This is a genomic window from Lewinella cohaerens DSM 23179 (genome assembly GCF_000379805.1).
Classification (GTDB): domain Bacteria; phylum Bacteroidota; class Bacteroidia; order Chitinophagales; family Saprospiraceae; genus Lewinella; species Lewinella cohaerens.
Genome location: NZ_KB903541.1, coordinates 115344 through 173014, shown reverse-complemented (window position 1 = coordinate 173014; position 57671 = coordinate 115344). Strand labels below are relative to the sequence as shown.

Genomic DNA, 57671 nt, shown 5'->3' with positions numbered 1-57671 from the left:
GTTTGGATATTGCGTGGCACTTGCTTCGGTGAGTGCATAAAGTACTATGGCCATGCCCCATGGTTTGGGAAGTGGTCGACGGCGACTGAGGCCTGGGTGGGTTGACCCTCCAGGGTCCGCCGATAACTATGGCCCGCATTCATTTTTAGAGCCTATTCTCAACATTCCTCTGGTAGAATCTAGCCTCCTAAAGTTTACATTTTTCAAGTGTTCTCTCCCTTATTTGCACCCCATTTTGCAGCAAATCAATTAGGTATCTAGCCACAAAGCTCCGCCAATTCTAACCACTCAGTGGAAATTCTGCTACGCAAGGTCCTTGGCCAGCAAAATAATATGGGAACCAGGGCAAACGCATCAAAAAGAGAGAAGCCTCTAAAAACAGGATAGAACGCAGATTAGCTTCGCTGATCGTCGTAAGCTCCTCAGAGTTGTCACCTCGTTCCTCAGAGTTGTCGCAAACTCCTCAGCGTTTACACAGATTTAAAGCCGTGGCCTATCCTGCCTAAAATAGTCGCCTTTGAGAGTACTTGCCTACCTGATACTACACGCTAAAAAAACAGGTAAATGGTCGGACAGTCCTCTTCTCTCCTCTAGTAGCTCACAGTCTCTTACAAAATCTACCCGGCCCGAACGGGAAAGTTCGACCACGTCCTCATCGTAGTAGATATTATCAATAGAATGATTCAGGTAATTGCCACGGGCACATTTCCTCTTGAGGGTTGTCGCCATATCAGATATGGAAGGTTGATACCCCACCTCATAGAAGGACATCCAAACGGGATGATCTTCCGTAAGATTGAAATCTCCAGCCAAGAATACCAACTCTGTAGCTAAACGTTTTTGATAGGATTCGAAATGGGCAATCTCCTTTTCTGGTTGCTTATCGTGGGTACGGGCATGAACATTTACAATATAAAAAGGAGCACCCCCAGCTTTTAATCGAAACTGCCCCAGATAGGGTTCTCGGTCGCATTCATCTGCCAGTTCGCTATCCAAATAAGGGCGGCCGACCAACTGTATTTTGGAAGATCGCCAAAGGAAAGCGTAGCGTTCGCTGATATGGGCAGAAGGGCTACGTGTAGGATTACTAACCCGATAGTCCCAGCGGTCGCCCATCCGGTTGAGTTCGTCTGCGAGTCGGGCTACGGCTTGTGCTCCGCGGGGATCTTTAGCGACGACCTCCTGTACTGCAACAAGGTCAAATTCATTGATGACCTCTGCTATGTTGCGGATTTCGACTTCATCTTTGCTTTGGCCCAGGTTCTGGATATTCCAGGTAAGTAAGGTGAATTCCTGCGCCTGCATAACAAAGAGAAGGCCATTGAATACCAATAGTAGAGACACGATGCGTCGCGTCGCCAAGGTTCTTTTGATGCAGCGCGTCGCCACGGCAGTTTTGATGCAGCGCATCTCTGCATCCAACCTGCTGGTCGGGAGGCCAGTGGGATATATCCTTGTAGTCTGGGGACTACAAGGAGCTAGTGCAAGAAAATTCATAAGAGGCATAAATTAGATTTTGCGAATATACCTTTTTCCAGTTTAGTGCGCAGAGCAGCGCTCGGAGCCCGACGGGCCGGCAGGGCCGTAACAGCCAAGGATAGTAGCGGTACCGAAGGTGAGAGCGAATAGCCTGGCCCCGACCGTCAGGTACGGGGGGATGCCTCAAAAAAATAATTTTAAAAATATTCATTGCTAGGGTAAGATTCCTTTTGCTGGTGCAATAGAGGGAAACAAAACCTAGTACAATGAAGCTACACCTAACGAAGATAATGTTGCTATGCTGCTCTTTTTTCCTCCTAGCGGGCAGTCTCTACAGTCAGGGGTGTGTCTCTGGCACGGTGTATGAAGATTATAACAACAACGGGCTACAGGATGCCGGTGAACCGGGACTTTTTGGGTGGACCGTAAATGCGGTATTGAACGACGGCATGAGCATAAGCACCACCACCAATATGGATGGACAGTACGAATTTTGTGACATCCAGGAAGGCACCGCTTATTTTGCGGTAGAAGTAATGGGAGCTGACCAGGTGTCTGTGCCTCCCATCATCAGTATTATTTACGAAGGGAGTGGCGATGTGCCAGAGCAAAATTTTGCCATCATTAGGCCCAGTGAACTGGGGAGCATCAGTGGTTTGGTCTTTTTTGACTTGAATGGCAATGGCAGCTATGATGCTACGGAGCCTATTTTATCTAATACCACTGTGATTCTAAGCGGCGGCGGTATGCCGGCAGGTGTTGTACAGGCTACGGGCCCGGATGGACGATTCTTCTTTAATGGCCTCCCTTCAGCCGACGACTATGAGCTTTCGGTAGCCGGAGGTAGCCCGAACACCTTGTGGGGAAGTCCTACCTTGATTAACTTGGGATTGGCGCCCGGACAAGAACGCAATGACCTGGCTTTTTACCGCGTCACTGCGCCTGGCTTTGGTAATATCCGTGACCAGGTTTGCTACGACTACGATGCTGATGGTGCGATAAATCCGGTATTGGAAAGAGGTATTAGCCTAGTGGACATCCGCCTGTTGAACCTACAAGGCGAAGTGGTCGCAACCACTCAGTCTGACGCTAATGGTACTTATAGCCTCACAGGGTTGCCCGCCGGTGAATACCAACTAGAAGTCGTTTATGACCCAGCAGAATTTGAGCCTACAACCCCTACCACTTATACGCAGAGTGTAGAAATAGATGCTACGGTGCAAGGTGGGCCGTTCTACCTGAACCCGCGCAACAAGCGCTTCCACTGTGGTATGGCGATTCATAGCTTCAGTCCGGTGAACAATGCGCTGGTACCCGGCCGAGTATTGACGGTGAAAGACATTAGGAACCATGCCCCCGCACCACGCGGTGTAAATGTGAGCTGGAACCCTACCGATATTGATCACCCCGATTGGCGGCAAAGCACGATGGGATCGGTCTTTGGTTTGACGACTGACAGTGAATTTCACGCCTTTGCCACCTCAGCACCCAGTCTCTTCTGGGGCAGCTACCCTATCACCAACGGTAATGCTGAAGTTTTTTGGATCAATGCCTATACCGGGCAAGTCACCGATTTTGTGCTGGCTGACGCCGGTGCCACTACTGTTGGTACCAATAAGATATTTAACAATGGCTCAGGCATCGGTAACATCACCTATAACGGTGACAACGAAGTACTGTATCTGACCAATCGTGCAGACGAAACCATTGTCGTCATTGCCGGCCTTGCCAATACTTCTGCGACGCCAGGAACCGTGATGCAGGTTTTCGATCCTACTTTTGCTGGTCAAATCGGTAGTGGACAGCAGCTTTTCGGGATTGCTTACCAAGGCGGCGAAGTATACTTTTCTCGCGACCCGGTAGGCAGCTTTACCCAAATTTATTCCTTGACCGTCAATCCGGCCACGGGACTTATCACTGGAACAGAAGCCTTAGAATTTAGTGTAGGAAACAACCGCGTATCGGATATTTCCCTAACTGCCGATGGCAGCAAGATGGTTGTTGCAGAACGAGGAGGTGCGCACGCTTCCAGTATTTTTCAGTACACCAGCACCGGCCCGGGATGGTCTGCACCTCAGCAAATATACATTGGCAAGCTAGGGGCCATTCACACCAACTCGGCGGGTGGTGTCGATTATGGCTACGATAGCTTCACGGGCGAGACCCCACCTGAAGGTGGTTGTGATACCGAAATTGCGATTACCTCTAATGCCCTCATCATGGTCTCTGGGCAGTACACTTATGGCTTTGGACTTGTGCCCAGTACGGGTAATGCTCCGGGAACTTACGCCGATTTGAATACCATTGCTATTGACACCGACGGCAGTACGGATGGATCGATCTACGTGAAAGGAACAATGGGTGATGTGGATATCTACGATTGTGCTTGCCCTATTGAAGATTGTGCTGCCGAAAATGGTCTGGAAATCATCCCTTCTTCACCAGAAAATCCTCAAGGAGTAGGTGGTTGTTGCCATATTCTGGACTTCATTAATACGGGGTCTCAAAATATTTTTGGCATCAGTTTCAACCTATTGGACGGCGCTGAATTCCAGCACGGATACGTTATCCCTCCCGGTTATAGTACGCCCAACTACACAGACAGTAGCATGGTGATTATCCCTACTGCTTTGGGGGCAATGCCGAATAACATCAATGGCTTACTCGATTTTTGTTTACAAAACGTGTACGCTACGCCTCAATACATGGTCATCAACTACCTGGACCAGAACTACGAAATTTTCTGTACCGATACGCTCACCTTTACTTGTCCGCCAGAGGCTCCTTGTTTGGAATACCTCAGCGACAGCCTGGTTTGTGACACTGCGGGTTATCTCTACACCATTGACTTTGAGGTACCACCGGGCAGCGACATCCCTGGCGGCATCGGCTACATCGACTTAAACCTTAATCCCAACACGTTGCCTGCGGGCGCGAGTATTTCCCCCACCGGCTATACTTTTAATCCCAAGCTGCAGCCCGGTGATCAGGTCACGCTGACGTACACGATCAACACGTCAGCGGACCTGTATGGGGATTCGCTTTGCGTAGCCATTACTGCACACGATGACGAAGAAGAGCGCCTCTGTTGTTTCGCTTACGAGGCTTGTATTCCGTTTCCGCTGTGTGACCCATGCCCCGATGTGAGTGCCGAAGTGAGACCTGTAACTGATGATCAATCGGAATATTGCTGTTTTGAATTACTGATCACGGATACTTTCAACCTTGATCCTAACCTCTTTACCAGCGTTCAGACCAATATCATCACGCCCGGCGTCACTTACGATGGCCTCAGTACGCTACCTGCCATTCTTGATGGTTGGACGCCCAACTTTGATAATCCGGCAGCACCTACGGCCATTAGTTGGAACCATAGCAGCGGTGTCGTGCCCAATAACACCAACTATAACCTGTTTGACTTTTGTGTAGAAGGTGTTACCAGCACAGATTCTATCCGGATCGAAATCAACTGGCTCAATGCCGACTCTGTGATCTGCCGAGATACGGTAGCGGTCTACTGTCCGTACTGTTTAACAGTAGTGGAAGACCAGTTGTACTGTGAGGCTAACGGCGACTATATTTATCAGTTTAGCTTTGTCAACAACTCTCCTTTTGGAGTAAACGCGGTATCATTACTCGATGCTAGTGGATACCCCGGTGCCGTTGGTAACCCTGGCGTATACATGCTGAATACTACCGTGCCTCCTGGAGGAACCTACAGTGGTAGTCTACCTGTGCAACTCAGCGGCCAACCCGGCGATGAGGTCTGCTTCGACATCGTTTTAAGACAAATCATTGGTGATGCGATCAATATCACGTGCTGTTATGCTACGCACTGTGTGACCTTGTTACCGTGTGATGAATTGCCGGATTTACCCTGTCCTGTGCTAGAGGTAGAACAACAACTTTGCACCCAAATTTATGACCCGGTTTGTGGTTGTGATGGCCGAACTTATGCCAATATCTGCTACGCAGAAAATGCGGGTATCTTTAACTGGACCGAAGGGCCCTGTGATCCTGTATTTGACGATACCGGTGTGATTATCCTTAGCGGAGACCCCGTGCAAGGCGGCGTAAACCTGGATTGGAGCTTAAGTGATGCTCCAGATAATTACGACTTCTTTGTCGTGCGAGAATCTATTGACGAAGGGAGTACTTTCCAGGAGGTAGCCTTCTTGTCTGCTACCGGGTTAGATCAATACAACTTCTTGCGGGTTACTAGCTCGGTGGGTAACCTTTACTACCAAATCCTGGGTATTACGACAGGTGGTGCGCTGGTTCCTAGCAATCAAATCACCGTCTTCCGCGAAGAAACGATGGGCCTCACGGTGATGAATGCCTACCCCAGCCCAGCCCGTGACCAGGTACACATTAGCGTCAACCGCAGCGGGCGGGCGGCGATTGAAGTGATCACCCCACAAGGGCAAATCAACCACCGCCAGGATGCCGACTTCCAAGGAAATCCTGTACCGGTGGAGCTACGGGCTATCAATGACGGCGTCTACCTCATTCGGGTACGCTTCCATGACGGCGAAGTGGTACAACAACGTGTGGTAAGAGTACGGGATTGATGGAATAGAATAATTTGAACCACCAAGTATGGCGCAAAGGCACTTAAGAGGAGGATCTTCTTAGGTGCCTTTGTGGTTTAAAATTAAGTGTTGCGCAAAAAAAGTTGTAGTCAATTTTCATGCAAAAAAATTAAACCCTAGCATGGAATAGATGTCAATCCTACATTTGTCAAAGTAAGCGACGGCGAATTACTAACTGTCGCTAAGTTACCAGACCAATGAATAAGACCATCGCAACATTGATTTTAGGAGCAGCCGTTTTAATCGCCACCTGTTCCAAAGATGATATTGAAATTCCCGTTGACCCATTTGCCGAGTTGAATTTGCCCGAACAACATTTCAACTATGCCAATATTCAACTCCCCATCCACTATACAACAAATCGGTTTCCTGCTCAATTTCAGTTTCAGCCAGCTATTGAATACGATAATACGCCTATTGACAACCAAATTACAGATGCAGGAGCGACATTAGGCAGAGTGCTTTTTTATGATAAAAAGCTAAGCGCCAATGGTACCGTTTCTTGTGCCTCTTGCCATAAAGCGGAACACGGTTTTTCTGACCCCGAAATACTCAGCGAAGGTTTTGATGGTGAACATACCCGAAGACATTCCATGGGAATTGTTAATGCTCGATTTTATGCTGATGGACAATTCTTTTGGGATGAACGAGCAGAAACTTTAGAAGAGCAAGTTTTGATGCCCTTTCAGGATGATGTAGAAATGGGTTTAACAATTTCAGCCTTAGTCAATATAGCAAGTGAACAAACTTATTACCCGCCCTTATTTGAAGATACTTTTGGAGATGAAACTATTACAAGTGACAGAATTTCAAGAGCTTTGGCACAATTTGTAAGAAGCCTTGTGAGTACGACCTCAAAATACGACCAAGCAAGGAGCGAGGTTCAATCTCCCATTACAGATTTCCCAGGGTTTACAGCATTAGAAAATCAAGGGAAACGACTTTTTTATTTACCTCGTTTACTTACGAATGGTGTGAATGGAAACTGTGTTAGTTGCCATCAAACGGAAGCTTTTGTAGGTCCTCTTCCAAGTAATCCTGGCCCACTTACCACCTTTGCCACATCCAATGGCTTAGATGCTATGTCGACGACCGATTTAGGCGTGAATGAAGCAACAGGGAATACTAGAGATATTGGGAAGTTTAAATTCCCTTCTTTAAAAAACATCGCCATTCGGCCACCTTATATGCACGATGGCAGATTTGCAACTTTAGAAGAAGTGATTGACCACTATAGTTCAGGTATTCAAAACCACCCAAACTTAATCACCCCTTTGGTAAATTCAGATGGGGAAGTTGGGCAATTTAATTTTACGCAAGAAGAAAAAGATGCCTTAGTTGCTTTCTTAAACACACTAACAGACAGCCAAATGCTGGCTGATGAGAAATATAGCGACCCATTTGAATAGGGAACAACACCAAAATAATAGTATAAAAAACATGAACCGATTACTTCTTATAACCCTCCTCTTTTCATTGCTTGCCTGCAATGACGATGATGGAATGACTGATATGCCTAACCCTACGGAGGATACTCCAAATATCCTACTGATCATCGCAGATGATTTGGGCAAAGATGCTATTAGTGGATTTTCAGAAGGGAGCATCAAACCAAACACGCCAAATATTGATGCCATTAGAACCTCAGGAATATCTTTTGCCAATTTCTGGGTTTATCCAACTTGTTCGCCAACAAGAGCCTCTATCCTTACAGGGAAATATGGTTATAGAACAGGTGTAAAATGGGCATCAGATGAACTCGATTTGTCGGAAACGAGCTTGCAGAAATACATAAACGACCAAACTAATAGCGGTTATTCAACTGCCATCGTCGGAAAATGGCATCTATCTGGGAGTAATGGTACTTTCAACCCCGAGGTATTCGGAATAGATTATTATGCAGGCCTTATCCGAGGCGAATCCCAAAGTTATTACAACTGGCTGTTGACCGAAGACGGAGCAGGTAATATTGTAACAGATTACACGACTACTAAATTTACAGACTTAGCCATAGACTGGATAGATCAACAAGAAAAGCCCTGGTTTATGTGGCTGGCTTACAATGCTCCTCACACTCCATTTCACGTGCCGCCAAATGAAATGCACTCCCAAGGAAGCCTCCCCGCTTATGTAAATGGAATGGATGAAATGCCCTATTACATGGCGGCCATTGAAGCTATGGATTTTCAAATAGGTAGGATGTTAGACAATATTCCTTTAGAGGAAAGAGAAAATACCATTATCATTTTTATTGGTGACAATGGAACGCCCAATCAAGTAGCACAAGCTCCATATACCTTTCTTACTGCAAAAGGTTCTTTGAATCAAGGTGGTATAAATGTTCCCATGTTTATCTCGGGGAAAGGGGTTTCAAGAACGGGAAATGATGACAACCTAATTACAAGTACAGATTTGTTTGCCACCATCTCAGAACTGGCAGGAGTTTCTGTCAATAAAATTCACGACAGTCAAAGCTTCAAACCATTATTATCACAATCTTCAACGATAAGAAATTTTCAATACGCTGAAAAAGAAGATGGCACCAATGACCTTTGGACTATAAGTAATGGTGATTATAAACTTATCAAAAGTGCCAATGGCAGTGATGAATTTTACAACCTGAACAACGATCCTTACGAACAAAACAATTTATTGAACGGAACATTATCAAGCGCTCAACTAAGTGCTAAAGCAGCATTAGAGGCGGAGCTATTAAATATAAGGCAATAAAAAAAGCATAAATGGCGTAGCAACTATACATCGCTACGCCATTTATATCCGCCGTTGAGGGTTGCTCCCTCGTAAACTATTGGGTGTTCAAAACCCTACAAACTAACCGCAGGCAAACTAAGAATAGGCGTTCTACTGTGGTAAGAAAGTGCTTTGGTTTTGCTGTAGTGGAACAATTCTTCCAGGAAGCTGCGTTTTTCGGTTACCATTGCAACAATGTCGATTTCCATTTCTTCAAGAAACTTGGTCAGAACCGTTTGAAAATCTGTACCATCCAAAACATGGAAGGCAACATTATCGTTTTCTACGAAATCAGCACTGAACACATCCATCCGGTGATGGTATTCTTCGGTATGTGCCAAATCAACGTTTACACAATGAACTTGAGGGGAGAATGCCTCAAACAACTGTAATACCTTATCAAGTCCTTTCTTTTCTTGAGGTTGAAAAGCGGTGGTAAAAGCGATATTGTCAATTTTTCCATCAAAAACAGCCTGCTCTGGAATAGCTAAAACCGGACAAGAAGCATTTTCCAAGACTTCACCAGCAACACTACCCAAAATGATCTCCTTCAGCCCGCGTGCACCAGTAGTACCCATGACGATGAAATCTGCCTTTTCTGCTATAGCGCGTTCCAAAATAGTTTCCTCTGTATCACCTTCATGCAAAGTATGAACAACAGACAGGTGATTGAGTCCTTGCTCATCCTGTATTTTATCTAACAATGGAACAGCATCCTTATAGTTATCAAACTCATAGAGATCAATGCTATTATAAAACTCCTCCAAGTTTTTGGGAACCTGGATAAGTCCACTAATATCTGGCTTCTCAAATACATGCAACGTGATGATTTTTGCCTCCAACCGGTCTGCTAACTGTAAAGCGTAAATAAACGCACGCGTAGCCGCATCCGAAAAATCAGTAGGAAAAAGAATAGTGGACATATTCGCAATTGTTATGATCAGCATGAAAAGTAATCATAATGTAGGAAATTCACCTACAAAACAACTACTCATTGCTGTAAAATTAATCTACGCTTAATCAAGCGATAATGACATCCGTTAATATGTGGTGGTGAAAATGGTCACTTTACTGGGTACTTTAAACCTGCCTAGTTTTCCCTTCCACCATAGCTAGTGCCCGCCATTTCCCAACAGGTAATAAACAGCGCGGCGATCACTGGTCCCAAAACAAAACCAGACAAGCCAAACCAGGTAATTCCTCCTAAAGTCGCTAAAAGAATCAGATAATCAGGCATTTGGGTATCTCTCCCTACAAGCATTGGCCGTAGTAGGTTGTCGACCAAACCAATGACCAGGGAACCTACAGCAATCAAAACGATCCCTTTCCAAAAAGGCCCCTGCACCAAAAAATAAATAGCTGCCGGCCCCCATACCAGGGTACTCCCTCCAATGGGGAGAAAAGAAAGTAATGTCATCACAACACCCCAGAAGAACGCGCCTTCAATCCCCAAGATGGCAAACAACAATCCACCTAGTCCGCCCTGAACGACAGCCACAATGACCGTCCCTTTTAAGGTAGCGCGTACTACACTGGCAAAGCGATTGACTAGCGTATATTCACGGCTATTTCCCATTGGCACCACATTGACAATGGTACGAACAATGGAGCGACCATCACGAAGAAAGAAGAACAGTAAATACAGCATCAGGAAAAACTCGGCGGTCAAAGCAATCGCGTCCTGGGTATAACTCAAAGCTTGGTCGGCCAACACATTGGCTACTTTAGTAACAAACGTACTGATATCATTACTAACACGCTCCGGTGTAATTCCTACCTTTTGCAGAAAAGCCTCAATACGAGGGGCCTGGCCTTCGTAGTAATCAACAATCCCTGCTACATTCCACTCGCCAGAACGAAGATTCTCTACCACGCCCTGCCCTTGCTTGACGAGCGCCAGCAGCACCAAAAAAGAAGGAATAACAACAATGGCGATAATGAACGCTGTCGTTAGGGCTGCCGCTAAATTGGTTTTCCCTTTTAACCAGAATCGCAAGTATCGAAACGATTTTCGGAAAACAATGGCCAGTACTACTGCCCAAAAAAATGCCATTATAAAAGGCTGTATCAGCCCTGCAAAAGCGGCACTTACCAGTAATAACAGACTGATAAAGAACCCATGGCGAATGTTTGGTGAACGGTTTGACAAATTAGGCACGAGCTGGTGTTTTATGAAAGGATATTATTTTTTGCTTCAAACGCAAAAAGGCGCCTTCCGAGGAAAGCGCCTTTTTGGCAGTATTTCGTATTGTTATCCGCACAACAACATCCTAGTGCAAGGATTGATTGACGGTTTCGGCTGCTTCCGTAAGTGCTTTGTATTCGGCAGGGGTTAATCCATCCATTACAAAACTTAGCGGGTTAACGGGTTGGCCGTGGTAATGCACCTCATAGTGACAGTGTGGTGCAGTAGAGGTACCAGTGCTACCCACCAAACCAATAACTTGGCCACGTTCTACCTTATCACCTTTTTTCACATTGATCTTACTCATGTGTGCATAGTACGTTTCGTAGCCATTGCCGTGCTTGATAACAACAAGGTTACCAAAACCACCAGCACGCTCTGCACGATGTACAACACCGTCGCCAGAAGCAATAATCGGCGTACCTGATTTAGCGGTAAAATCAATACCGTTGTGCATCCGCATCACCTTGAAAACAGGGTGCAAGCGAGGCCCAAAACCAGATAGTAATCGTAAATCTTTGGAAAGCATATCCGAACGGACAGGCTTGATCGTCGGCATGGTAGCCAGTAATGTTTCCTTATCCTTTGCCAACACAACTATTGTGTCTAAGGATCTGGACTGTAGGTTGACCTGGTGCTTTAGGCGATCAATGCGAGACTTGATGTCAGACATGATCTCTCCAGACTCTCCGTAAATCTCATATTCTCCGTAAGCATCATGCCCTCCGATACCACCCGTCCAGATATTTTCGTCGATGGGATCCATCCCGAAAATCATGCGGTGTACGTAAGCATCACGCTTTTGCAAATTATCAACGGCTTTCTGCATATCCCCCAAAGTCTGTTCTGACTCGGTCTGGATGAATGTTTCCAGTCGCTCAACTTTTGCTTGTAGTTCTTTTTCGTTAGGAGAAGGGAAGTACTTATGCGCTATCAACGTAAATACGAATGCGGTAAATAACGCAGCACAAGTAAAACCAAATACCCTTAGGAGGGTCGTACTTAACGGTTCAACTACTTTCTCGTAACGGAGCGTTTGTTTATTAAAAACGTAACGTTCTCTTCTCATTAGTGTTTGACATTAGCCAATAAATAGCTATCCGCAGTTAATAGGTTTTAGGGACAATTCATTTTTCTCAAAGCTCTCTAAAGCGGATTAGCCTGTTACAAATCGGGGTGTTTTTTCAAGTGGCTTGGGCAAATGTAACATAAAGCCATCATTTTCCTAAAATTTTAACGCTAATGTGGAAAACTAATGTCACTTTTATGGTAAATTTAAAACAATTGACACCAAAAAAGTTTCAAAACATCCCTTTTTACACTTTTGTTCGGCTTTAGAGCGTGACGAAACAAATCTTATTTTTTGCTAAGTCACGTTCTATTTATTTTTGTGCTGTTCCTAAAAACGGGTTAACTTAGGAACAGCACGAAAATAAAAAGTGATTTTGTTTAATCAAAAAGGGGGCTAAACCTTTTCAATAATCAAAGCCGAAGCGCCACCACCACCATTACAAATAGCGGCCATACCTACACTGCCCTTCTCTTGAGTCAATACATTGTTAAGTGTAGTCAAGATTCTGGCACCAGACGCTCCTAGTGGGTGACCAATAGCCACGGATCCACCAAACACATTCATTTTCTCACGGTCAATCTTCATCTCTTGTGCAAAGGCCATGCTTACAACGGCAAAGGCTTCGTTGACTTCAAAAAAGTCGACATCACTCATTTCCATACCGGCGAGCTTCAATGCCTTAGGGGCAGCTAGTGTTGGAGCGGTTGTGAACCACTGAGGTTCCTGAGCCGCGTCAGCAAAAGCTACAATTTTAGCAACTGGTTTCAGTCCCAGTTCTTCCATCTTCCGCTTACTTACCAGGATAATTGCAGAAGCACCATCATTAATGGTAGAAGCATTGGCTGCGGTAACAGTTCCGTCTTTAGTGAAAGCTGCGCGCAGCTGAGGGATTTTTTCAAATTTTACGCGCTTATATTCTTCGTCTTCAGTAACCACAAGAGCATCACCTCGGCGTTGAGGTACGCTGACAGGTACGATCTCTTTGGCAAACCACCCTTCGGAGGTCGCTTTAGCGGCCCGCTCGTAACTACTAATGGTGTAAGCATCCTGGGCCTCGCGACTAATACCAAACTTGGCAGCCGTTGCATCTGCACAAACGCCCATTGCCTGGCCGTCATAAGCATCTTTTAAGCCATCTTTGGCCAAACCATCGATTAGGCTACTATCGCCATATTTGCTACCCCAGCGGGCATTGGGTGCATAATAAGGCACGTTGGACATGCTTTCCATACCTCCGGCAACAATAATATCCTGCTGTCCAGACATGATTGCCTGAGCGCCAATCATTACTGTTTTAATTCCTGAAGAACAGACCTTATTAACAGTAGTGCAGGGTACATTCATTGGAATACCAGCCTTCAATGCTGCTTGGCGAGCAGGAGCCTGGCCCAAGTTTGCCGAACAAACATTGCCAAAATATACTTCTTCTACTTGCTCTGGCGTCAGGCCAGCTGCTTCTAAAGCGCCTTTAATGGCTGTAGACCCCAACTCTATAGCGGATAAACTTGAAAGGACCCCACCGAAACTTCCTAGTGGTGTGCGGAGTGCCGATACGATATATACTTCTTGCATCTTAATAAAAATTTGGTTGAATGGTTAAGAGCTTGTTTGGGACTTGTTCCTACTGCAAAACAAGCTCTAAGGGGCTGCAAAGGTAAGTGTTATTCCTTTTATATAAAGGTAACGCTTGGGATTTGTTAAAGATCACGACAAATAAAAGGTGGTTGACTTACTTAGCAAACATTTAGCTAACATGGAAGATTTCTATGTTGAAGCTGTCTAAAATTTTCTCGCTCATTTACAGCAAAAAAAACTTAGACAGTTTCTACTAAATCTAGTAGGTTTAGTAGCTTAGTCCCTCAAACTTGACCAAGTTATTTATGAAATACGTACTCCAGTTCTCCGTTTTTTTGACCCTAAATATACTTGGTTGTCCATTAATTTATAGCCAGACCCAAGTCGTCACTGTTGGAAATACCGCCGATGCTGATCCTGTTTTTTTTGAAGCACTACAAGGGTTTCTTGCTTCAGCGGATGAACAAACAACTTTGATTATCAATGGAGACCTCACGGATCACAAATGCCATGACCAACATAAAGAACACGATTTTTCACATCTGCAATTGCTGCTTGATGTTGTCAAAGCCAATCCTCGAGTAAAAAGTTACCTTCTTCCAGGCGATAGGGATTGGGCCTCCTCTGGCAAGGTGGGTTGGGAATGTGTAAAAGCCTTGGAAAAATATATAGAAGACCAGGACATTGATAACCTCCTCTGGACCCTTGATCAGGGCTGCCCTGGGCCTGATGTAGAAAAGCTTTCCCCCTCTACCCTACTCATTACCCTTAATACACAGTGGTGGAACCACCCTCATCGTAAACCTACCCCCTCTGATGCCGTTTGCGACTATTCAGAGCCCTCTATTGTCATGGAGGAAATCCATGATGCAGTAGAAGAAAACCTGGATAAAAACATCATCATTGCCGGGCATTTCCCATTACAATCACAAGGAAGATATGGCGGCGAATTCCCTATCAGCGACCATTTCTCTACGCCCATCTTAGGTAGTTTCAAAATTGCTTATCGACAGAATATTGGTGGCCCAAAGGATATCCATAATCAATACTACGAGCCATTTCTGGACGAAATGAAGGACATTGCCTCCCAAAATCAAGGTATTTTCTTCCTTGGTGGGCATGAGCCCAATCAACAACTAATCGACTACAGAGGCAACTATATTATCAATAGTGGCGCCCCCAGTAAAGGACGATGGGTAGCGAAACACAAGCCAGCTATTTTCACCAGTACGCTTCCCGGGTTCACTGTGTTAACTTTTGACGCTAACGGCCAGGCCAGTTATCAATTCTATGAGGTACTACAAGATGGTATCATTTTGTCGAAAGACCTTATGCTATTTGATCAGGCCTGCAATCCTGTCACAGGTTCCAATGTTCCGGCCAATCCCAATTATCAGCCTTGTTTCAAAGAAGTAGACTCGCTGGCCTTGATCAAGCCGATCTTACCTGCTACTATTATTACGGCAGCAGGAACTCGCTATGGAGCAGGTAAAACCAAGCGCTTCTTCTTAGGAGATCACTATCGGGCAACCTGGCTGGTCCCTGTAGTAGTACCCGTACTTGACCTCGATACTATAAAAGGTGGACTGTGGCCAACCAAACGCGGCGGTGGGCGGCAAACAAAATCCCTAAAACTGGAAACTGCCACTGGAGAACGCTTTGTCTTCCGGTCGGTAGACAAAGACCCTGCTGGTGCCTTGAGTCTGGAACTGCGGAATACAATCATCGCCGATATTACCAGAGATCAGACCAGTACCCAGCATCCTTATGGTGCTTTACCTGTAGCTGCTTTACTTAACGAAGTAGATATTCTACATGCTTCTCCAAAGCTTTATGTGCTAGGAAACATTCCCCGCTTGGGTAGATTCAGAGGGGACTACGGTAATATGCTTGGTATGTTGGAAGAACGTCCCCAAAATGCAAAATCGAATCGGACAGGAACGTTTGGAGCCGACAAAATCTATAAAAGTTTCGAACTCTTTGATAAACGCTACGACGATCAAGACTTAAAAATAGACCATCATGAATTTGCCCGTGCCCGCCTTTTTGACATTTTCATCGGCGACTGGAGCAAGCATGAAGACAACTGGAAATGGGCCGTCTTCAAGCAAGACAAAGACCAGCTACTCGTGCGTCCTATCCCTCGGGATCGCGACCATGCCTTTTCCCAGCTAGATGGTTTTATTCCCTGGTTAGCCAGCCGCCGCTGGGCAGTGCCTAATCTTGAGCATTTTGATTATAAAATTCAGGATGTGCGATCTCTCACTTACCAAGCTCGACACATGGATCGACTGTTACTCAGTCCGCTGAGTAGAGAAGACTTCCTGAAGGAGGTGAGCTTTCTACAACAGCATATTGGTCCACAACAAATACAAGCGGCCATTCAAACCCTACCTGAGGAAACCCTTGCCTTTTCGGGGAATACGATTGCCAACAAACTTGATCAGCGTATCCAAGACCTCGAAGAATATGCGAATACCTATTATGAACTCCATGCCAAGGTAGTAGACGTTGTCGGTACCAACAAAGAAGAACATTTCCTCATCACTCGTCTGCCCAATGCCAACACCCGCGTGACCGTGACTGACCCCAAGGGAGACCAGCGAGGGCGCGTTCTTTACGATCGCTTGTTCTGGCCTTCTGAAACCAAAGAAATACGCATCTATGGCCTGGGTGATGATGATACTTTTGAAATAACAGGCTCTAGCTCCAGAGCAATTACCGTCCGTATTATTGGCGGCCCCGGCAAAGATGATATCATTGACAGTGGTGATAACGGAAGCAACACAAGCATCTTGGTTTACGAGAATGACCCGGATGCGAAGATCATCTTGAACAAAGGAAGCAAGCAAGTAAAAAACTGGCGAGACGAACTCTATTTTTATCAGCGTGACGCCTATGAATACAACAGCTACCTACCATTGGCTAACCTTACGTTTAACTCTTTCTCGGGCGTAACATTAGGAACAGGAATCACTTTTACGCAAAGGAGTTTTACCCGTCGTGATTACAGTAGTAAACACAGCATCCGTGGAGCCGTAAGTACACTAAGTAATATTAGTTTGCAATACGCAGCCGACTGGCACCACGTATTGCATAAGTGGGATGTGCTAGCTGAAGCAAATGTTGAACGCCCTTCTTTTTACAACTTCTTCTTTGGCCTGGGCAACAACAGTACAAAAGACGACGATGCTTTTCGCGATGGTTTCAACCAGATACGGCTGCGGAGGGTAGACTTCAGTAGTACACTTCGCCGAAAATTTCGCCGCCAGAGTGAATTTACCCTGCAAATGGGCTACGAAAACAACGAAACCGTTGAGACACAGAATACCATCCTTGATACAGTAACTCCTTTTTATGGCACCGGAGATTTGAGCTGGTTTTATCTTCGCCCAAACCTCACCATTGACTTGCGAGACCATCAAGTATTTCCCTCTAAAGGGATGCGATTAATGGCTGGTCAGGAATGGGCCAAAGGCACGGAAGCTGAATTTGGGATCACCAGTGCTGCCGGAGAATTTTTTCTGAGTACGCGCCGCTTTCCAATTACTTTAGCTGCCCGCATTGGTTGGGCAGAAAGCCAAGGCAAAGTACCTTTTTACAAACTCCCCAGCATTGGCCAACAAGAGGGGCTACGAGGGTTCCGACGCAACCGATTTACAGGCGATGGCTATTTCTATTACAATACCGAGTTGCGCTGTCCGGTGGCGCTATGGCGCAATGCTTTCCTACCAGTAGTTATCGGAATAAGAGCTTTTTATGACAATGGCTACGTGACGATGGACGAAACGCCCAAGCCTGATTTCAAACAAGCGTATGGTGGAGGTCTCTATATTATCCCGCTCTCCAGGTCATACACCTTATCTGTTCTCTTCGGATTTTCAGAGGAAGAATCGGGCATTATTGATCTTAACTTGGGGACGAATTTTTAATGGGCTTTTGAACCACCCAAGGTGCTTAAGTGGAGGATATCTTAGGTGCCTTTGGTGGTTCATTTTTCTATTTCAGCAACCACTCACACCATCTGCACCACCACACCATTGCGCATACGTGGTTCAAACCAGGTGCTTTTTGGGGGCAAGACCAGGCCATGATCAATTACGCGGAAGAAGGCCTCCCAACTGAGTGGGTGCAGACAAAAAGCGACCGCAGGGCGATTTTCACAAGCCGCTACCAGGGCTGTCAGACCAGCAGGGCCGTCGACGTATTTGATACGTTTATCGTTGCGAATGTCTTCTAAACCAAGGACTTTTTGCAGGAGGTAATAATTCAACATGGAGACGTCGAGCGTTGGTAGGCCAGCATCAATATTTTTCTTTAGCGTCTCCGGCCGCCAACGGAGAAGAAACCACTCTTCTTGAATGAACATTGTAAGTTCATGCTGCCCTTTGGGCTGACGGGCTACTGAAAGGGGTTCGACATCCGCAAATTGAGAGATACGGGCCATCAGGGCCAACCAACTCAAATCGGGGTTGGTGTTTTTTACTACCCGATTGAAATTATGGATTTCTAGTGAAGTACTTGGGAAAAGCGCACACATGAGGTAGCCAAAAGGATTGGGTTCGTGGTGCTCTTCCCGCTGCTGATACAAACGCGCGATGGCACTAAATCGGTGGTGACCATCTGCGATATAAGTATTAAGAATATACCGACCGAAGTAGTACTGTATTTGTTCTATCTCCTGGGGTTCAGTGATCGCCCAAAAACGGTGTGTTTCCTCGGGATCGGCTAAATGTAACTCCTGAAATGGTGCATGAATCTGAGCGTGTGCCGCCAAAAGATCAGCCAGTGCCTGGTGGTGCCGATGCGCTAACAATACCGGCTTAACAACCGCCCCTCGTTGATGTAAAAGCTCCGCTTGCCTTACCTCTTTAGCTACCAGTGTATGCTCATGTCGTCGAACCCGCTCTTCGAGGTAATCCTGGATAGAAACCGCGGCAATCAAGCCTGTGCGTTCCTGACCATTTGCCTTAACTTGATAGATATACATGGCTGCTGGCTGAGGAGCTGAAAAATACTCTTTCTCGTAAAACACTTTAAAATCTTCCTTAACGGAGGCCAGAAAGGCAGCTAGATCGGGAATTTGCTCAGGGCGGGAAAAAGTAGCAGCAAAAGGGCGTACAACCATGATAGAATTATTTGATTGGCCAAGATAGGAAAATAGACTTTATAGCCTGTTTTGTTGAATGTTAAAACTGAACAATCCATACAGGATAAGCATACAATCCGTTAAAAAAAATGACTAGTATCACTACACTTTAAACTCAAATTCATGACTACTCTCTGCTCTTTTTCTACCCAAGCAATACGCCGGTTTCCATTGATCGCTCTATCTATATTCATGATCGTTTTTAGCCCCTTGAGTCTGCATGGTGCGACGATTGCAAAAAAAGAAAACTTCGCTTTATTAACAGGGCTGAGCCTTGACGGAATAATACTCTCAGACCAAGTAGAATTAGCTCCCATTTTTAAATCCTGTGATCCACTTTCTCTCGCTTTTACAGAAATGCCGGGCTGTAGTTACCTAGAATTCTCTTTAACAACCGTTGACCCTCTGACTGGTATCCCTATTTACGGTCCTTCTTATCTCGATTTTCAAATTATTCATCCAACTGGTGAAGGTGAAATAAGCCTAAAATGCTTGACAGACTTTGTGGAATGCAGGCTATTTGAACCTTACCTAGGACAAACGTTTCAAATATCGATCTCTCTGGCAGGAGACGATTGTGTTAGTATACCTTGGCAGGAAGGTTATTTCCAGGTATTTGCCGCTGCTCAATCTCTTCCGAACGACCTTAGCCTTAATTTCCCGCCACAAGTAGATCAATTCGAGACCTTTTTTGATTGTGAACCTATTGTGCTGAGTTTCACTGCAAGTGGAGAATACGATAATGCCTTTTTGGAAATCGTTAGTATTAACCCTAATTATGGCGCACCGATTTACGGGAGTGATTATTTGGATTTTTCTACCACACTCACGGTGACTAGTGGTCAATTTATTGATCTCAACTGTATAGCTGATCCAATCGATTGCAATCTATTTGCGGAATATTTGGGAGGACTCTTTCGAGTTCGTATTATCCTAGAAGAATCCGTTTGTGGAAGACAAGTGAGCGAAGTGGGCTATTTTAGAGTTACTGGCGCTCCTACAACATCATCGATTCAATTGAGACTAGCCAGTGGCAGTATTTCCGTTTATGAGGAAGTAACAGAAGTAGAAAATGCCAGTGCGCTAGGTAACCAAGGCGGAGCGTTTGGTATTTTAAGTACCAATGGCGACATTGATTCTATTCGAGTCACTATCCAGCAGATAGACTGCATCACTGGAGAGGATATGGAGGCTCCATTGCTCGAAGAATCGAGTTACCAATTTCCCACTAGCCCTAATGCCTTTTATAATTTTAATAGCTTAGAAATTAACGGTGTCCAAGGCTATTTTCGAGATAACCCTGAAGAGGTAGACGGCAACTGTTACCGCCTCGAAATCATCGCTAGCAATTTCTGTGGCGCAGCAATTGATTCGAGTTTCTTCTTCTTTGATGAAAATATTTACCTAACAAACGAATCTCGTGACCTAGATAGAACACTAACCTCTACTAATCGCGAACACACCTCTAATACTGTACCTACAAAAGCACAGATCGTCCCTCAACCCGCCCAGCAGCAGGCATGGCTAAAATTAGATCATCCTTATACGGGAGCATTTACATTATCCCTTTTCAGTTCAACCGGCAAAATGCTTACGCACTATTCCGAGATAATGACAGATGGAAAGTGGGCATTACCGATAGACAACTTCTTACCTGGCTTGTACTATTACCAATCACAAATTCCTGATCAATTACCTATTACTGGGAAATTACTTAGACAATAAGCTCTTAGACAGGGCTTACTAATGAAATAGCCTTTGAATGGGATAAAAAAAAAGAAAGTGCAGTAAACTGCACTTTCAAAATAGAAAACTAAACCCCAGTTATTAATCTTAAACTGATTTTTTACGCTTGCTAAAAAGTAGATGATGATGGAGCAAGCAGTAAACAGTATTTCTTTTTACGAAAAAAAAGTTGATGATTGTTTTCGCAAGTTACCCTTCCTTAACGGGTATACCTTTTGTATATTGTCATAAAGATAAAAAAAAATTGCGCTTCTAAAACCAAAGAGAATTAATTCCTGATCGGTAACTTTGTTCCATCCACAAAAAAAGAATCAACTTATGTCATTAGTATCTTTGGATTCCAGCGTACAAGCAAACATCAACCAATGGTTGAACGGAAATTACGACGAAGAAAGTAAACAATACATTCGTCAGCTAATTGAGGAGGAAAAACATACGGAGCTAACAGATAGCTTTTATAAAGACTTAGAGTTTGGTACGGGTGGAATCCGGGGCATTATGGGCGTTGGATCTAACAGAATCAATAAATACACCCTTGGTATGGCTACCCAGGGCTTGAGCAACTACCTGCTGCAGCTATATCCTGATCAGGAAATAAAAGTGGCTATAGCGCACGATTGCCGCAACGACTCAGACACTTTTGCCCGCTTGGTAGCCGAAGTGTTTTCGGCCAACGGCATCTACGTTTATTTCTTTAACGGCTTACGTCCTACTCCCGAATTATCGTTTGCAATCAGAGAACTGGGTTGCAAAAGTGGGGTAATGATTACGGCCTCACATAATCCCAAAGAGTACAACGGCTACAAAGCTTATGGTGACGATGGCGGGCAACTTACCGCCCCTCATGATGTGAATGTCATGGCCGAAGTAGATAAGATCAACAGCGTCGATGAGATCAAGTTTACCCCTCAGGAAGACAAGATCGAAACCATCGGTAAAGAGATGGACGAACAATACCTCGCGGCATTGCTTAAGCTTTCCATCTCGCGCGATGCCATCAAAAGGCAACACGACCTACCTATCGTCTTCTCCCCTATTCACGGAACAGGCGGCGTGATGGTACCACCTGCGCTGGAGCAATTTGGGTTTACCAATGTTCATCTTGTAAAAGAACAAATGGTCGTAGATGGCAACTTCCCAACGGTCATTTACCCCAACCCTGAAGAAAAAGAAGCCCTCACCATGGCCATGGATCAGGCAAAAGCCAAAGGTGCCGAACTGGTAATGGCTACGGATCCTGATGCTGACCGTGTAGGAATTGCTGTGCGCAATAATGACGGGGAATTTATTCTTCTCAACGGTAATCAAACCGCAGCACTGCTGATCAATTATGTGATGACTGCTTGGGAGAAAAGTGGTAAACTGACCGGTAAAGAATACGTGATCAAGACAATCGTAACGTCTTACCTCATTGATAAGATGGCCGAATCCAAAGGTATCGAATGCTTCAATACACTTACCGGATTCAAGTGGATTGGTAAAATCATGACAGAACTTGAAGGAAAAAAGACCTTTCTTGCTGGTGGCGAAGAAAGTTACGGCTTGCTGGTAGGCGAACACGCTCGCGATAAAGATGCTGTTATTTCCTGTGCTATGATTGCTGAAATGGCCGCCTTCTACAAAGACCAAGGACGTAGTATCTACGATGCACTATTGGATATTTACGTAGAATATGGCTGTTACAAGGAAAAGCTGATTGCCATTACCAAGAAAGGCAAAAGCGGCGCTGAGGAAATTGCAGCACTGATGGACAAGTATCGTAAAGATCCACCACTCGTCCTTGGAGGCTCACAGGTAACCACGATCATGGATTACGCAAGTAGCACCGCGCACCACGTCGCTGACGGAAGCACTGCACCTATTGACTTACCAAGCTCCAATGTTTTACAGTTCTTCACAGAAGATGGCAGCATCATTTCTGCTCGCCCGTCAGGAACAGAACCGAAAATCAAATTCTACTGTAGTGTCAATGCTCCGTTAAATGATAAAATCCAGTTTCCCACCGTAGAGCAAACGCTGGACACAAAACTGGACAATATCATGAAAGACTTGGGAGTATAAAGCATGGTTGATGGTTGATGGTTGATGGTTGATGGTTGATGGTAAAATCTATTTTGGGGCTGTAAGGGTTCCGTTTATCTAAAACAACTTTTACCCCCTTACACTTACCCAACGCTTACACCATCACACACATTTACCCAGCTTTTGGCATAGCCACCCCTACGGCATACACTTACAAAGTATCATTGTAAACAACTTCAATTCTGCAAGACTCCTATCAACATCAAGGGCAACGACGGCAACTCGTGAAAGTGCTACGTGAGAAGGGTATCCGTAATGAACGGGTGCTGGAAGCGATTGGTCGAGTACCTCGGCATTTCTTTTTGGAGAAAGCTTTTGCGGATTGGGCTTATCAGGACAAACCATTTCCTATTGGTTGTGAACAAACGATTTCTCAGCCTTATACTGTTGCTTTTCAAAGTACCTTACTAGAGGTAAATAAGCGAGACAAAGTACTGGAAATCGGTACAGGCAGTGGCTACCAAGCTGCTGTTTTGGCCTTACTTGGCGGACGTGTTTTTACTATTGAGCGGCATCGTCCCTTGCACTTGAAGGCTAAAAAAATGCTTCAGCTATTAGGGCTAAAAGGGGTACGCTGTTACCATCGTGATGGATACAAAGGCCTGCCAGAAATGGCGCCCTTTCACCGGATAATCGTCACGGCAGGAGCGCCGGAAGTGCCACAAGCCTTAAAAGAACAGCTAACTATCGGAGGAATGCTGGTCATCCCCGTTGGAGACAAAGACCAACGTATGTTGCGCATCATACGCCGGGGAAAAACAGAATGGGAAACCGAAGATCACGGAGATTTTAGATTTGTACCTTTTTTGCCGGGAACGGCATAGGCATTTCAGATTCAGCAGATGGATAGTGTGCGGCGGGTTAAACGTTGCGGTGCAAAACCTCTACGTTCCATACAATGATTGATCGATCATCGCTGGCACTTACAAAACAAGAGGTACCTGGTACCCATAGCAATCGATTAACACTGTTGACATGACCACCATCACGGGCTGCATCCAGGGTTTTGATCAACTTATAGGTAGCCGTATCCCAGATGCGGATAGTCTTATCCCGGCTCGCCGTAAGCAAGTGTTTACCATCCGGACTAGTAAGCAGGTCATTAATAGTGTACCAGTGGGCGGGTTGGGAATCGAGTAGCGCAGTGGGTGCTCCCTCCTCTCCTATTTGCCATACTTTTAGCAAAGCATCTCGGCTGCCGCTGAAGAATTTATTACTCTCTTTAGGGTGTTCCTGAATACAAAAAACAGAGTTTTCGTGAGCAGCTGCAATTTTTTCCTTGATGGAAAAATCAGCAGCATCCAAGCGGTAAATATGGTGATCACTAGCCCCAATGAGCCACTCCGCTTCTTCCTCCCGGTATACTGCCGTTCGTAAAGCCTTATTGCTCAATTGCAAACTTTCCACACTACTCTGCCGCAAGGTATCCCAACGTGTAATGACACCATCGCCCCCTAAAGTTATCAGTTGATCACCCGCGATGACGATTCCATAGGTACCTTTACGGTGATGTGCCAAGTGACGATTTGGGCGATCCTCAGACAGGTTTAGCCAATGAACACCACCATTCATGTCTCCAGCAACGACGGTATTGGTGACGGGTAAATATGCTAGGCTAAAAACCTGTGTATCGACCTTGGCTACCAGCTTCCCTAGCAATTCTTCTCCTTCAGTAGCATCATTGAGCGACCATTGCACAATCCAACCATCTCCTGCTGCCGAAAGGAAAGTCCCTGGCTGAGGCCCAGGTACCAAGGCGTAGATCGCCGCATTGTGGCCAGTCAGTTGATGAACTTTACGAATATTGAGTGGAGACATGATCTTTTTAGTAATTCCTGAGTGTAAATAGAAATGTTGATGACAAATCTAAACAAACATCGATAATTTGAAGCTCAACGAGAATTGTTACTTGTTAACCTTTGTAGAGTGAGATAGTTCTGATGATGGTGAATTTTCATCGGAGGCAGCGTTATCGGCGGACCCTGGAGGGTCAACCCACCCAGGCCTCAGTCGCCGTCGACCATCCCCAAAACCATGGGGCATAGCCATAGTACTTTATGCACTCACTGAAGCGAGTGCCGCGCAATATCCAAACTTATACCTCTGAATGCCCCAAGAAATGGGGGTACTTACCTATGATAGGGAATAATTCCATCGCAAATATAGACATTTTTGTTTTTATTTCAAAACAAAAAAACATTTTATGCCTTTTCCCTAGCCATTAACTCCTATTCCTCCCCATCTTGACGTATTTTCTTTTGCGAAGACCGTGAGGCCGGAGCACGAGGCGTCCCGACTTTTCAGTCGGGAACTAAGGATCCCGATGAAAGATCGGGAATGAAGTGGTAGCTAGCGCAGCTCCGCTATGGCCCCAAAGCATAAAAAATCAATCATCCCCCAATTGCTTCAACAACCATTCCTTTTCTGTCAGGGTGATCTCCTGAAGAATCCGATCACGGAGTTTCGTCCGTTGCAATTTGCTGCCCAGCTGAGCTTTGAGTAACTGTCGGGTAAACCGAATGAGGTTGCGGTAGTTGGTTCTATGGTAAGTGATGCCCTCTTTTCGGCGTAGGTAATTTTGAAAAGCGTCAAGGTGACTCTGCAACACTTCCCATTCTTCCAATTCAAAATAAATCTTGAGCAGTAAGGTTCGCGCGCCCAGGTTGAGCAATGGATCATGATAATTGGCCTGTTGCAAGAGTGGCAATGCTTCGTCATAACGCTGGTCCGCATAGGCAATTTTGGCGCGATTGAAGTGATACATCCGGTCTCGGAAGCGACGCTCCAGCTTATTGGTCCATTCTTCGATGAATACTTCCGCCCAGGTCAACTCACCAATTTGGAGGGCCGTCGTCACTATATTATGGTAGGTAAAACGCGACAGTACGCCATTGCGCAAGAGATACCCCTGCTCCAGGCCGTTGCGGTAAAGCTCCATCACTTTAGGAAAATAACTGCGCTGGCCTTCATTGACCTGCCGCACCCCAAAATTGATGGCCAACAAATAAAGGTCACGCGCTTCTTCTTCTGGAAATAAAGCACTGTATGCAAAAAGTGTTTGGGTAAACTGCTGGAAGACCTTCTCATCGGTAGGAGACTGCAATACCTGCATCCCAAAGTAATAGAGTGACAAAGCAGGCTCTCGCGTAAGCGTAGCCTCATCAAGTTGCTCAATAAAACGGTCCAGTGCAGTAGGCTGATAGCCCCACTTGTAGAGTTGCTCGTGATTGAACAGCCACATGTTCTGCCTCAGCTTCAGCGCCAGAAAGGCTTTATCAAAGGACTCACTGAGGAGCGCAAAATTATCATTCTGCTCTGGTCGTCGCGAAAACGCCTGCCTGTAAGCCGCTTCCTGATGACGATAATTATGTAACCAGTACTCGGCATTACGCAAGGGCTGCTTTTCCAAAATACGCTTTGACCCTTTTAAAAAACGTTCGTGCAGCTGACTATCGGCACGAGACCTCAACTGGTTAGCAACCTTCATCTTTACTTCAAAATCATCAGCAAGGGTCATTTCCACCGCAATAAACTGTTCAATGAGCTTAGACAGATAGCTCATCAAAAGGCGTAATTTCTGATCATTAAAGTCGTCGTCACCGTAAACCCAACGCCAAAGTTCTCTTTTCGTGGGCGCTCCCTCATCAACCAGAAAAGGGTAAAAACCATTAAACAAAGACAATACATCCTCTCGCTGATTGAAATAGGGGGATGCCAAAAATTGCCGAAATGCGGTCAATTCTCTTTTATTTAGCTGCATTAATAGCTGAAACAACTGCGAGTCAAAAACACTCTCTCCTTTATTAGCCATAATTATATTATTCTCAACATACACAATATCAATTTTTTAAACATAAAATCTACTATAAACTACTCTACAATTACTATTTTTTGTCTTTGTAATTACCCTTCATTTGCATCACTTTTGCATTGTAAGTTTTAATAATAGGTTAAAATACCTATCTATTTAATTAGAATCCCAGAACAAAAACTTCAATCATGAAAAGCAAAAACGAACTATTAACTTTTTTCTTCTTACTGCTTTTTGGCTCTTCTTTCCTGCAAGCACAGGATTGTGACAACGATGTTATTGGTCCCGTCGTCATTTGCAACACCGATATCAACCTCATTGCCACCGAAGGCAGCGACATCACCCTTTCCACTACCGATATCGTCGAAAGCTCTTTCGATGATTGTGGGCCGGTAACGCTACGTTTAACCACCCCCGCCGACGATACAGGTACACCTCCTGCAACAACTTCGGTAACTATCCCTCCCGCCATTGGCACTTATTACGTGATTGTATACTCCATTGACCCCTCCGGCAACTGGAGCAACTGCTTCAGTGAAGTCAATATAACCGGCGTCAACGACGGTGATTGCAGCGATGATAACGAAGCACCAGAAATCCTCTGCATCAATGGTCTCGTGGCAGCCTTGAGTGGCAGCACCGGTACTGCCACGATCTTCGCCCAAGATATTATCCAAAGTTTCACAGAAGATTGTGACACCTCTCCCGATTTCAGTATCAACCTGGTTTCCGAAAGTACAGGTGCTCCGCAAAACGAAATAGATATCACATTCAACGCTGCAGCAGAATACCCTGTAGAAGTATGGGCCGTTGACGATGCAGGAAATGCCACCTTTTGCACCACTTACGTTGAGATAATTGAAGGTGCCGACGATCCTTGTGATAACGACGAGGAGTCGCCTGTAGCTATATGTGAGAACGGCCTCACCCTGAGTGCTATCCCTGATTTTGGGGTCATCCTATGGGCACAAGATATTGATGAAGGTTCTTACGACAACTGTGGAAACGTGCAGCTAACCATCAATCTCGATACCGATAACACGGGTACTCCTCCTACCACTACCTCCTTACAACTTCCTCCTGTTATTGATGATTACGTAGTGGTGATTTATGCCGAAGATGCCAGTGGTAATTTTAGTAGCTGCTTTGCCAATGTGAGCGTTATCGACCTGAACAATGACGACTGTACTACTGATGACGAAGCTCCCGTAATCACATGTGAGCCTTCGCCCACTGCGACCATCAACCCAGGTGCAAGTGCTACCTTTGTCAATGCTTTTGAGCTTTTAGATATCTACGCCGACAATTGTACCGTCACTCCTACCCTTAGCCTCAATTTACTCGTTGAAAGCACCGGTGCCCCCACTTCCAACTTTGAAATGGCCTTCTCCGAGACCGGTGAATATCCCGTTGAAGTTTGGGCGACCGATAACTTTGGTAACAGTAGCTCCTGCGTCACCGTTGTCACGGTTAATTCACTGGGCGGCGACTGCGAAAATGACAATACCGCTCCTATCGTAGTTTGCACCAGCCAAATTAATGTTTACGCCAACCCAAGCGAAGACCTCGTCATTTGGGCCGAAGACATCAACGCAGGGAGTTTCGACTGGTGTAGTGATGTAGAGCTTCGCATCATATTAGAAGCTGACTCGGATGGTACTTTACCCCCCGAAGGGCCTATAACAATCCCTTCGATTGCAGGTAATTATCCTGTTGAAATGTGGGCTGTAGATGCCAGCGGAAACGCCAATTACTGCCTCAGTGTAATCACTGTCGAAGGGGTACTCAGCCTGTTTACCGGCCAAGTATTTCTCGATGATAACGAAAATTGTGACCTGGATACCGGCGAAACAGGCCTCGGCGGCTGGCAAGTCCTCATTTCCAGTACCAACTCCAACCGCACCTTCCTCGCCACCACCAACACAGAGGGTACTTACACCGCCTTCCTCAACTGGTTTGGCGATGATTTAATCAATGTAGAAGTCCAGCTTCTCTTGCCTACAGGCGTTACCTCTGGCTGTGTGTCCAGTATTACCATTCCCGAAGTCACCGAATCCATTAACACCATCGATTTCCCGGCGATATTAGTAGATGACTGTACATATCTCACGGTTGATGTATCAGCGCCCTTCCTGCGGCGTTGCTTTGACAACCAACTGTACCTGAACTACGCCAACTACTCAAACCTGACGGCGGAAGATGCCTCCATCACCATTAACTTAGACCCCTTCATGACCTTGATGGATGCGGACGTTCCTTTCACCGACTTGGGCAACGGACAGTACGAACTCGACTTAGGCACCATTNCGCCAGCGAGCGCTGGGCTAATCAACCTCACCGTTGGCCTGAGTTGTGAAGCTACTTTGGGAGCTACCCACTGCGTACAGGCAGCTATTCTCCCCTTCACTTGTATCCCCGCCACCAGTTTCGCCGAGCTTACGGTCTCTGGCGATTGCGACCCTGGCAGTGGCCAAGTGAATTTCACGATCGCCAACACCGGCACCAGTGACATGGCTTCCGCCCAAAATTACCGCATCGTTGAAGATGTCATCATGTACATGAACCAAACACCTCTTCAACTGGATGCAGGGCAAAGCGAAGCCATCAGCTTCCCTGCCAATGGTGCTACCTGGCGGCTTGAAATCGAGCAAGACAACAGCTACCCATTTGGCGGCATTGCAGCAGATTTCGTAGAGGGTTGTGGCGGCTTCACCCCTGGTATTGCCACCCAATTCCTACTGGAAAGCACCAAGCCAAATGTTGACCAGCTCTGTGTCGAGAATATCGGATCTTGGGACCCCAACGACAAGCAAGCTTTGCCACGTGGCTACGGCGACCAGCATTTCATCGAAGCCAACACGCCACTAGAGTACCTCATTCGTTTCCAAAATACAGGCACGGATACGGCTTTCAATGTGCGCATCGAAGACCAAGTCAGCGAGCACCTCGATCTCAGTAGCCTCGTACCCGGCGCGTCCAGCCACCCCTATCNCATGGAGTTGAAAGAAGATGGCCAACTGCTCTTCCACTTCGACGATATCATGCTGCCAGACAGTACCATCAACTTCGAGGCATCTAACGGTTTTGTACAGTTCTCTATTCGCCAGCTGCCTGACAACCCCATTGGCACCATCATTGAAAATACCGCCGATATTTACTTCGATTTCAACGAGGCGGTCGTCACCAATACGGTCAGCCATACCATCGGCGAAAACTTTATCCTCGTAGGCACACAAGAGATTCTCGTACCAGGCCTCAGCTTCAGCGTAGCCCCTAACCCCTTACAAACCTCCAGTTTAATTACCCTGCAAGGGCTAGACATCAACGATGGCCAATGCTTGATTTACGACACACAAGGTCGCCTAATCAGCCAGCAAGCTTTCAGTGGACAACAGCTGACGCTTGATCGAGATGCTTTCCTCCAAGGTGGCCTCTACTTCTTCCGCCTATTTGACGGACAGCGGCCCCTTGCCCAAGGCAAGCTAATGGTAAAATGATGATTAAACCCCATTGACATTTGTTTACGCTTTGTCGTATTACATCCTAAATTCCAAGTTTATAGTAGCCTCATCCTTTTTGGGTGGGGCTATTTTTTTTGGCATCACCGCCACCCGTTGCCGGGGGCGGCCGGGCTGTACGTTATAATGTGCTCGCTCCGCTGCGCGCATTCCACTTCCATCCCTTGCTGTTACGAGCCTACCGGCCCGTCGCGCTTCAGGCCTTGCCTTGCGCGTTAGGCTTGGGCATTGTTATTGGCATTTTAGGAATGGATCCCGTTCCTGAATGTGGACCGATTTTTTGAAACTATTTTTCATGGATGCCATTTTACGTAGAGACACTAACATCAAAAATGAACCATTTTTGCGGTATTATTGTACAAATAAATATTGCGATCCTGCTCCACTAATGTCAAGCAGACATTGCAGTACAATGTCTTTATAAATTACAACTACAATTTGCGAAAATTTGCCATTTCTGACCTCCACGGCTGTCGCCTCACCTTCGAGGCATTGATCAGCAAAATCGGGCTCACGCCCGACGATGAACTCTATTTACTAGGCGACTATATCGACCGCGGCCCTGATAGCAAAGGCGTCATCGATTTTATCTGGCACCTTCAGGAATCGGGCTACCCGGTCTATTGCTTACGCGGCAACCACGAACAAATGCTGCTGGATTTGTACAACGACTCTAGGTCCCTCTACGACCGTGGAGATCGCAACTTATTGGACAGCTTCGGGGTGTCTCACGCCAAAAATATCCCCTCTAAATATATCAAATGGATGAACCAGCTCGACTACTATTTTGAAGTCGATGGATACATCCTTGTACACGCTGGCCTCAACTTCAAGACCACCAACCCACTCAGTGATTATCATGCCATGCTTTGGCTCCGCAACTGGCGCGCCAATATCGACCGACAGTGGCTCAATGGCCGCATCGTCGTCCATGGTCACACGCCCATCAAAACAGAGGCCATAAAACTTTACCTACAAGCCGCCGATACCACGCCCGATATTTTCATCGACAACGGCTGCGCCTTTACCCACATCGATGGCTTGGGGAAACTGTGCGCCCTGGAATTGACAGAAGCCAAGTTGACTTTTCAGGAGTTTATTGGATAGATAGCACCTTGCGCCAAAAGCCACTCATAACATTCTATTGCAGGCAGACCTTTCAGAGGTGGAAATATTCAGAAAAAACGTTTTTTTAACATTTCCTTCCGTAGAAATTACCCAATTGCCATCGCCCACACCAGCATATACCCTTCCGCAGAGCGCTCGTAGAAGACATCAAAATCCAACTCCTCTCCATCTTTGACAACTTTGCCCGTTGTTTGGCCCTTGGCAGCTTCGTAGAGAAAAGGTTCCACTTTGATATGGTCAATAAAGTCAAGCTTTTTGCGGCCATAGGCTTTGTAAAGTGCTTCTTTGGCCCCCCAATAGAAATGCAGTTGATCCAGCTCGTATTCCTCGCGAATACTTGCCGCTTCAAACGGGCACAAAAATTTGTGCGCCAAACGCGTAATCTTGGGCACCATAAATTGAATATCAATACCACAAAGCACTGGTGATGCTATCGCTGCTGCCAAACCATGAGAATGAGAAATAGAAATATGCCAATCCGAACCTTTTAAACGTGGTTTACCATGCTCGTCCTTCACGAAGGCGGCACGCTTGATACGGCCAGACATCTGATGTACCAATTGCCGGGCGGCCAGCCATTCCGTACGGCGGCGGCCTTTTAGCCCACCCAGTTGTCGCAATTCCGGGGGGTAAAGCAGCAATGCTTCCATAAACCAATGCTCGGACTCATTGATCTGCCAAATACCAAGTTCGGCTTCAGGAATAAGAATATCATGACGAATTAATGGCATGGTATAAAGGTAATTTTTTTTACTTATTTTAGTCCATACGCTCTAAATCCAATAAACAATCATGCGCTTACTTCTCTTAGCTTGCTTACTTCCATGGGTATTGACCGCTCAACAGGAGTCATCATATCCATCATCACAAAATTTCCTCCAGCGAAATAACATCCAAGTGGGATTTTTTGCTCAGCGGGATAATTCTTCTCCCCAAACTTACACCTACAGCGTGGGAGGTATTATTCCCTTACTTCAACGCAAAGGACTCTTCGGAATAGCGGTCTCTAGCAAGCCGTTTAAAAAACTTTCCTTTTTAGAACTGCAGCTTAACTTTGGCTACGAACGTATTGACCATACCGGGGACAATCTGGATTTCGGCAGAAATTGGTTTGGGGAAAACTTCACCGAACAAATCAGTTACGATCACTGGCAACTCGCCACTGGTTTTCAATTGGAGGTGATGCATGCCTATCGCTGTTCTCCTTTCATTGGCGCGCGCTACCTACTGGTGTTCCCTGAGCATTTGAGGTATGTCGCTCAGCGAGATTTTGATCCTGATGTAGATTTGCCAGTGTATATGGAATTAAATGGTGGGGGAAAGTTAAGTCAGGGTTGGGAAATCAATACCGGCTTACGACTGTACATCACACAACACTGGAACCTTAAATTAGGCATCTACTACTCCCTACTAACTATCAAAATGGATTGGCCCTCGCTATCCATTGGGAGATTTTCAGACAATAATTTATTTGCCACTGATAACATTGGATTTATGCTCTCTACACAATACCGTTGGTAATAAACGGTATATTAGACCAACCATTTGAAGTATTACATTTGTCTAAATATCTAGAACTAAAACTCTCAAACCAAAGTCATGAAAACAATAACTCTCGCACTCTCCCTGGCTATCTTCCTCATCTTTAGTTGTGATGACGAAACACTAAAAATCCCTACTTGTGATAACTGTAGCTTCACCTGTCTAGACGCTAACGAAGCTGATATAGTCACCAATACCTGCCCTGNTAACTACCAATGTACCTTCAGCATCATTCCTCAATCTAAAGTCAACACCAATGAGCAAGAGGGACGATCCGGCGGTGATAAAAATGTCTTCCAGATGATCCTTGACACAGAGGGCAGCACCGGTGTTGCCGACGACGAATTTACCAACATTCTGGTTTTTGAATTAGACGAATCTCAGAGCAGTTTTTCTGCCGAGGGCAATGAGTTGGCAGGGCTGAAGACTCATTATCGAAGAATATGTTATTGTCTGGAAACCGAATTTCAAGCCATTAATTCCGGTTGCCTTCAAGGAGAGAAACAAGCGGATGGAAGCTGGTATATCCAAGGCAATCTAACTGTTGTTTACAGCTTTGGAAATATAGAGGTAAAAGTAGAAGCACTATTCATAAAATAGAGAATGGTCGCAACGATATAGCGACGAAAACTAGCTTAATAAATTTGTTGTGTTAACGTCTTACTTATTAAAGAATCTCTTTATGCGCATTCTCCTGGTCCTCTGCTTCAGCCCCCTGCTCCTACTTGGTCAACAGGGCTCTATTACTGAAAACTTTTGGTCACAAAAAAAAGCTAGAATTGGCCTCTCCTATTCCTCCGACCATTCCCCTAACGATCCCTACACCTGGCAAGCGAATAATATTGTCGCTGTTATCCAAAGAGACCTTGTATTGGAATTAAACATTGGTTTACAACCATTTAAGAACATAAACATCCTACGCACCCAGTTGCTGATTGGCTATAACCAGACCAACTTTGATAAAGGTTTTAAGGATTCTTGGTTGCTGCAAAACTGGAATGGCAATGGCTTTGAAGAAACCATTGGTTACAATAGCTGGCAACTTGGTCTAGGCATGCAAGTGGAGCCATTTGCAAAAAAAATAATCTCCCCCTACTTTTCCGGGCATTTACTTCTGGCAATACCTAGTCATATCCATTATGAACTCTCCCAGGCTAGTGGTGGACTCGATTTCCCTGGCTATAGAGAAGTAAATGGAGGAGGCCGCGTTAGTCCGGGCTTCAAAGTAGATACAGGCTTACGATTGCTTCCTTTCAAGCATTTTTGTTTCACCTTTGGAGTATACTACATCGAGCAAGATGTCCTTGTTGATTGGCCTACTTTTAGTGGACGCAACCATGAAAAGGTACTCTTGGCTTTGGAAAACACAGGGGTACGAATGAGCCTACAATACAGTTGGTAATACTATCTTTGCAGCCCTTCATTAAAACACTTCCATTTGACGCCCGCTGCTATCACTGCCGAACTTCAGGAACTCCAAAAATTACTCGCCTTGGAAAAGGCGGCAGATTTGGAATATCACCGAAAAAAAATCCAAAGCCTCCCACTGGAGAAGCGCGTCAAGGAGGGTTATTCTTGGTACGGCGGAGTTACCGTCACTAAATCCGGCTACACCATCGGTAATCGTGCCTATGTCATCATTGAGCGACAGCCACCTCACACGCCCGATCAGTTTCGGCCAGGAAAAACAGTCAGCCTCTTTACCAAGCAGCCATCGGTTCATAAACCTGAACAGAGTGGTATCATCCAGTTTACTGACCGAGCTCGGATGAAAATTGTTCTCAACTCCTCCGACTTGCCGGAGTGGCTGGGCTTGGGTCTTATTGGTGTGGATTTACTGTTTGACGATCGTACTTATCGAGAGATGGAAAAAGCGATCAAACACGTCATCGAAGCTCGTGGAAATCGTTTGGCAGAGTTGCGTGATGTGATTCTCGGTCGAACACAAGCCCAGTACCGCGAAGTCAATGAATTTCTTCGCAGCGAACAACTCAATGACTCTCAGAATGCTGCCCTTAGAGATGTCATTGGCTCCTACGAACTAACGGTCGTACACGGCCCTCCAGGTACAGGCAAAACCACAACCCTCGTACAGGTTGTCAAACAATTGCTACAAGCTGAGTCCACTGTCCTCGTTACAGCACCTAGCAATACCGCCGTTGATTTACTTACAGAACGCCTTGCCAAAGAAGGTCTCAATGTTGTTCGCATAGGCAACCTCAGTCGCGTAGATGAAGAGGTACTCCATCAAACGCTAGACTATCAAATCGCCCATCACCCCGATAGTAAGCAAATCAAGAAACTAAAGATTGAAGCTGCTGAATTGCGCCGTAAAGCCAAGCAGTTTAAACGCAAGTTTGGGGCCGAACAACGCCAGAATAGAGGCCAGATGTTTCGCGAAGCGGGGGAAATAAACGGTTGGGCTAACCAACTGGAGCAACGCCTACTGGATAACTTGATCGATGGCGCTCAAGTGATCACGTGTACCTTGGTTGGTGCAGCTAATAATGTGTTGGGCAATCGCACCTTCCGTACCGTGGTCATCGACGAAGCCGCACAAGCCCTTGAGCCCGCTACCTGGATACCGATCATTCGGGGCGCAAGAGTGGTACTCACCGGCGATCCTTTTCAACTCCCCCCTACGATCAAAAGTCACGAGGCTCGCCGTGGCGGCCTGGAAGTCACCCTCATCGAAAAAGCCCTTCGCCGACAAGCGCATACCAGCTTACTTCGAACCCAGTATCGTATGCACGAAACCATCATGAATTTCTCGAATCAGCAGTTCTATGATGGGCAGCTACTCGCAGCGCCTCAAGTAGCACAACAAACGCTACCAAAGGACCCCGAGCCTCCCGTCATCTTTATCGACACAGCTGGCACCGACTTTCAGGAACAAGTGCAAGATGCCTATCAAAGTCGCTACAATGAGGGGGAATTTCAAATTCTATGCGAGCACCTCTACACCCTACTTGAACATTGCTACGCTCACGAAATCCTGCCTCTACCAAGCATAGCACTCATCTCCCCTTACCGCGAGCAAGTCATGATGATGAAAAAAGCCGTTAAAAACGATGAACGTTTGGCCGGCGTTCCTATTACCATCAACACTATCGACGGCTTCCAGGGGCAAGAACGTGACGTGGTATATATTAGCTTGGTACGTTCCAACTCAAAAACAGAAATCGGATTCCTCAAAGATTATCGCCGTATGAATGTGGCCATGACTCGAGCACGCCAAAAACTAGTCATCGTTGGCGACAGTGCTACTATCGGCAACGATGACTTTTATTCCGCTTTTCTAGAATATTGTGAAACTCACGGTACTTACCGCACCGCTTGGGAGTTTATGGCTTAATTTACCGCTTCTTCAAAACAAAAAGGTCCTTGCGACGATCTTTCAGGTTTCGTACACTACCAAACTTGTTAAGCTCACGCAGTAGCCCTAGGTCGACATCCGCAAGCAGGATCATCTCCGCATTGGGCGTAGCTTCAGCTTTGATGCCATTGGATGGGAACGCAAAATCGCAAGGGGTAAACACCATCGACTGCGCATACTGGATATCCATGTTATGCACCTTGGGCAGGTTGCCAACACTTCCAGCTATCGCCACATAACATTCATTCTCAATGGCTCGTGCTTGGGCACAGTTACGCACCCGCGAATAACCATTTTGCGTATCGGTCAGGAAGGGAACGAAAAGGATATCCATGCCTTCATCCGCCAACAGACGGCTCAGTTCGGGAAACTCTGAGTCATAACATATTAGAATACCAATCTTGCCGCAATCGGTATCAAAAGTCTTTAGCATTTTTCCTCCTTGCATACCCCATACCTTTGCCTCATCAGGCGTTACGTGTAGTTTCTCGTAACGCTCTACACTGCCATCGCGGCGACACAAGTAGCCTACATTATAAAGGAGATCATCTCGCACCTCCGGCATACTACCAGTAATGATATTGATATTGTAGGAGATCGCTAGTTCCGAAAACTGCTTTACTATCGGCTCCGTATGTGTAGCCAATTCACGGATAGCATCTGGTTCAGAAAGGTGATTGTTCTCCGCCATCAGCGGAGCATTGAAAAACTCGGGAAACAACGCAAAATCGGCCCGGTAAGTGGTCAATGCGTCAATAAAAAACTCGGCTTGCTCCATCAACTCGATACGGTTCCGGTAGCGACGCATCTGCCACTGCACCAACCCAAGGCGTACAACCGTTTTTTGAGTAGATGCTTTTTCTCTTGGCTTCTCGTAGTAAATATTGTCCCACTCCATCAATACCGCAAACTCACCGCTATTGTGGTCCCCTTTCAGATAACCTTTAAGGATTTTGGCAGGGTGAAAATCATTAGCGATTTGGAAGTTCAGTACCGGATCGTTAATTTCTTTACGTTTAACAGCCGCGATATACTCCTTAGGAGATAAGTTGTCAGAATGAGTGTGGTAATTGGGCATGCGCCCACCAAAAGCAATGCCTTTCAGGTTCAGACGCTCACACAATTCTTTACGATAATCATACAAACGACGCCCTAGACGTAAACCCCTAAATTCAGGTTTGATAAAAACATCAATACCATAAAGCCGGTCCCCGGTTGCATCGTGGGTAACGAAAGTAGAGTTTGCTGTGACATCAGCATACGTATGGTGATCTTCGTAGTTTTTATAATCCAAAATAATCGACAAGGCGCAACCTGCTAATTGCCCATTTATTTTTATAACTACCTGCCCTTCAGGGAAAAGATTGATCAAACGTGCCAGTTGCTCTTCGTGCCAGTAACTGTTCTCAAGGGAACTATAAGCTTCAATCATAGCCTCCTTGAGTTCCTGGTAATCATCAAGACTAAGGAACTGCAATTCAATATTCTCAATCTCTGTGCTCATCTTTCTTGTTATAGATAAAAGGTAATAAATAAAGTACCCAATAGCGCGCAAAGGTATATCCTTCTTACCATTAAGTGGTTGATTATTTTCCAAATTGAAAAGGTATCTATAATTTTGTGAAAATTTCCTCTATGAGTATTGAAAAGAGCCCCCTCATACGCCAGCAAGAAGAAAGAATAGCTGAATTACAGACTAAAATCAAACAAAAAAACACCACGATCAAGTCGCTAAAAACCCGACTTGACAATATGCGTGAGCGCATCGGCGAACTTCAGCGAAAAGCCAGTAGTTCCTTTGCCATTGCAAAGGAAAAGATGCAGCAACAAACAAAAAAGATCATCGCTATTCTTGCTCGTCTCCACAAAGACAAACGGTTCTCAAAAGTGGAGCGGGCACAATTCAAAGAGATGCACCAGGAAATCGACGATATGGTCGAAGAAGCACTGCCTTTTGATGATCCTGAGTTCGACTTCGATTTTGGTTCTGATGAAGAAAAGGCCCGAAATTTCGATCCTTTTGCAACATTTCATGTAGCACCCGAACCGGAAGTTCAACAGGGCTTACGCAAGCTCTACCTCAAACTATCCAAAAGATTTCACCCAGATCATGCGCAAAACCCCAAAGAACAACAGCTTTTCCACGATATTCAACAGGAAATCATCCGCCTTTACCAGAGCCATGACCTCCAGGGGTTGATGAACATAGCTACGCAGTACGACCTTAACCTCCTAGATTTTAGCGAAAGCGAAACGGATGTTTTAGAACAAAAAATCCAATTCCTGACCCAACAACTCAACGGCCTTGAACAACAGCAAGAACGGCTAAGTACAGAGATAAAAAGCTTGCGCAAAAGTAAAATGGGCCAAATGCTTACCGATGTTGACAGTTACGCCAAAGAAGGACTCGACATTACGAACGCGAAAGAAATGACCGGCGACGCGCTAGAAGAGATGCAAGCCTACTTTGAAGCGCTGGAGGAAGTGGAACGCACCGCCAACATAGAGCCGCTCATTGAACACCAAAATGCCCTCATAGAAGATGATCTCCTCGCCGAATTGTTATTTGGCGACAATGATTTTGATGATTATTACGATGGAAATGAAGACTACGACTTCAATCCTTTCGGAGAAAATTATGCTGAACCAAAGGAAGCCACTGATCCTAAATACCCGGTAGGCTCCTGGGTCAAATTTGAAGCGTTCGCCGAGTACCAAAGCAAACCACTGATCGTGGACGGGCAGGTAAGGTCTGCTTTTATCGGTTATTCCGGAGACACCTTTTACGATATTCAGGCAAGTACAGACACCCTCTTAAAAATGACTCGTCCGTTCATTGAAAAGATGTTGAATTTAGCATCCCTGGGTAGCTTTGGCGGCATTCCAGAAGATGTTATTGCTCCCAGCACGGCCCCCTCTCCTTCAAAAATCGAGGCACGCGAAGGGGTCCTCTATAAAGTATGGCGAAAATATGCATTCCGCCCACTATCCATAGGGCAACGTAAGCGCATTTTTAAAGTTTTAGACCGAAATAAGGAAAAGCCTGATTACGAAAACTGGCTGGACCATATCAAAGAAGAGATGATCTGTCCATTCAGGGCCAGAGTATATGAGGGAGATGAAATCATATCGGAAGATTCTCCCTTCGAAAAGCATCACTCCGAAAGAGAAATTTCTATTGAAGTAATTGGCTTTACCAAAAACGCGGACACCGTTTCTATCAAAGCCGTAACAAAAGACAGAGATAACAGAGAAAGAGTTTTCTTACTACAGGATCTACTGCCGAATATGCTCCACTATCGTAAACTAATCGATGACTACTCAGAATGGTACCAACTCTACGTCGAAAGCTTTTGGGATTTATAAGCCAAATCGCTCTGCCGCTTCTTGCTCCAACCGTTCTCGATGATCAGGGTGAGCGATAGAGATCAACGCTTTGGCACGTTGCAATAGATTTTTACCAAATAGGTCAACAACCCCATACTCCGTAACTACGTGATGAACGTGGGCACGGGTAGTTGTAACACCAGCACCGGGCTGTAGAAAACTTGTAATCTTTGATATTCCTTTATTGGTAATAGAAGGCATAGCAATAATCGCTTTTCCTCCTTCAGAAAGCGTGGCACCTCGCATGAAATCCATTTGGCCACCTACGCCAGAAAACTGGTACTTGCCAATGGTATCCGCACAAATCTGGCCGGTAAGATCTATCTCAATGGCACTGTTGATGGCCGTGACCTTTGGGTTGGTCCTAATTAAAGCGGTATCATTAGTGAAGGCCGCTTCTTTAAAGTCTACAAAAGGATTATCATCTACAAAATCATAGAGCTTCTGTGAGCCTACAGCAAAACAGGTTACAATTTTACCAGTTTTGATTTTCTTTTCTTCCCCCGTCACGATGCCGCGCTCGATCAGCGGTAGTAAGCCATCAGAGAACATTTCTGTATGAACACCAAGGCGTTGGTGGTTATTGAGGTTGAGTAAAACTGCATTCGGAATATTGCCAATACCCATTTGTAGTGTTGCCCCATTTTCAATCAGGCTGGACACATAGTAACCGATCTTTTTCTCAACCGTTGTCATTGGCCGCTCTTCGTGCAGCATAATTGGCCGATCCACCATGATAGCTTGGTCAATTTCACTGACATGGATAATCCCATCTCCGTGGGTACGAGGCACCTGCGGGTTGATTTGCGCAATGACTTTTTTAGCGGTCTGTACAGCAGGCAAGGCAATATCTACCGAGGTACCAAGCGAGCAATAACCATGTTTATCGGGAGGTGAAACCTGAATCAATGCCACATCAAGTGGAAGAATATTACGCCGAAAAAGCAAATGTATCTCACTCAGAAATACCGGAATATATCCCCCACTGCGAGAATTCACATTTTTACGTACGTTCCCACCAACAAAACAACTATTGGTCTGAAAGGATTCATTATAGGGTGCTTCCGCGTATTTAGCGACGCCTTCTGTATGAATATGAATAAACTCCACGTTCTTCAATTCCTGATAACGATCACACAAGGCATCAACCAGTTCGGTTGGTGTCATGGCCGTACCCTGAATGAAAACACGGTCACCGGATTTAACGAGTTCAACGGCAGCAGCAGCCGTTGTAATATTCAGCGTTGTGGGGATAGACATGAGTCATTGTTTGTTTCACCCGCGAAGGTACCCCCCTGCCTCTATCACTTCAGCGATGAAATTCAAGCGCTCCTGATGATAAAAATCACCTGCTATTTTGCAGCTGTTTTTTTCTTGGCTTTCTTTTTTCCAGCTTTAACACTAAAGACAGTTATACCTAGTGGTGGAAGGTTAAACTCAATGCTGTATTCCTGGTTATCCCATTCCTTCTCATCTGCCTTGATAGGCTTGGGGTTCAACAAGTGGTCTGTCCCCTGGTATTTGGCTGCATTGCTGTTTAATACCTCTGTATAGGTTCCTGGCAAAGGTACTCCTACTCGGAATCCTTCGTGCGGTACCGGCGTAAAGTTACAGATGACAACCATTACATCTCCTTCCTTCTTGCCCTGTCGTAAGTAAGATAGAACGCTGCGTTGATGGTCGCCGTGGTTGATCCAGGCAAAACCTTCTTGTGAAAATTGCTGCTCGTACAGTGCAGTACTGCTGGTATAGAGCGCATTTAGATCAGCTACCCAGCTTTTCACGGCTTTATGATGTGCTTTCTCTAGCAAAGTCCAGTCTAGTCCTTTTTCGATATTCCATTCACTGTTCTGCCCAAATTCTCCTCCCATGAAGAGTAATTTAGTACCAGGGTGAGTAAACATATATCCAAACAGCAGCCTTAGGTTAGCAAAGCGTTGCCATTCATCACCAGGCATACGATCTAATAGCGGCCCTTTGCCATGCACGACTTCATCGTGCGAAAGTGGAAGCATGAAGTTTTCGGTAAACCCGTATACCATGCTAAAAGTGATCTGATTGTGGTGAAACTGGCGGTGGATGGGTTCCAGCTTGAAATAATTCAAGGTGTCATGCATCCAGCCCATCATCCATTTTTGCCCAAAGCCTAAACCACCAGTATATACCGGCCGGCTCACACCTGCCCAAGCCGTAGATTCCTCTGCAATTGTCATAACATCAGGGTATTCCTGATAGACCGTTGAATTAAACTCCCGGAGAAAATCTATCGCCTCAAGGTTTTCGTTGCCTCCGTATTTATTAGGAATCCATTGCCCGTCTTCACGGCTATAATCAAGGTAAAGCATTGAAGCGACAGCATCTACCCTCAGGCCATCAATATGAAAATGCTCCAACCAGAACAATGCGTTGCTAATCAAGAAAGAACGTACCTCATTGCGGCCATAATTGAAAATGCTGCTTTTCCAGTCGGGGTGAAAACCCTGGCGTGGATCAGCGTGATCATAGAGATGTGTACCATCAAAATCAGCTAATCCATGAGCATCGGTAGGAAAGTGAGAAGGTACCCAATCCAGAATAACACCAATGCCCGCTTGGTGAAGTTTATCGACCAAGTACATAAAATCCTGTGGTGTCCCAAAACGGCTTGTTGTAGCAAAATAGCCCGTTATTTGATACCCCCAACTTGGGAAATAAGGATGCTCCATAACAGGTAGAAATTCTACATGCGTAAAGCCCATTTCTTGCAGGTAAGCCGGAAGTTCTTCCGCCATCTCGCGATAACTAAGGGTTTCCGTAGCTCCTGGTTTCTTGCGCCATGAGCCCAGGTGTGCCTCATAGACACTATAGGGCTGCTCTAGTCCTGCTTTCTCCGGACGTTTGCTCATCCAGTCCTTGTCCTCCCATTCGTAGTATAAATCCCAGGTTACACTAGACGTATTTGGGGGTACTTCCCAAAACCAGCTAAAGGGATCACCTTTGACCAGTTGGCGACCGTCAGGAGCATCAACAGCATATTTGTAAAGAAGTCCTTTTTTCAAATCGGGGATAAACCCCTCCCAGATACCTGAACCATCAGGCCGAGGGTATAACTTATGTGATCCTCGCTTCCATTTGTTAAAATCTCCGACGACGGATACTGCTTTTGCACTGGGTGCCCAAACAGCAAAGTAATACCCCCAGGTACCCTCCACTTCAACAGAATGACTGCCGAGTTTTTCGTAAGCACGAAAATATTTCCCTGCTTTGAACAAGTTAACATCAAATTCCGTCAGTAAACTGAAAATTTCAACTTTCGACATGGACTATTTTTTTTTAACACTAGCTGCTAAGATAGTAAAGCTAAGAACAGCACAAAATAAGTTGAGTCGCTGTTTTCAAAAGCTGGCTCAACTTATTTTGTACACAATGGCAAAGACAAGATATAAAAAAAGCCTTTCCGGGGAGTGGAAAGGCTTCTTTTGCAATCATGGAAAATAATATTTCCAATTATTTATCTAGTTCAGGGTGCTTACAACGCTATTTTCTACACCAAAAGGAGTAGCAACGTATTTATCAGCAGCCCAATCGTTTTCCCACACTTCACCGTCCAACAAGTAACGGAATTCATATTCCTTACCCGTTTCCAGATCCAAGGTAGTTTTGAAAACATTCTTTTGCTTCTTCATAGAAATACCAGCTTCGGTATCCCAATTGTTAAAGTCACCAATCAAAACCACTTTCTTAGCGGTTGCAACAGCCTCTGTAGGAAGCGAAAAAGTGGCCTTACATACAGGCTTTGATTTCAAGAATTTCTTTGTAATCATGAGTATCAAATTTTACGCCTGTTATTTGAAAACAGGCAATGGGATTGAATAATTATGGCTTAAAAAAGCTTAACGCTTACCACCTTTCAGTTCGTCCTGTAGCTTATTCAGCTCATCCCATTTTCCAGCGGCAGCTAGTTTAGCTTGCTCAGGCCAGGTCGTAGGATTATGCATTTTGTAACGAGAACCAGCAGCCTCAAGGATCGCTTGTAGTTTAGGTTGCTTAGCCTTTGCTAGATCTGCAAAAGTTTTGATCCCGTCAGCTTGTAAAAGACCCGCAATTTTTGGCCCTACTCCTTCAATTTTCTTCAGATCGTCAGCTTTGACAGTCTTCTTAGCAGGAGTTGCTTTTTTTGCCGGAGCTACCTTTTTAGCAGGAGCTTTTGCCTTAGTAGCTGCTTTTGCCGGAGCGGCCTTTTTAGCAGGAGCCTTAGGAGCTGCTTTTTTAGCGGGAGTCGCTTTTTTTGCTGGAGCCTTTGCCTTAGGGGCAGCTTTCTTTGCTGGAGCTTTCTTGATCTCTACCGCATCTACAACCAATACACAATTGTGGCTGAAGAATTCAGTAATTTGGTAGTCATCAGCAGCTTCATCATTGAACCAATCCTGTCCATTAACTAAGTAACGGAACTCATAGGTAGCACCTGCTGGTAATTCAATAGTTGCTGTGTACTCTTTTTTCTTGGCACTTAAAACTAGGCCTTTGTCCCAGCTCCAGTCATTAAATGTACCCAAGACGCGAACCTCGGCTTTCTTGCCAACCTGATCGGTAGTCAGTGAAAAAGTGACTTTACAAACAGGCTTTGATTTGGAATATTGCTTCTTAATCATCGAATAGAAAGTGTTAATTTTACACCAAGCTGCAAACTTATAACAAAGATAGGACATAGTCAACTGATTATCAATGATAAATATCAGTCACTCCAACGCCCAACCTTGCTAATTAAGTGGCATCAGGCCTCTAATTCGGAATAATTATTGGCCTACAATTACCTCGCCAAATCCAGATAGGCAAAACGAGAAAGAAATAAACTTTCGTATCAAGTGGATTTTTTATAAAAAAAGTCAAAAAAACTTTTCTAAAGACTGAAAAGCCCCTCTACATTCAACAATAATTCTTCTACTTTTTGAAAATAGCGCCCCATGTCTCGGCCGTCAACTGTAGCATGGTGAGCCTGTACAGCTAAAGGCATCATTACCTTTTTTTCCTGGGTAAAATACTTCCCCCAACTAATGCGGGGAACGGTATCCGCTGGCGAATAATGCATAGCATGACTCAATCCTGTAAAACTCACCCATGGGATAGCCGACATAAAGAGGTAGTCATCGCGCCCCGGTTCATCTTCAAAATCTGGCGCGGTTTTCATCCGTTCCATCGTCGACAACGCTCGTTCAATAAATACCGGAGCAGCAGGATCATAATCGACCGTACAAAAACTAAAGACCTCTGATACTTCCGTAGGTACAGTAAAAGACGGTTGTACTGTAGGATGTTCTACAACTTGTTCTCCTCGAATTCGCCAACGAAAGGCTGGAATATCATTTGCTGCTTTGGAAAGCAGGTATACTATATATGGTGTAAAAGGAAGTTTTTGCCCCTTCACGAAGGACAGGAAGCGGGTAATATCTACATTAGCCACAAGATTAAAGTGAGGCTGATCCATTTTACGAAAGAAATCGAAATGCTTTTGACGATGGGGATTATTGAATGTAATAACTTTCATTATTGTAATTCTTCGAACTTGGTGAGGGTTTTAGCAAAACCCGTATTGAGATACAGGCTGCTTCGCGCCCTTAAGATAAACGGTATAGAAACTCAAACACTACCAGCGCCAAAATGATCCTAAATCTTTTTGCAAAGCCACGGCCTCCCGGTAATAAGTATGCTCCTGGTCACCAATAATTCGCTGTAGTCGTACGTCAATCTCGGCTTCTGGTCTCCCCTCTCCTACTTTTGCTAAAACGATACTCCAATCCAGATTATCCTGATAATACCTCAGATCATCCTCTTTAAAATCCTCTGGTGGCAATTGTGTACTTAGCGCTTCAAATAAGCGAGTAGCGCTGGCGAAATCTTTATCTTCAAGTGCTTCATGAGCAGCAGCAAAGCTAGTAAGGTAAGCTTCTTCTTCAGCAGCCCCGGCACTCATCGTATTTCCTAAAGGAGGTTGTTTATAAAATCGTGCCACAATGGCTTCATCGGAATAATTCTGTTGAGCAAACCAATTTGCCCCTGCAACCATCAACACCAAAACACTGGCCGCAATAACTCCCAAGCGCCTCCAGTTAGGTCGAAGAGTATGCAATTTAGCAGTAGGCTTCTTCTCGTCTTTCTCCCACTTACGAAGCTTTTGGCGAAAATCATCGTCCTTTAGGTCATGGAAACCACTGTTTAACTGTGCCTGTTCTTCCAGAAGTTTGGCGAAGGCAGGATCGTTGGCTTTTCTTGTTTCTATCACTTGCTCGTTGGCCGCTGATAGTTGCCCTTTCATGTACCACTCCGCTAGCTCCGTATCGTCTGTAGCTTGCCAAGCGAGATCCATTTCTGCAAACTTTACTCCTTGTTCTTGGAAATGCAACGCATCCCATGCGTTCCAAAGTTGGTTAAAAGTCCTTGTTTCTTCTTCTCCATTTGGCAACTCATCCAGTGCCAATCGGAGTTTTTTGTGTTCGTCTTCATTCAACTTACCGGCCCGTAGGGCTTCCAGCTGCATGAGTAATTCGTTTGGTAACATCACTTAGTTATAATTCAAAATCTCAAACCTGTTATTGATTTTGAAGGGTTAGTTTTCTTCTATACTAATCAGTTTACGCATACGCTGTAAACAATCATACTTGCGCTTCCGGGCCGCTCCTGCACCACTCAGGCCCAGGTCTTCCGCAATAGCTTCCATACTATAGCTATGGAGATAAACTTTGCGCAAAATATTACGGCACTTTTCATCCATACGATTGAGAAGATTGCGTATCCAGGCGGCTTGCTCTCGCTGAGCTATCCGGTCTTCTACACCTGGCGGGATGGCTACTTCCGGGACTTCTTCTTCCCATTGGGTTTTCGCGCCCCCCTGTTTTCGATAGATCATTTTGCCTACTCCAAATAAGTAGGTCCTAAGACTACTGCGCAAAGGCGCTGCCAAGCTACCTGTAGTTACCTTACGGTGAAGGACTACCATGGCATCCTGGTACAAAGCGCTAACCTGCTCCGGCGGCCAATTCGTGTGCTTTAAAAAAAACAAGCGAAAGGGTGACCGCAGGTCATCATACAGTACCCGCCAAGCAGAATCACTTCCGGTAGCTAGGGTTTGTAAACGGCTTTCGTCCGCTGCATAGTTGCTCATTAATGCGTGCTTTGGTGAAGATGTTACCAATTAAGGGGCTAAAATAAGAGAATTTGTGAGTTTAATAGTTTGATAGCTGGGGAGTTTGCTAGTTTACGCTTAGGCCACTACACCATAGAATAACTAGCTAACAGGTATTATCCTTTCTTTTGCATGTCTGCTAATGCTGCTCTGCTAGACTGCCTACGGCGTTGACGTTGAAGGAATACCGGAGGGGCAGCGCGGGCACCACAATCCAGAATAGCACAACGCTCACAAGTGGTATGTACATCTTTTGTAACAAGAGCAGGATCGGCCAAAAAAGGAAAAGTATCCCGCAGCTGATCATTGAGCAACAACCCTATGGTTACACTGCTGCTATTATCAGCATTCTCTCGGGTAGGCTTGGCCATTGCCAGGCAAAAATAGGCGTTGGGGGGTGTCCCAGTAACGGGAAATCTGTGCACCTACAATAGGCTCAGGAATGGTAGCCTCTAGCCCTTGCTGGGCTTTCAAACGCCGAATCAGGCGAATACTGATCCAGCGCCGGCAATAGTGCTCATCCAGCTGATTAGCGTGAGGGTCATGCAACTGAGACAAGTGCATTTCCTTAGTAACAATATACTTTTGCATACCATGATCCGTGAAAAAACGGAGAAAAAACAACTGTTTTACCCCAAAATGATGGGGCAAGATATTGGCCATTCGTTGTAGTAACATTTCTGAAGTCAACTCACTTTCTGCTAACCAGCGCAGTACCTCCTCTCCGCGCCAACGTTGCCAACGCGTCATTTCCTGCAAGTAGCCAACAATCACCGGCTCTGGTAATAACAAGGCCACAGAAAAATAAGAAGCCCGAAAATTACTGAGTAACTTCTCAAAAGATTCAATCTCCAGCATTCGCGTTTCTAAGGGGCGCTCTGTTTCATTCAAGTTCTGAAAACCTATTTCCTTGGCCAGCAAAAAGCGCTCTTGCGCCAAATTGAGATCAGGCCCGAGGTAAAGAATCCCCTGCTTGGGTAGAAAAACCGACCGCAAATGCTTTAAGGTCGCATGACTCGCCAAATAGACACGATCCACTTTAACATCATAGACCTCCAGTAACAATTGCTCTAAAGTCGGGATATCTAGTTTACGATCACCGGCCAATTGGTACTGACGACGAAAATCCTGAGTTGCTTGTTCTATTTCCGGAAAATAATTATCATGTAAATCCTGATAAGAACGAAGAGCAGCTTTGTAGAAATCCTCTCCCTGCATGTTAAAATTGCGGGTGATTTTAATCACGGTGCTAATAAAAGCATTCACTTTTTCAGGAGCCTGTAGCAACAACTCAATCAACTTAGTGGTGGAAATCCCAAAAGTTTCTAATGGGAAAATTTTCAAAAAATCTGACCTAAGCAATTCAACGATCGGTCGTAATTTTTTACTTGGCTCCAGCGAAACTAAATAATCGTAATCGGTTTCTAAAGCAGCCGCTAAAGTGATAATCTTGTCCGACTTGGGATATTTTTTCCCTTTCTCAATACTGTGTAAGTAAGAAATAGCCAACCCCGTCCGATCTGATAATTGCTGGTAAGATAGCTCAGCTTCCTGCCTTAAATGCTGGACTTTAAGCCCAAAAATAAGTTTTACAATTGCAGCTTCTTTTAACATAAATGGAATTCTTTACGAGTCTCTCTAAATTTTATCACCTAGCTACAGCGATAATTGTCATCATATACGGGGCTAATACCCGCTAATTTAGCTTTTGTTAAGCGAAAAGGAGGCTAAAACCAAGTGAAAAAGCAACAAGCAGATAAAATTTATTAATTAGAGAAAATTTCTCTAAAAGTAAATAAATCTATAACTTGCCCCCTGTTAGCAGCCTTTTGCGTGCAATGGCACCATTTATCACTAACTAATTGACAATCACAAACTGTCCGCACTGTCGATAGAGTACAAGCTTGCCATTGATCTTGTCAACGACCGTGCAAAAATTCGAAGCTATGCTACAATTTGGTATCAAGAATCCACAAGAAAAACTGGAAGACCTGGGTATCCGGAACTATCGGAAAGCCTATTGGAATGAAACACCAGAATTCTTGCAAGAAGCCACTATTATTCGCGAGCAAGGCATCATTGCTGACAATGGTGCTTTAGCAATTAACACAGGTAAGTTTACTGGCCGTTCACCAATGGATCGCTTCATCGTCAAAGATGATATTACTGCGGATAATGTTGATTGGAATAAAATCAATATGCCTTTTTCGGCAGAAGGCTTCGACCAGCTTTATGATAAGATAACAGATTACTTTGCAGGCCGCGAAATCTTTGTTCGTGATGCTTTTGCCTGTGCCGATGCCAATTACCGACTTCCTGTGCGTGTAGTCAATGAATATCCTTGGAGTAACATGTTTGTGTACAACATGTTCTTGCGTCCAACAGCAGAGGAATTTCAGTCTTTCACACCAGAATGGACCGTTATCAACGCCCCTGGTTTTTTAGCTGACCCTGAAGTAGATGGCACACGCCAATCTAACTTTGCAATCATCAACTTCACACGCAAGTGTGTAATCGTAGGTGGTACGGGCTATACCGGTGAAATCAAAAAAGGAATTTTCTCCGTACTTAACTTCATTCTTCCAGAACAACGCAATGTCCTAAGTATGCACTGTTCTGCCAACGTTGGTAAAGAAGGAGATGTAGCAATATTCTTCGGTCTTTCTGGTACAGGTAAAACGACCCTCTCGGCCGATCCAAACCGTGAGCTTATCGGAGATGATGAACATGGTTGGTCAGATGAAGGCGTCTTCAACTTCGAAGGTGGCTGCTACGCTAAAACCATTGACCTTACAGCGGAAAAAGAGCCTGACATCTACGAGGCTATCCGCCATGGAGCCATCCTAGAAAATATCGGTTTCTACCCAAATACGCGTAAGCCAGATTACAGCGATAGTAGCATTACCCAAAACACGCGTGTAAGCTATCCGATTCACCACATCGACAACGCACTTGAAGTATCCGCAGCAGGCCACCCTACCAACATTTTCTTCCTGACCTGTGATGCTTTCGGTGTACTGCCTCCGATCTCAAAATTATCTCCAGAGCAAGCCGCCTACTTCTTTATTTCTGGCTACACGGCCAAGGTAGCTGGTACGGAAGAAGGTATTGATGAGCCGCTGCCTAGTTTCTCTGCTGGATTTGGCGCTCCTTTCCTTCCTTTACACCCTGGAAAGTATGCCGATATGCTAAGTGAGAAAATGCAAAAACACGGGGTTAATGTATGGTTGGTCAATACTGGCTGGGCTAATGGTCCTTACGGTGTTGGTAGCCGGATAAAACTTAAATACACCCGTGCGATGATTACCGCAGCCTTAAATGGCGACCTGGATCAGGTAGAGTACAGTACGCACACCATCTTCGGGATGGAGCTACCTACTTCATGCCCTAATGTTCCTAGTGNAATCCTCAGCCCTAAAGCTTCCTGGAATAATGATCAGGCATTTTACAAGCAAGCTAACAAATTGGCAAATGCATTTATTGCCAATTTTGAAAAGTACAAAGCTGGTGCTAGCCAGGCAGTAATTGACGCAGCTCCTAAAGTCAATGAGAACGCCACTGCATAAGCTTGTCTTTAACAAGTATTTCTACCTGATATAACACAGGGAGGTTTTCTTGCGAAAACCTCCCTTTTTTATTTCACAAGCCCTACGAAACGCCAAATATTTCATTGTTGATTTTGTAAAATGTAAATATTTAACTTACTTAGCATTCAGAGTTTAGAACAAGTGACATTTTCTACATTATCACCTACCGTTTTTCAAATTAGACCTACAGTTTATCCAATTAAATACTTGTCCCTTGTTGTATAGGACTGATGCACTGCGTATCCTAATGATCTTGTTTACCCAATTGTAAATGAGAATTTCCGGCACAATCTCAATTCGCTTCGCGGCTATCCTGCGGTGTCTTCAATCAGCAAATCAGACCAAACAAGCTCTATANTAAGCAAACTATATTTTCTGGTATAAACACAACTTTACATGAGAACTGTCTATTTTACACTAAGCGGAGCGCTCTTGCTCTTGGCTTTAACTTTCACTACCTCTTTATCGGCACAACGCAATTGCGGAGCCATGGAACATCTCCAAATGGAGATGGAAAATGATTCCAAACGAGCGCTTAAACTCCAACAAATTGAGGAGCAAACGCGCAACTTCATTCAAAATACCGACGCTCGCGCAGTAAATGGTATCATTACTATCCCTGTAGTTGTACACGTTGTTTATAACAACTCTACAGAAAACATCAGTGATGCGCAAGTACAATCTCAAATTGATGTTTTGAACGATGATTTTCGTCGTACCAATAGTGATGCAGATAACACCTGGTCACAAGCTGCCGATACAGAAATTGAGTTCTGCCTCGCCTCTGTTGATCCCGATGGTAATGCTACCAATGGCATCACTCGCACCTCCACCTCTGTTACTGCTTTCAGCACCAACGATAACATGAAGTTCAATTCTTCGGGTGGCAAAGATGCTTGGCCTGCCGCTGATTATCTCAACATGTGGAGTTGTGACATCTCAGGAGGTATCCTTGGTTATGCTCAGTTTCCCGGCGGTGATCCGGCTACTGACGGAGTTGTTATGGATTATCAATACTTCGGAACAATCGGTACTGCAACTGCACCTTTTGACCTAGGCCGAACGGCTACCCATGAGGTCGGTCACTGGCTAAACTTACGCCACATCTGGGGAGACGGTAACTGTAATGTTGACGATTTCGTAAGCGACACCCCTACTTCTGATGCTGCCAACTACGGTTGTGCTACCGGCCACGTCTCCTGTAGTACCGTAGATATGGTACAAAACTATATGGATTACTCTGACGATGCTTGTATGAACTTGTACACCGCTGGTCAGAAAACCCGTATGCGGGCACTCTTTGAGCCAGGCGGTGCACGCGCCAGCTTACTCAATTCAGCGGCTTGTGGCGCTCCTCCTACTCCAACTTGTTCGGATGGCATCCAAAATGGCAACGAAACAGGTGTGGACTGTGGTGGCCCTGACTGTGATGCCTGCCCTCCTTGTACTGACGTAATCGTTTCGATTACTTTAGATAACTACCCCGAAGAAACCAGCTGGACAATTACCAATAGTGGTGGATCAGTGGTAGCCTCTGGTGGCACCTACGGTAGCCAACCTGATGGCTCTACCGTTACGATTACAAACTGTCTGCCTGATGGTTGTTATGACTTTACCATCAATGATGCTTACGGAGATGGCATTTGCTGTTCTTACGGCAATGGTTCTTATTCCGTTACTACCGGAGGCAGTACGGTTGCTTCTGGCGGCTCATTTGGATCCAGTGAAACAACCAATTTCTGTGTTGGTGGTGGCCCTGCCCCTACTTGTACAGATGGTATCCAAAATGGTAATGAAACTGGTGTTGATTGTGGTGGACCTGATTGTGCCGCTTGTCCTACCTGTGATGATGGTATCCAAAACGGTAATGAAACTGGCGTTGACTGTGGTGGACCCGACTGTGCCGCTTGTCCTACTTGTGATGACGGCATCCAGAACGGTAGCGAAACTGGCGTTGACTGTGGTGGCCCTGATTGTGCCGCTTGCCCTACCTGTGATGATGGCATCCAAAACGGTAATGAAACTGGCGTTGACTGTGGTGGCCCTGACTGTGCCGCTTGTCCCGTAGCCCCTACCTGTACAGATGGTATCCAAAATGGTAATGAAACTGGTATTGACTGTGGTGGCCCTGATTGCCCTGCTTGTCCCGTAGATCCGACTTGTACCGATGTAATAGTCTCTATTACTTTAGACAATTACCCTGAAGAAACCAGCTGGACAATTACCGACAACGGTGGATCAGTAGTGGCTTCTGGAGGCACCTATGGTAACCAAGCTGATGGTTCAACAGTGAACATTACTGTTTGTCTGGTAGATGGTTGCTACGACTTCACCATCAATGATACTTACGGAGACGGTATTTGCTGTTCTTACGGCAATGGTTCTTATTCCGTTACAATAGATGGTAACAAAGTGGCTTCTGGTGACTCATTTGGATCCAGTGAAACGACCAACTTCTGTATAGGTGGCAGCCCTGCTCCTACCTGTACCGACGGCATCCAGAATGGTAGCGAAACCGGTGTTGACTGTGGTGGCCCCGATTGCGCCCCTTGTAACACAGGTGGATGTACTGACACCAATGTTAACTTCAACAACTTTGAAAGTGGTTGGGGAATATGGAATGACGGAGGCTCCGATTGTCGCCGTAGTGCAAATGATGCCGCTTATTCCAATGGATCGTATAGTATACGTCTAAGAGACAATACTTCTACATCAGTAATGACCACCGACAACCTCAACCTTGCTGGTTTTGAAGAGGTGACCATTGACTTTAGCTACTATCCAAGAAGCATGGAAACAGGAGAAGACTTCTGGCTCCAAGCCTCTACTGATGGCGGTTCTAGTTATCAAACCCTAGCGAGTTGGGCTAGCGGCACCGACTTCTCCAACAATGTTCGTGAAAACGAGACCATTGTAATTACTGGTACATTTACCAGCACAACCCGCTTCCGTTTCCGTTGTGACGCTAGTGGCAACAGTGATTACATCTACATCGATGATGTTGATGTTTCTGGTTGTGCTAATGGTGCTCGAATGAGTGGTGAAGAATTGTTGGCGACTCCAGAAGTAACCAACAACGAGCCTAGCTTCTCACAAATCGCATTGTTCCCGAACCCTACCAGTAGTGTACTGAATGTAGACTTCGTATTTGATCAGTCCTTCGATGCTCAAGTTCAGGTTTATGTTACAGATATGACCGGCAAGGCGCTCCAACAGCTACAATGGACTGCAACAAACGGTAAGCAGCGCCAAACACTGGATGTAAGTCAGTTTGCACCCGGTATTTACATGCTTCACCTTATCAGTGGCGAAGAACGTGTAACACAGAGATTTGTAGTCGCGAAGTAATTTTGCTAAACATAATTTCAAAGTAAACTCTTTAAAAAGCCTCCGTCAGAAAAATTCTGGCGGGGGCTTTTTTGTTCAGCGGTCGTCAAATATTCTAATTCAGCTGTATGATCGCACCGGTACGATTGGGGTACATTTATGTGTTCAGTTTTGACCTAGAGAAGTCATAGATTGGCTAAACAATGCTTATGGGGCTTAAAACGACCTCGGATGAGCGCGAATATCAATTCCTGTTGGCTGATGAGGCAGAACGAATCAAAGCGGAGGGCAATATTTCCCCAACATCATCGCTCATGTTAGTTTCCTAACTATCCCGACCTCCTTGGTCGGGATTATATCCCGCTGGTCTCCTTTATGCTGGTCAGAAGACCAGCCAGATAGGGCATCGTAGTCTGGGGACAACGATGAGTCCCTGCTAAAAAATGGAAAGTCCCTTCTCCAACATGCTTACTCTTTTGGCTAGAAGCCTTACCTTTCATGCATCCATTCAAAAAAGTAAGTCATGAAATTGTTCCCCCTTTTACTAGCCTTATTCATTTTCCAGTCCTGCAGTCAAACCGATACCGCCGCTCAAGAAGCAGCTCAGGCAGCCCTAGAGGCGGAACTATCAGAAGCCCAGGCTGAAATTGCTAAACTCACCGCTGCTGCAGAAGAACAACCAGGCCTCATTCATAGTGTCTTTTTCTGGCTCAACGAAGACCTTTCTGATGCTGACCAAGCCGCTTTCCGTGCCGGTGTAGAATCACTCAGAGCAGTGGAAAGTATAGAGAAAATGTACGTTGGCCCTGTAGCTCCTACCGAAGCTCGCGGCGTTGTCGACAATAGCTACAACTTAGCCCTAATCGTTCATTTCTCTGATGTAGCCGGACAAGATGCCTACCAAATCGACCCCGTCCACCTAAAATTTATCGATGACCATAAGGATAAGTGGACCAAGGTGATAGTGTATGATAATTTGGTGGAATAAGCTAACTATTTTTATGGAGTAAAGAATCATTCCAGCAGATCATATTCTCCAATAGATGATTTAGATTTTATAACGGATTGCATTGAGATAACTCAGCACATTATATGCCAGATAGTGGGCAAGTAGCTAGTACATTAGACTCAAAAGCTTGATAGTTAACCGATTTTTTTCCTGATAAACTCGAGGAAGATTACCGTTTTTAATACTTTAGTAATTCTGTAAGACACCATCTAATTTAATTTTGAATAACGCTATCTTCTGATGAAAAAACATGCTACCTCCCTGTTGATTATTTTATTTCCGCTGCTCTTATTTTCTCAAAAAGAACAAATCGATTGTGCCAACATTTTTAATGAAATCGAAGCTCTTCTAACACAGAAAGACACAACCGAAGCACTACGCTTATTTTCTTCTCTAGAAAACAGAGATTGTGTAATCCGCAAAGGACAGTATCGATATATCAGTAGGGTTAGTTTTCTTTTTGGAAAAATAGAAGAATCAAAAACTAGAATGCTACAAGCTGTAGAGTTAGGTATTTTAGGGCTGAGTAAATTTCACACAACTACTCAACCAACAGAACAAGAGATACGAGAAAAATATGGAACAGCATATATCAATCAGCTCAAACACTTAAGTGATAGCATTTTAGAGCAAAGAATAATAACCCACGGTGAATTAATTTATGCTTTAAGAAGTATTTACGAGGCAGATCAAGCCTTAAGGAGAGATAGTATAACTAAATCATGCAGAAAATATGCAAGTAGTCAAAGATTTCAACCTGACACCCATGAAATTGCACAAGACCATGCACAACAAATTATGTGTTTCAATGCATTCTATCACCTAGATTCGATCATCTTACAAGAGTTTGTCAATATCGTAAAAAAAATAGGGTACGTCCCTGGAGATGATCAACTATTTGGCACAGTAGAGGTAGTTCCTATTATTCTCCACACGGCTCATTATCAATTTAGTGAATTAGACAGTATATACATCAAATCAATTGAGAAAGGAACTATTTCTCCAGCGCTATATGCTGCATATAAGGGCTATCAAAGCGAATGGTTCCAACAAGAATCTTCCCTTTTATTCACTACCTATAACCAGGTTTCTTCTGATCTTACGGAAGTAGATATCCAACAAATCAATGACAAACGAATAAAGCTTGGTATTCCTATTCTTCCAGCAACACTTTGGAATACTAAATTATTCTAATCCTCCCGCTTCCGTTTCCACCGCTTATGCGTCCACAACCAGTACTGCGGCTCTGCCCGAATGATTTCTTCCAATTTCTGGGTGTGCTTGATCGTAATAGCCCCATGTTCTTCTTCCAGTGGCTTGTCAGTAACCAGCGAGAACGTCATCGTGTAGTGCCCGCGTTTTACTTTCTGAATATCACCAAAAACGACCAGACAATCATATTCTTTAGCAAATTTTTCAGTACCGAAAGCAACTGCCGTGTCTTGATTTAAAAAATCCATCCAGAAGCTTTTCTTACTACTGGTAGGTGATTGGTCCCCGCCAAAGAGGTAAATGGCCGGGCGGCCATTCCATTCCTTAAACATGGCCTTGGCTTCGTGTTTGGGCACCATCTCCAGACCGTATTTCCCCCGAGAATCAGACAATACTTTGCTAAAAAATGGGTCTTTAATGGGAGAGTACAATGCTACTACAGGTAGCTTACTGAACATAGGAAAAGCTGTCCCCATCATTTCCCAACTGTTATAATGGCCAGCAATCAACACGATGCCTTTATTATAAGCCTCCAACTCCTTCACAAAATCAGGATTCGTAACAATCGCACGGCGGCTTATTTCCTCTTTCCCCATACTGAACATCCGCACACTCTCAAAAATGAGGTCGCACAAATGGCGGTAAAAATCACTGGCAATCTTTTTGATCTCCTCCTCCGATTTATCCGGAAAGGACCTCCGTAAATTGCCCATGACCACCTTCTTGCGGTAACCTGCTCCGTAATACAAGACATAGTAAAGACCTGTCGAAAAAACATATAATATCGACAGCGGCAGCATCGATAGTGGCTTCAGGAAAAGATAATAAAGGATTTTGCTCATTCTTAATCTAGCGTTAATACAGCTCACTCCCCTATCTCATTCGGGAGCTTTAACTTGAGTCATCAATGCACAAAGGTACTGAAGGAACAGCACAAAAATGCATGGTACTTTAAAAAGTAAAACCTCCCATTTTCTATGTTCAGAATACTTATTTTACTGCTCATTACCACTACTTCATGTAGTAAAGCTACCCGTATATTAAACGAATCTCCAAATATGACAACAACCTCTTTTGATTGGCAGGGTCATCGCGGCGCCCGCGGTTTGTTGCCCGAAAACACACTTCCGGCCTTTGCCCATGCCTTAACCTACCCTGCTATCAAAACCCTGGAACTCGACCTAGCTGTAACCAAAGATCAACAATTGGTTATCTCTCACGAACCCTGGATGGCTGCATTGATCTGTACTCATCCCGACGGCAGCTCAGTCACCGAGAAAGAAGAAAAATCACTCATCATTCACCAAATGACTTTGGCTGAGGTGCAAACATTTGATTGTGGAAGCCGAGGCAATGCCAACTTCCCCGAACAGCAGGCACGCTCAGTAAGAAAACCTACCCTCGCTGCAATGGTAGAAATGGCCGAGCAAATCGCGCGCGACCTAAAACGCCCTCTCCCTTATTACAATATTGAAATTAAAAGTCTCCCCGAATGGGACGAGACATTCACCCCACTCCCTGAAGAATTTGCCCACCTTTTGCTCCAGGAATTGACCAAACTGGGCATCGCAGAACGCACCACCATTCAATCTTTTGATGTTCGCAGCTTACAGGCCGTTAGGCAACAAGCTCCCACACAATCCCTCGCCTATTTAGTCGCTAATAGGAATACGTTAGAACAAAACCTGGATACGCTTGGCTTCCTACCCGAAATCTACAGTCCCTACTACTTGCTATGTACTCCGGAACTCACACAAAGCCTCCACCAGCAAAATATTCAGCTTATCCCCTGGACTGTCAATGATCCCAAAGAAATGCAACGCCTCATCGACATGGGCNTAGACGGCATCATTACCGATTATCCCAACATAATACCGTAGAGGTTTTTTGGGTAGAAGGTAGAGGGATTTTGTTCCTTCAAAAGGAGACCTACACCTTGATGACCAACTCGTCTAATTGGACGATAGTCGAAATTCATAAGCAG

General features: G+C 45.1%; 38 protein-coding genes. 18 read left to right on the top strand and 20 right to left on the bottom strand.

The window, feature by feature from the left end; genetic code table 11:
* Positions 1-531 precede the first annotated feature (531 nt).
* The gene (locus tag A3EU_RS30130) at positions 532-1506 is read right to left on the bottom strand and encodes an endonuclease/exonuclease/phosphatase family protein (RefSeq protein WP_020536267.1); all 975 of its coding nucleotides are present in this window, start codon (positions 1504-1506) and stop codon (positions 532-534) included.
* Between the two features lie 239 nt (positions 1507-1745).
* On the opposite strand from A3EU_RS30130, the gene A3EU_RS0111255 reads away from it, so the two are divergent.
* The 3 genes from A3EU_RS0111255 (at position 1746) to A3EU_RS0111245 (ending at position 8801) form a co-directional block, all read left to right on the top strand.
* Positions 1746-6050 (top strand): SdrD B-like domain-containing protein, encoded by a 4305-nt coding sequence (locus A3EU_RS0111255; RefSeq protein ID WP_083937374.1) that lies wholly within the window; start codon positions 1746-1748, stop codon positions 6048-6050.
* 218 nt (positions 6051-6268) lie between these two features.
* A complete protein-coding gene (locus tag A3EU_RS0111250) occupies positions 6269-7480 on the top strand; it encodes a cytochrome-c peroxidase (RefSeq protein ID WP_020536265.1) in 1212 nt (403 codons plus the stop codon).
* Between the two features lie 31 nt (positions 7481-7511).
* Positions 7512-8801: a sulfatase-like hydrolase/transferase gene (locus A3EU_RS0111245; RefSeq protein WP_020536264.1), complete on the top strand. Its 1290-nt coding sequence runs from the start codon at positions 7512-7514 to the stop codon at positions 8799-8801.
* Between the two features lie 95 nt (positions 8802-8896).
* Here the strand turns inward: A3EU_RS0111245 and A3EU_RS0111240 are convergent, their stop codons facing one another.
* From A3EU_RS0111240 to A3EU_RS0111225, 4 genes are all read right to left on the bottom strand, one after another.
* The gene (locus tag A3EU_RS0111240; RefSeq protein ID WP_020536263.1) at positions 8897-9745 is read right to left on the bottom strand and encodes a universal stress protein; all 849 of its coding nucleotides are present in this window, start codon (positions 9743-9745) and stop codon (positions 8897-8899) included.
* A 167-nt stretch (positions 9746-9912) separates the two neighbouring features.
* Positions 9913-10980, bottom strand: coding sequence for an AI-2E family transporter (locus tag A3EU_RS0111235; protein ID WP_020536262.1), 1068 nt, complete (start codon positions 10978-10980; stop codon positions 9913-9915).
* 112 nt (positions 10981-11092) lie between these two features.
* Positions 11093-12076: a M23 family metallopeptidase gene (locus A3EU_RS0111230; RefSeq protein ID WP_020536261.1), complete on the bottom strand. Its 984-nt coding sequence runs from the start codon at positions 12074-12076 to the stop codon at positions 11093-11095.
* A 396-nt stretch (positions 12077-12472) separates the two neighbouring features.
* Positions 12473-13651 (bottom strand): acetyl-CoA C-acyltransferase, encoded by a 1179-nt coding sequence (locus A3EU_RS0111225; RefSeq protein WP_020536260.1) that lies wholly within the window; start codon positions 13649-13651, stop codon positions 12473-12475.
* A 308-nt stretch (positions 13652-13959) separates the two neighbouring features.
* Here A3EU_RS0111225 and A3EU_RS0111220 point away from each other — a divergent pair, with 308 nt between their 5' ends.
* Positions 13960-17586 carry a BamA/TamA family outer membrane protein gene (locus tag A3EU_RS0111220; RefSeq protein WP_020536259.1) on the top strand — a complete coding sequence of 1209 codons (3627 nt, stop codon included), beginning with the start codon at positions 13960-13962 and terminating at the stop codon, positions 17584-17586.
* A gap of 83 nt (positions 17587-17669) precedes the next feature.
* On the opposite strand, the gene A3EU_RS0111215 is transcribed toward A3EU_RS0111220, so the two are convergent.
* The gene (locus tag A3EU_RS0111215; RefSeq protein WP_020536258.1) at positions 17670-18782 is read right to left on the bottom strand and encodes a DUF1015 family protein; all 1113 of its coding nucleotides are present in this window, start codon (positions 18780-18782) and stop codon (positions 17670-17672) included.
* A gap of 144 nt (positions 18783-18926) precedes the next feature.
* Between A3EU_RS0111215 and A3EU_RS0111205 the strand changes: the two genes are divergently transcribed.
* The 3 genes from A3EU_RS0111205 to A3EU_RS0111190 all read left to right on the top strand — a co-directional run bounded on the left by A3EU_RS0111205 (position 18927) and on the right by A3EU_RS0111190 (position 23455).
* A complete protein-coding gene (locus A3EU_RS0111205; protein WP_044085721.1) occupies positions 18927-20528 on the top strand; it encodes a hypothetical protein in 1602 nt (533 codons plus the stop codon).
* Between the two features lie 339 nt (positions 20529-20867).
* On the top strand, positions 20868-22610 hold the full coding sequence (locus A3EU_RS0111195) for a phospho-sugar mutase (RefSeq protein ID WP_020536254.1): 1743 nt from the start codon (positions 20868-20870) through the stop codon (positions 22608-22610).
* 203 nt (positions 22611-22813) lie between these two features.
* On the top strand, positions 22814-23455 hold the full coding sequence (locus A3EU_RS0111190) for a protein-L-isoaspartate(D-aspartate) O-methyltransferase (RefSeq protein ID WP_026211346.1): 642 nt from the start codon (positions 22814-22816) through the stop codon (positions 23453-23455).
* 37 nt (positions 23456-23492) lie between these two features.
* Here the strand turns inward: A3EU_RS0111190 and A3EU_RS32725 are convergent, their stop codons facing one another.
* Positions 23493-24449, bottom strand: a complete 957-nt coding sequence (locus tag A3EU_RS32725; RefSeq protein ID WP_020536252.1) for a WD40 repeat domain-containing protein — start codon at positions 24447-24449, stop codon at positions 23493-23495.
* Positions 24450-25017: 568 nt separating this feature from the next.
* On the bottom strand, positions 25018-26442 hold the full coding sequence (locus A3EU_RS0111180) for a hypothetical protein (protein WP_020536251.1): 1425 nt from the start codon (positions 26440-26442) through the stop codon (positions 25018-25020).
* A 188-nt stretch (positions 26443-26630) separates the two neighbouring features.
* On the opposite strand from A3EU_RS0111180, the gene A3EU_RS0111175 reads away from it, so the two are divergent.
* Positions 26631-29939, top strand: a complete 3309-nt coding sequence (locus tag A3EU_RS0111175; RefSeq protein WP_020536250.1) for a T9SS type A sorting domain-containing protein — start codon at positions 26631-26633, stop codon at positions 29937-29939.
* 459 nt (positions 29940-30398) lie between these two features.
* Positions 30399-31067, top strand: a complete 669-nt coding sequence (locus A3EU_RS0111170) for a metallophosphoesterase family protein (protein ID WP_169433339.1) — start codon at positions 30399-30401, stop codon at positions 31065-31067.
* 107 nt (positions 31068-31174) lie between these two features.
* Here the strand turns inward: A3EU_RS0111170 and A3EU_RS30120 are convergent, their stop codons facing one another.
* A complete protein-coding gene (locus A3EU_RS30120; protein WP_020536248.1) occupies positions 31175-31819 on the bottom strand; it encodes a 4'-phosphopantetheinyl transferase family protein in 645 nt (214 codons plus the stop codon).
* A gap of 61 nt (positions 31820-31880) precedes the next feature.
* Between A3EU_RS30120 and A3EU_RS0111160 the strand changes: the two genes are divergently transcribed.
* From A3EU_RS0111160 to A3EU_RS0111145, 3 genes are all read left to right on the top strand, one after another.
* Positions 31881-32609: a hypothetical protein gene (locus tag A3EU_RS0111160; RefSeq protein WP_156825732.1), complete on the top strand. Its 729-nt coding sequence runs from the start codon at positions 31881-31883 to the stop codon at positions 32607-32609.
* Between the two features lie 703 nt (positions 32610-33312).
* Positions 33313-34032: a hypothetical protein gene (locus A3EU_RS0111150; protein ID WP_020536245.1), complete on the top strand. Its 720-nt coding sequence runs from the start codon at positions 33313-33315 to the stop codon at positions 34030-34032.
* Positions 34033-34068: 36 nt separating this feature from the next.
* Positions 34069-35985, top strand: a complete 1917-nt coding sequence (locus tag A3EU_RS0111145; RefSeq protein WP_020536244.1) for an AAA domain-containing protein — start codon at positions 34069-34071, stop codon at positions 35983-35985.
* A gap of 1 nt (position 35986) precedes the next feature.
* Here the strand turns inward: A3EU_RS0111145 and A3EU_RS0111140 are convergent, their stop codons facing one another.
* On the bottom strand, positions 35987-37510 hold the full coding sequence (locus A3EU_RS0111140) for a bifunctional GNAT family N-acetyltransferase/carbon-nitrogen hydrolase family protein (protein WP_026211344.1): 1524 nt from the start codon (positions 37508-37510) through the stop codon (positions 35987-35989).
* 131 nt (positions 37511-37641) lie between these two features.
* Between A3EU_RS0111140 and A3EU_RS0111135 the strand changes: the two genes are divergently transcribed.
* The gene (locus A3EU_RS0111135) at positions 37642-39372 is read left to right on the top strand and encodes a coiled-coil domain-containing protein (protein WP_020536242.1); all 1731 of its coding nucleotides are present in this window, start codon (positions 37642-37644) and stop codon (positions 39370-39372) included.
* Here A3EU_RS0111135 and A3EU_RS0111130 read toward each other — a convergent pair.
* From A3EU_RS0111130 to A3EU_RS30110, 9 genes are all read right to left on the bottom strand, one after another.
* Positions 39367-40653, bottom strand: a complete 1287-nt coding sequence (locus tag A3EU_RS0111130; RefSeq protein WP_020536241.1) for an acetyl-CoA hydrolase/transferase family protein — start codon at positions 40651-40653, stop codon at positions 39367-39369. The genes A3EU_RS0111135 and A3EU_RS0111130 overlap by 6 nt on opposite strands.
* 92 nt (positions 40654-40745) lie before the next feature.
* Positions 40746-42692 carry a 1,4-alpha-glucan branching protein GlgB gene (gene glgB, locus A3EU_RS0111125; RefSeq protein ID WP_020536240.1) on the bottom strand — a complete coding sequence of 649 codons (1947 nt, stop codon included), beginning with the start codon at positions 42690-42692 and terminating at the stop codon, positions 40746-40748.
* 195 nt (positions 42693-42887) lie between these two features.
* Positions 42888-43196 carry an isoamylase early set domain-containing protein gene (locus A3EU_RS0111115; protein WP_020536238.1) on the bottom strand — a complete coding sequence of 103 codons (309 nt, stop codon included), beginning with the start codon at positions 43194-43196 and terminating at the stop codon, positions 42888-42890.
* 69 nt (positions 43197-43265) lie between these two features.
* Entirely contained in the window at positions 43266-44024 is a 759-nt protein-coding gene (locus A3EU_RS32720) for an isoamylase early set domain-containing protein (protein ID WP_020536237.1), read from the bottom strand.
* A 248-nt stretch (positions 44025-44272) separates the two neighbouring features.
* Positions 44273-44917 (bottom strand): chloramphenicol acetyltransferase, encoded by a 645-nt coding sequence (locus A3EU_RS0111105; protein ID WP_020536236.1) that lies wholly within the window; start codon positions 44915-44917, stop codon positions 44273-44275.
* Positions 44918-45016: 99 nt separating this feature from the next.
* Complete coding sequence (locus A3EU_RS0111100; protein WP_156825731.1) at positions 45017-45907, bottom strand: hypothetical protein; 891 nt, start codon at positions 45905-45907, stop codon at positions 45017-45019.
* A 69-nt stretch (positions 45908-45976) separates the two neighbouring features.
* Positions 45977-46531 (bottom strand): RNA polymerase sigma factor, encoded by a 555-nt coding sequence (locus A3EU_RS0111095; RefSeq protein WP_020536234.1) that lies wholly within the window; start codon positions 46529-46531, stop codon positions 45977-45979.
* Positions 46532-46668: 137 nt separating this feature from the next.
* A complete protein-coding gene (locus A3EU_RS33895) occupies positions 46669-46923 on the bottom strand; it encodes a hypothetical protein (protein WP_052331298.1) in 255 nt (84 codons plus the stop codon).
* Positions 46895-48166, bottom strand: coding sequence for an XRE family transcriptional regulator (locus A3EU_RS30110; protein ID WP_052331297.1), 1272 nt, complete (start codon positions 48164-48166; stop codon positions 46895-46897). The genes A3EU_RS33895 and A3EU_RS30110 overlap by 29 nt, the downstream gene beginning before the upstream one ends.
* Positions 48167-48498: 332 nt before the next feature.
* On the opposite strand from A3EU_RS30110, the gene pckA reads away from it, so the two are divergent.
* From pckA to A3EU_RS0111070, 4 genes are all read left to right on the top strand, one after another.
* A complete protein-coding gene (gene pckA / locus A3EU_RS0111085; protein WP_020536233.1) occupies positions 48499-50118 on the top strand; it encodes a phosphoenolpyruvate carboxykinase (ATP) in 1620 nt (539 codons plus the stop codon).
* 417 nt (positions 50119-50535) lie between these two features.
* Positions 50536-53487 carry a M43 family zinc metalloprotease gene (locus A3EU_RS34805; RefSeq protein ID WP_020536232.1) on the top strand — a complete coding sequence of 984 codons (2952 nt, stop codon included), beginning with the start codon at positions 50536-50538 and terminating at the stop codon, positions 53485-53487.
* Positions 53488-53989: 502 nt separating this feature from the next.
* A complete protein-coding gene (locus A3EU_RS30095; protein WP_020536231.1) occupies positions 53990-54454 on the top strand; it encodes a Dabb family protein in 465 nt (154 codons plus the stop codon).
* A 261-nt stretch (positions 54455-54715) separates the two neighbouring features.
* Positions 54716-55669: a hypothetical protein gene (locus tag A3EU_RS0111070; protein ID WP_020536230.1), complete on the top strand. Its 954-nt coding sequence runs from the start codon at positions 54716-54718 to the stop codon at positions 55667-55669.
* On the opposite strand, the gene A3EU_RS0111065 is transcribed toward A3EU_RS0111070, so the two are convergent.
* Entirely contained in the window at positions 55666-56529 is an 864-nt protein-coding gene (locus A3EU_RS0111065) for a lysophospholipid acyltransferase family protein (RefSeq protein ID WP_044085717.1), read from the bottom strand. The genes A3EU_RS0111070 and A3EU_RS0111065 overlap by 4 nt on opposite strands.
* A 135-nt stretch (positions 56530-56664) precedes the next feature.
* On the opposite strand from A3EU_RS0111065, the gene A3EU_RS0111060 reads away from it, so the two are divergent.
* The gene (locus A3EU_RS0111060; protein WP_020536228.1) at positions 56665-57567 is read left to right on the top strand and encodes a glycerophosphodiester phosphodiesterase family protein; all 903 of its coding nucleotides are present in this window, start codon (positions 56665-56667) and stop codon (positions 57565-57567) included.
* The last annotated feature ends 104 nt before the right edge of the window (positions 57568-57671 follow it).

Excerpts from the sequence above, each read along its gene's own strand:
- A3EU_RS30130 (WP_020536267.1), bottom strand. The coding sequence starts at position 1,506 with ATGCCTCTTATGAATTTTCTTGCACTAGCTCCTTGTAGTCCCCAGACT.
- A3EU_RS0111255 (WP_083937374.1), top strand. The coding sequence starts at position 1,746 with ATGAAGCTACACCTAACGAAGATAATGTTGCTATGCTGCTCTTTTTTC.
- A3EU_RS0111250 (WP_020536265.1), top strand. The coding sequence starts at position 6,269 with ATGAATAAGACCATCGCAACATTGATTTTAGGAGCAGCCGTTTTAATC.
- A3EU_RS0111245 (WP_020536264.1), top strand. The coding sequence starts at position 7,512 with ATGAACCGATTACTTCTTATAACCCTCCTCTTTTCATTGCTTGCCTGC.
- A3EU_RS0111240 (WP_020536263.1), bottom strand. The coding sequence starts at position 9,745 with ATGTCCACTATTCTTTTTCCTACTGATTTTTCGGATGCGGCTACGCGT.
- A3EU_RS0111230 (WP_020536261.1), bottom strand. The coding sequence starts at position 12,076 with ATGAGAAGAGAACGTTACGTTTTTAATAAACAAACGCTCCGTTACGAG.
- A3EU_RS0111225 (WP_020536260.1), bottom strand. The coding sequence starts at position 13,651 with ATGCAAGAAGTATATATCGTATCGGCACTCCGCACACCACTAGGAAGT.
- A3EU_RS0111220 (WP_020536259.1), top strand. The coding sequence starts at position 13,960 with ATGAAATACGTACTCCAGTTCTCCGTTTTTTTGACCCTAAATATACTT.
- A3EU_RS0111215 (WP_020536258.1), bottom strand. The coding sequence starts at position 18,782 with ATGGTTGTACGCCCTTTTGCTGCTACTTTTTCCCGCCCTGAGCAAATT.
- A3EU_RS0111205 (WP_044085721.1), top strand. The coding sequence starts at position 18,927 with ATGACTACTCTCTGCTCTTTTTCTACCCAAGCAATACGCCGGTTTCCA.
- A3EU_RS0111195 (WP_020536254.1), top strand. The coding sequence starts at position 20,868 with ATGTCATTAGTATCTTTGGATTCCAGCGTACAAGCAAACATCAACCAA.
- A3EU_RS32725 (WP_020536252.1), bottom strand. The coding sequence starts at position 24,449 with ATGTCTCCACTCAATATTCGTAAAGTTCATCAACTGACTGGCCACAAT.
- A3EU_RS0111180 (WP_020536251.1), bottom strand. The coding sequence starts at position 26,442 with ATGGCTAATAAAGGAGAGAGTGTTTTTGACTCGCAGTTGTTTCAGCTA.
- A3EU_RS30120 (WP_020536248.1), bottom strand. The coding sequence starts at position 31,819 with ATGCCATTAATTCGTCATGATATTCTTATTCCTGAAGCCGAACTTGGT.
- A3EU_RS0111160 (WP_156825732.1), top strand. The coding sequence starts at position 31,881 with ATGCGCTTACTTCTCTTAGCTTGCTTACTTCCATGGGTATTGACCGCT.
- A3EU_RS0111150 (WP_020536245.1), top strand. The coding sequence starts at position 33,313 with ATGCGCATTCTCCTGGTCCTCTGCTTCAGCCCCCTGCTCCTACTTGGT.
- A3EU_RS0111140 (WP_026211344.1), bottom strand. The coding sequence starts at position 37,510 with ATGAGCACAGAGATTGAGAATATTGAATTGCAGTTCCTTAGTCTTGAT.
- A3EU_RS0111135 (WP_020536242.1), top strand. The coding sequence starts at position 37,642 with ATGAGTATTGAAAAGAGCCCCCTCATACGCCAGCAAGAAGAAAGAATA.
- A3EU_RS0111130 (WP_020536241.1), bottom strand. The coding sequence starts at position 40,653 with ATGTCTATCCCCACAACGCTGAATATTACAACGGCTGCTGCTGCCGTT.
- glgB (WP_020536240.1), bottom strand. The coding sequence starts at position 42,692 with ATGTCGAAAGTTGAAATTTTCAGTTTACTGACGGAATTTGATGTTAAC.
- A3EU_RS0111115 (WP_020536238.1), bottom strand. The coding sequence starts at position 43,196 with ATGATTACAAAGAAATTCTTGAAATCAAAGCCTGTATGTAAGGCCACT.
- A3EU_RS32720 (WP_020536237.1), bottom strand. The coding sequence starts at position 44,024 with ATGATTAAGAAGCAATATTCCAAATCAAAGCCTGTTTGTAAAGTCACT.
- A3EU_RS0111105 (WP_020536236.1), bottom strand. The coding sequence starts at position 44,917 with ATGAAAGTTATTACATTCAATAATCCCCATCGTCAAAAGCATTTCGAT.
- A3EU_RS0111100 (WP_156825731.1), bottom strand. The coding sequence starts at position 45,907 with ATGCAGCTGGAAGCCCTACGGGCCGGTAAGTTGAATGAAGACGAACAC.
- A3EU_RS0111095 (WP_020536234.1), bottom strand. The coding sequence starts at position 46,531 with ATGAGCAACTATGCAGCGGACGAAAGCCGTTTACAAACCCTAGCTACC.
- A3EU_RS33895 (WP_052331298.1), bottom strand. The coding sequence starts at position 46,923 with ATGGCCAAGCCTACCCGAGAGAATGCTGATAATAGCAGCAGTGTAACC.
- A3EU_RS30110 (WP_052331297.1), bottom strand. The coding sequence starts at position 48,166 with ATGTTAAAAGAAGCTGCAATTGTAAAACTTATTTTTGGGCTTAAAGTC.
- A3EU_RS34805 (WP_020536232.1), top strand. The coding sequence starts at position 50,536 with ATGAGAACTGTCTATTTTACACTAAGCGGAGCGCTCTTGCTCTTGGCT.
- A3EU_RS30095 (WP_020536231.1), top strand. The coding sequence starts at position 53,990 with ATGAAATTGTTCCCCCTTTTACTAGCCTTATTCATTTTCCAGTCCTGC.
- A3EU_RS0111070 (WP_020536230.1), top strand. The coding sequence starts at position 54,716 with ATGAAAAAACATGCTACCTCCCTGTTGATTATTTTATTTCCGCTGCTC.
- A3EU_RS0111065 (WP_044085717.1), bottom strand. The coding sequence starts at position 56,529 with ATGAGCAAAATCCTTTATTATCTTTTCCTGAAGCCACTATCGATGCTG.